The organism is Desulfacinum infernum DSM 9756, assembly GCF_900129305.1.
Taxonomy (GTDB): Bacteria; Desulfobacterota; Syntrophobacteria; order Syntrophobacterales; family DSM-9756; genus Desulfacinum; species Desulfacinum infernum.
The window spans coordinates 1-55436 of record NZ_FQVB01000005.1 but is presented as its reverse complement, the minus strand read 5'-3'; the positions used below and the strand labels follow the sequence as shown (position 1 = coordinate 55436).

Below are 55436 nucleotides of genomic sequence, written 5' to 3'. Positions count from 1 at the left end.
ATGGCCGCAGCCGATGAAGACGGCCTGGTACCGGTCGCCGGCGTCACGCAGAAAGTCGGAGGACACCCGGTGGTTGCAATGGATCTCCACGCCGAGGGACCGAATCCGGCCGATCTCCCATTCCAGGACGTTCACGGGCAGGCGGTAGAGCGGGATACCCCAGCGAAGGATCCCTCCGGGTTCGCTCTTGGCTTCAAAAACGTCGCAGGTATATCCCAGCCGAGCCAGAAAGTAGGCGGCCGCCAGGCCGCTGGGGCCCGAGCCCACCACGGCCACCCGGGGCCCCTGAACGGGCCGGCGGGCGATGTCCGGCTGGATGCCGTAGCGCATGGCCGTGTCCGCCACGAACCGTTCCAGGGTGTGAATGGCGATGGCGTCGTCGAATTCCTTCCGGTTGCAGACGCCTTCGCAGGGATGGAAGCACACCCGACCACACACCGCCGGGAAGGGATTTTCCTGAAGAATGGTTTCCCAGGCCTCCTTGAAAAGGCCCTGGGCCACCAGCATTTCCACCCGGGCGATGTCCTCGCCGGCGGGGCAGGCGGCGCTGCACGGCGCCGTCTTTTCGTCATAGCGGGGCTTCAGGAACCTCCAGGATCCCGTCTTGTTCGATTCGGTGGTGGTGAAAGACCGCGGTATGAGCGGTGTAGGGACGATCGGAGAAAGCATTTGCTCTGTCATGGGAAACCTCTTCGTCCGTGAACCGTAATCCGTAATCCGTGATTCGTGATCCGTAACTTGTGATGCGTGATGCGTGATGGGGAATCCCCCGGGCATCCCCTTGAAAAAGGGGGGAGAGGCGCCTAACGCCTAACGCCTGACGCTTCACGCACTGACCGCCTCGGCCACGGGGCCCAAAAGCACCACGCTTTCGTAGGCCTCCCTGGCAGCCGCCATGTTGGCTTCCGGTTTGGCTGGCACTTCCTCGCGGATGGCTTCCATCACCGCTTCCAAAGGGGGCTCGCCCAGCACCCGGGCGAAGGCGCCCATCATGGCCGTGTTCACGATGGGATGCGTTCGGGTGCCCAGCCGGTGCCGGATGGCGATGCGGGTGGCGTCCACGTGGGCCAGTTTGTAGTCGGCATAGGTGTGAAGGTTGGGAGGGGCTTCGGGCGCGTTGATAAGAATCCAGCCTCCGGGCTTGAGGCCCCTCGTGATGTCCACCCCTTCCAGCAGCGTGGGGTCCAGCACCACCACGTGATCGGGGGTGTAGACGTTGGTGCGGACCAGGATCTTGGTCTTGTCCAACCTGAGGTAGGCTTCGACGGGAGCGCCGCGGCGTTCCACACCGAACAATGGAAAACTCTGAACGTAATAGCCGGCCTGGAAAAAGGCCTTGGCCATGAGGATGGAGGCCACCACGGTCCCCTGGCCGCCTCTTCCGTGGAATCTCACTTCGATCATGGGCTGTGTCCTCTTCCTGTTGAACGGCTCTCTACGGCTTGCTCCAGACCACCACCACCGCCTTGGCCGGGGAATCACCGATGCATCGGAAACTGTGGCTGATGTCCGAATCGAAATAGATGCTGTCGCCCGGCTCCAAGACCTCCACCCGGTCCACCGTCCGGAATTCCAGCCGCCCGTCCATGAGGTACAAAAACTCTTCGCCTTCGTGACTCACGAAGACCATCTCGGCGGTATCCATCACCGGAAACTCCACCAGGAAGGGTTCCATGTGCTTTTCCGGTTTCTTGTTTTCCAGGGTTTCGTAGATGTAGGTCACTTCCCCCTCGCGATGGTGGGGGCGACGCTCCAGGCGGGTGCGTTCGTTTTTTCGCGTGATGGAAATCTTCTGGCCGGTGAGCTCGTCCTGGAAAAAATAGGCCAGTCCCACGTGGAAGGCCTTGGCCAGCTTGAGCAGGGTGGCCACGGGCGGCACCACCTTGTCGGCCTCGATCTGGTCCAGCAGCTCCTTGTCGAGCCCCGTCTTGGCCGCCAGATCCTGAACCGTGTACCGAAACTTCTGGCGAAGGTCCCGAACCTTGGCGCCCAGATTGAGCGCCTGCACTTCACGGCTCACATCGTCAGTGTGCTGCATAGGCTTTCCTCCTTCGCGACGTGTTGGATCCGGTTTCCTTGTCCGAAACGGAACCGGTCCGAAATGAGTGGGCGGATACCTTGTTCGAATCGACCCTCCGGGTCGTGGGACTTGCGGTCACCTTGTGGCACGGGGCGGGGAGCGGGGAGCCGGGTGAGAGGGGAGATCAGCAGGTGCTCACAAGGACGATGGAGCGAAACTTTAGATCCCTGGGAATTCTAGTCTCCGGGTCGTTTGATGGCAACAAATATTGTTTATGTAAATCAACGCTATCGGCTCCCTCCGATGCTAACACCGGACGCCGGGCCCGAAAAGGGTGCGCGCGGCGCGGCCAGCCTCTGCAAAAAGGCACGGACCCATTGGGTAGGGGCGGGGTTTATCCCCGCACGCTCATGACGCGGTGTAAGGGACCCCCGAAAAAAAATCGCTCAGTTTTATGTGAAACGCGACCTGGTTCCGTTCGTGTGCGCGGCCTGTAGGGCCGAACAATCATTCGCCCCTACAGAGGCCTGCTTCCCAAAAGTGGGTTTGATCCTTCGTTGTCTCGGCCCGCGTGATGGGGGATCATGTGAAGGAAAACCGCCAATGAGCGCGAATGGACGCAAATGGAAATGACCGGTGTGTAGGAGCGGCGCAAGCCGCGATGAGGGCGACCGGCAACCCAACAACCGTGCGGTCACGCAAAGAAAATCGCGCCTTGCGGGGCTCCCACAAAAAGCCCTTACTCCGACCTGCTCTTTCATCCATGGGGGGTGGGGTGAGGGCGACCATGATCGTTAGGCCAAGGAGACAGGAAAGGCCTGCGTTTCTGGAACGGGAGAACCGGTTTCGGATGGGCTGGAAGGAGCTTGTCTCGGAATGGCCAATGGCCGGTCGCGGGGCCCAGCCCCGCGACCGGCCGCTTACCGTCGTCTAAAGCCTTCTAGAACTTCCGGTGGATGATGGTCTTTTTCAGTTCCGCGATGGCTTCCGTGGGGTTGAGCTGCTTGGGGCACGCTTCCACGCAGTTGAGGATGGTGTGGCAGCGCCAGGCCCCGTCGCGGTCGTTGATGATCTCAAGCCGTTCGTCCGCCCCTTCGTCGCGGGTGTCCGCGATGAATCGCCACGCCTTGAGAAGCGCCGCGGGGCCCAAATAGTCCGGGTCGGCCCAGAAGCTGGGGCACGACGTGCTGCAGCACGCGCACAGGATGCACTCGTAGAGCCCGTCCAGCTTCTTGCGGTCTTCGGGGCTCTGGAGGCGCTCCCGATCGGACGGGGGCGGGGTCTTGGTGATGAGGTAGGGTTTGACGAGATAATACTTCTTATAGAAGTCGGTGAAGTCCACCACCAGGTCCTTGATGACCGGCATGGACGGCAGGGGCTGCACCACGATGGGATCCTTGAGATCCTCGATGTGGGTGATGCAAGCCAGCATGTTCACGCCGTTGATGTTGAGCCCGTCGGATCCGCACACACCCTCGCGGCAGGATCGCCTGTAGGCCAGGGTGCCGTCCTGTTCCCAGCGGATCTGGTTGAGGCCGTCCAGGACCATCATGCCCGGCCGGCGCAGCTCCACCTTGTAGTCCTTGTAGTAGGGTTTCTTGTCCTTTTCCGGATCGTATCGAAAGACCGAGAAGGTAACCGTCTTCAGCATGATCTGCACCTCATGTTGTCCCGGGTCCGTAAATTCCGCTCACCGCCGGGGCCCCGCCCGCAGCCGGGCCCGCGGGTCCTAGTAGACGCGCTCCTTGGGTTCGAAGGTGGGCACGGTGAGCGGCTTCATACGGACCGGCTTGTAGTCGAGGCGGATGGAGCCGTCCTCTTCCATGTAAGCCAGGGTGTGTTTGTGCCACTTTTCGTCGTCGCGCTGGGGGTAGTCGTCCCGGTAGTGGGCTCCTCGGCTTTCCTGTCGGGCCAGCGCTCCTTCCACGATGGCCTTGGAGAAGTCGAGCATGTGGCCCAGCTCCAGGGTTTCGATGAGATCCAGGTTGAAGGCGAGGCCCTTGTCGGCGATCCCCACGTTTTTGAAGCGGTCGCACAGCTTTTTCAGGACGGTGCGCTGAGTGGTCAGGGTCTCTTCGGTGCGGAACACGCCGCAGTTGAGCTCCATGGACTCCTTCAGTTCGTCCCAGATGGCGCCCATCATTTCCCCGCCCGTTCCGTTCAGGAGGTTCTTCACCTCTTCGATGCCCTTCTTTCCGGGGTTTTCCGGAAGCGGCACGTGTTCGGGGAGGGACTGGGCGAATTCGGCCATTTTCTGACCCCCCACCTTGCCGAAGACCATGATGTCCAAAAGCGAATTGGAGCCCAGCCGGTTGGCGCCGTGGACCGAAGCGCAGGCCGCCTCGCCAGCGGCGTAGAAGCCCTTGACCGGCTCTTCGGGCTTGTCCATGCCGCCCAGCACCACTTCCGAATAGCGGTTGGTGGGGATGCCGCCCATGGAATAGTGGGCCGTGGGGGTGACGGGAATGGGCTCCTTGGTACAGTCCACGTGGGCGAAGACGTAGGCCAGTTCCCAGATGCCGGGCAGCCGCTCGTGGATGATGTCGGCGCCGATGTGGTCCAGTTTGAGCAAGAGATAGTCGCCCTTGGGCCCGCAGCCGCGGCCCTGGCGCATTTCCTCGGCCATGGCCCGGGAGACCACGTCGCGGGAGGCCAGGTCCCAGACGGTGGGGGCGTAGCGCTTCATGAACCGCTCGCCGTCCTTGTTGAGCAGATAGCCGCCTTCGCCGCGGACGCCCTCGGTGATGAGGTTGCCCACGCCGTAGATGCCCGTGGGATGAAACTGGACGAATTCCAGGTCTTCCACGGGTAGCCCCGCGCGAAGGGACAGGGAAAGACCGTCTCCCGTGTTGATGTGGGCGTTGGAGTTGGTCTTGTAGACGCGGATGTATCCGCCCGTGGCGAACATGGTGGCCTTGGCGTGGAAGATGTGGAAGCCGCCGTTGGCGATGTCCCAGGCCAGCACACCCACCACGTGGTCTTCGTTCATGAGCAGTTCCAGGGCGAAAAATTCATTGTAAAAAACCACCTGGTTCTTCACGCACTGCTCGTAGAGCGTGTGGAGCATGGCATGGCCGGTGCGGTCGGCGGCGGCGCAGGTGCGGCAGATGGCTTCCTTGCCGAAATCCTTGGTGTGGCCGCCGAAACGGCGCTGGAAGATCTTGCCGTCCTGGAGGCGGCTGAAGGGCATGCCCATGTGTTCCAGTTCGATGACCACTTCGGGGGCCATGCGGCACATGAATTCGATGGCGTCCTGGTCGCCCAGATAGTCGCTGCCCTTGATGGTGTCGAACATGTGCCAGACCCAGTCGTCGGGCTCCACGTTGCTCAGGGACGCCGCCACTCCCCCCTGGGCCGCCACCGTATGGGACCGGGTGGGGAAGACCTGGCTGATCACCGCCGTGTTCACGACCCTGGACGCCTCCAGGGCCGCTCGAAGCCCGGCGCCGCCGGCGCCGACGATCACCACATCGTGTTTGTGAACCGTGACCTTGATATCTGCCATGACGTCGATTGCTCCTTTTGGCTACGCTTGCACTTTGAGAGTGACGATGGTGAGGACGCCCAGCCCGAAGAATCCGATGGAAAGCACCCACAGGGCTCCCACCAGCACGGCGCGAAGGCCGGCGGAATGGATGTAGTCGTCGATGATCATCTTGAATCCGTTCATGGCGTGGTAGACGGCGAAAACCAGGAAGGCGATGTCGATGGCCTTCCAGACGGGAGACACAAGCCGCGCCATGACCTTCTGGTAGGTCACGGGGCCTTCCGATGCGTAGTGCAGCACCCAGAAGTGGAGAAAGAGGGTGATGAGAAGGGCCACGCCGGAGATGCGCTGAAAGAACCAGTCGAAGGCCCCCGAACGTCCCGAACCGAAGTATTTACCCAACATTTTCAAAGCCTCCCCTTAGATGCCGAAAGCCAGACGCAGCATGGGAATCGCCCCCGCCAGGATGAGGATCGCCGAGACGGCGAAGACGGCGAAGACGGCCTTCTGCATGATTTCACGCTTTCCCAGGTTGCCGTAGTCGATGAGGACCACGCGCAGGCCGTTCAATCCGTGGTAGACCACGGTGCCCAGCAGCCCGATCTCCAGGAGATGAAAGAGCGGGGACTGCACCACGGCCATCACCTCGTTGAAGGCCTGTTCGCCCTGGGACAGGTGGTGGATCACCCAGATGTGGAGAAAGAGGTAGAGACCCAGCAGGACCCCTGTGGCTCGATGGAGGATCCAGGCCAGGTAGCCCGGGTGGAGCTTGTAGCGGACCTTGGGTTGAAAGACGACCTTCTTCATGAAAACCTCCTCGCTTGAACTGGGTGCCCTGGCCCGAAGGTCCCGGCCCCGAGATGCGGGCCGCGGGGAATCGGGGAAGGGCGGGACACTGTAAATCACGCCGTGCGCGCATACTTCCTGACGCCTTCTTCGTAGAGATCCCCTCCGTGGCAGTCGTTGGCGACGATCACCGGAAGGTCCTTCACCTTCAGCCGACGGACGGCTTCGGGGCCCAGCTCCGGATAGGCAATCACTTCCGCCGAAAGGATGCTCTGGGCCATGAGGGCCCCGGCGCCGCCGATGGCGGCGAAATAGACCGCCTTGTGCTCCTTCATGGCGGCCTTGACCGCGTCGTTCCGGGCCCCCTTTCCGATCATGCCCCGTAGGCCTTGTCGGATGAGTTCCGGGGCGTAGGCGTCCATGCGATAGCTGGTGGTGGGGCCGGCGGCCCCTATGGGACGGCCCGGCTTGGCCGGGGACGGCCCCACATAGTAGATCACCTGGCCTTCCAAATCAAAGGGCAGGGACTCCCCGGCCTCGAGAAGTTCCACCAGGCGCTTGTGAGCGGCGTCCCGGGCCGTATAGATGATTCCGCTCAGGAGCACCCGGTCTCCGATGCGGAGCTTTTCCACGTCTTCCCTTGAAAGAGGCGTGGTGAGTCGAACGGCGTCGTGCATGGCAAGTCCTCTCCTTGGTTGCGGCGAAGGGGGAAAAGCAAAAGGTGAAAGGGACAAGGTAAAAGGCAAAAGGAGAAAAGCGTAAAGGAACCTTCCACCCCTCCCTCCTTATCCTTCACTCGTCACTCATCACTCATCACCCATCACTCATCACTCGCATCAGAGTTCCGTTTCCTTGTGCCGGGCGGCATGGCACTGGATGTTCACGGCCACGGGCAGGCTGGCGATGTGGCACGGCATCATCTCGATGTGGACCGCCAGGGACGTGATGCGCCCTCCCAGACCCTGGGGGCCGATGCCCAGGCTGTTCACGGCTTCCAGCCAGTCCGCTTCCAGAGCGGCCAACTCCGGGTCGGGATTCAGGCTTCCCAGAGGCCGAAGCAGGGCCTTCTTGGCCAGGAGGGCCGCCGTTTCGAAGGTACCGCCGATGCCAACGCCCACGATGGTGGGCGGGCACGGATTGGGCCCCGATTCCTTCACCCGCTGGACCACGAAGTCCTTGACCCCCTGAACCCCCACGGCCGGCGTGAGCATGGTGACACGGCTCATGTTTTCGCTCCCGCCGCCTTTGGGCGCCGCGGTGATCCGGAAGTGGTCTCCGGGACGGATGTCCAGATGCAGGATGGCGGGCGTGTTGTCGCCGGTGTTTTGTCGAGTGAAGGGATGGCAGATGCTCTTTCTCAGATACCCGTCCCGGTAGCCCTGGCGGACTCCTTCCTCCACGGCCTCCCGGAGGCCTCCGCCCACGATGCGCACATCTTGTCCCATGTCCACGAAGATCACGGCGAAGCCCGTGTCCTGGCACATAGGGACTCCCTCGGTTCGTGCGATCTCGGCGTTCTGGATGAGCCTTTTCAGGATGTCTTTCCCGGCCGGGGATTCTTCTCTTTCCAAGGCCTTGCGAAAGGCGTCCAGGACGTCCTCGCCCAGCTCGGTGTTGGCCCGGATGCACAGATCCCGGACGGCTGCTATAATGGCATCCACATGGATTTCGCGCATGGATCCTCCTTTTTGCAAACGACTGGATGGGGAGATCGAAGGGAAAGGATGGCGGCTTGGAAGCAAGCTGCCGGGCGGATCGGGAGATATGCCGGAAGCGCGAAGGCTTCCCGGGGGTGTCGCGTGTTCATGGAGGGCGGTCTCCCTGGTGATGGTGGCGCGGGTGGAAGAGTTCCGTTGCCGCTCGCGCGTCGTCGAGAATCGAAGGTCCGACCGTGGTCCGCTGGTTCCGCTGCGGGAGATCCTTACCGTAGAAGTGCTGCTTAGTACAGGGTGAATTTTTTGTCAATGGATTCCGCGGCCTCCAGGTGCGTTTGGTGGTTGAAAATGGGTGGGCGATGGGCTAAGGAGACAGTGCGGTTTGGTGGCTATAGACGGTTTTTTTTCAGGAGAAAACGATGGGTGATGAGACGATAAAGAAGGCTCGGAAAAAGGCACAACGCGAATCGCAGCAGGAATCTCCTGCCGATCCTCCCGCGGAACCCGCCCAAAAGGAGGCCGAGGAGGGCCCAAAGCCCGCCCGATCCAAAAAGGAGTACGACATCGCGATCTTCAGCGGGTGGTGCAAGGGTTGCGGCATCTGCGCCGCGTTCTGTCCCAGGCAGTGCATTGAAATGGGAGAAGACGGATCCCCGGTGGTGACCCAGCCGGATCGGTGCACGGGCTGCGGTTTTTGCGAAATACACTGTCCGGATTTCGCCATCAGCGTGCGCCCCAGAAGAAAGAAGGCGGTGGGTGACGACGAATAGGGACAAGAAGGAGAAATGCTGTGAATGAGCAAGCGACCACGGGACGCCAGGTGCTCCTCCAGGGCAACGAAGCCATGGTGGAAGGGGCCTTGGCGGCCGGATGCACCTTTTTCGCCGGCTATCCCATCACGCCGGCGACGGAAATCAGCGAAGTCATGTCGGTGAAGCTTCCCGCCGTGGGAGGCACCTTCATCCAGATGGAAGACGAGATCGCCAGCATGGGCGCCATCATCGGAGCGTCGTTGGCGGGAGCCAAATCCATGACGGCCACCAGCGGCCCGGGCTTTTCCCTCATGCAGGAAAACCTGGGTTTTGCCTGCGTGGCGGAGGTGCCCTGCGTGGTGGTGAACGTGATGCGCGGAGGGCCCAGCACGGGGCTTCCCACCAATGTGAGTCAGGGCGATGTGATGCAGGCCCGCTGGGGCACCCACGGCGACCATCCCATCATCGTGCTGGCCGTCTCATCCACCAAGGACTGCTTCGACATCACGGTCAAGGCCTTCAACCTGGCGGAAAAGTACCGCACGCCGGTGATCATCCTGTCCGACGAGGTGGTGGGCCATACCCGGGAAAAGATCAACCTGCCGCACCCGGGCGAGATCGAGGTGATCGACCGGATTCGGCCCAACATGCCGCCGGAATGGTACGTGCCCTATGAAGACAACAGCCGCGGCGTGCCGCCCATGGGCATCTTCGGAGACGGCTACCGCTACCACGTCACGGGACTCATTCACGACGTGCGGGGCTTCCCCACCCAGCGGCCCGACGAGATCGTGCCGTTCCTCAACCGCATCCATCGGAAGATCAGCCAGCACTTTTTCGACATCCTCATGGTGGAAGAGGAACTGGCCGAAGATGCGGAGATCCTGGTGGTGGCCTACGGATCGGTGGCCCGTTCGGCCAAGAGGGCCGTCAGGGAAGCCCGGCAGAGGGGCGTCAAGGCGGGGCTGCTGCAGCTCATCACCTTGTGGCCCTTTCCTCGCCAGATCCTGGAGCCCTACCTTCGTAAAGTGAAGGCCGTGCTGGTTCCGGAACTGAACATGGGCCAGGTGTCCCGGGAGGTGAAGCGGATCAACCAGGGCGTGACCCGCGTGGAAACCATCAACCGGATCGACGGAAACCTGATCACCCCCGAAGAGATCCTGGTGCGCCTCATCAAGATGTAGGGGCTGGAAAGCGAGAGGAACCATGGCGGAAGTAACCAAGCTGATTCATAAATACCTTCGGCACGACAAGAAGTTTCCCCACGTATGGTGCCCCGGCTGCGGCAACGGGATCGTCCTCGGGGCCCTCATCCGGGCCATCGACCGGCTGGGCTACGAAAAGGACGACATCGTGCTGGTTTCAGGCATCGGCTGTTCGGGACGCCTGCCGGTGTATGTGGACTTCAACACGCTCCACACCACCCACGGCCGGGCCCTGACCTTCGCCACCGGTGTGAAGCTGGCCAACCCCAAGCTTCATGTGATCGTCATCATGGGCGACGGGGACGCCACGGCCATCGGCGGGAATCACTTCATCCATGCGGCGCGCCGGAATCTGAACCTCACGGCCATCATCATCAACAACAACATCTACGGGATGACCGGCGGCCAGTATTCGCCCACCACGCCCTACGGGGCCCTGGCCACCACGGCCGTCTATCGCAACATCGAGCACGCCTTTTCCATCGCCGAATTGGCGGTGACGGCCGGCGCCGCCATGGTGGCCCGCGGCACGGTCTACCATGCCAACATGCTGGACAAGCTGATCGAAAAGGCCATCCTGAAGCGGGGCTTTTCGGTGGTGGAAGTGGTGAGCAACTGCCACACCCAGTACGGGCGCCGGAACAAACTGGGCGGAGCCGTCCAGATGCTCCAGTGGCAGAAGGATCACGCGGTGCGGGTGGAAAAGGCGGCCGAGATGCCCGAAGAAGAGCTGGCCGACAAGTTCACCGTCGGGGTGCTGGTGGACCGGGATCTTCCCATCTACACCGAGGAGTACAAGAAGATCCGGGAGGCGGCCCGGGCCAAGATGGCCGCCATGCGCTAGCCTTTCCGGATCCACGCGAGAATACGAGAGGAACACATCCATGGGATATCGGTATGAAGTGCGTTTGAGCGGATCCGGCGGGCAGGGGATCATCATGGCCGGAATCATCCTGGCCGAAGCCGCCGGGGTCTATGACGGAAAGTACGTGTGTCAGACCCAGAGCTACGGCCCGGAAGCCCGGGGCGGGGCCAGTAAGGCGGAGGTGGTCATCAGCGACGAGGAGATCGACTACCCCAAGGCCATCAAGCCCGACGTGCTTCTGGCCATGAACCAGAAGTCCTGCGACGCCTACTTTTTCGATCTGAAGCCCGAAGGCACCCTGGTGGTGGACAGCACCTTCGTCAAGCAGACGCCCACCACGCGGGCCATCGCCATTCCCTTCACCCAGATCGCCCGCGCGGAGCTCAAAAAGGAGATGGTGGCGAATATCGTGGCCCTTGGAGCTCTGGCGACGCTGACCAAGGTGGTTTCCTTGGGGTCGCTGGAAGCGGCGGTACTGGCGCGGGTTCCGGCGGGAACGGAAGACCTGAACCGGAAGGCGCTGGAGGCGGGCATCAACGCCGCCAAGCTCTACATGCAGGGGCTGTAGTCCATGCGGGTACTGCTCACCAACGACGACGGTATTTTCGCCAAGGGGATCGAGGCCCTCTACGAAGCCCTGGTGGCCGAACACGATGTGGTGGTGGTGGCTCCGGAAACGGAACAGAGCGCCGTGGGCCATGCCATCACGTTTCTGGATCCCCTGCGGGTGAAGCCTGTCAAGCGAAACGGCGCCTTTTTCGGGCATGCGTGCAGCGGGACGCCGGCCGACTGCGTCAAGCTGGCCGTCCGGGAGCTCATGCGGCCGCTTCCCGACGTGGTGGTCTCGGGGATCAACCTGGGAGCGAACGTGGGCATCAACGTGCTCTATTCGGGAACCGTTTCGGCGGCCACTGAAGGGGCCATCCTGGGTTTTCCGGCCGTGGCGGTCTCCATCGACTCCTTCGAGCCCTCCGATTTTTCGGCGGCTACTGAGGCGGTGCTTCAGATTCTCGACCGGATCCGCCGGTTCGGCCTCCCCCGGGGGGTGAGCCTCAACGTGAACGTGCCCAACGTACCCGCCTCCCAGGTGCGCGGAATTCGGGTGACCCACCAGGGGCAGCTCACCTACCAGGAAAGCTACGACCGCAGGGTGGATCCCCGAAATCGGGTCTACTACTGGCTCACAGGAAACATCGTGGAGACGGAAAACAGCCCGGACGCGGACGTCCGGGCCCTGGCGGACCACTACATCTCGGTAACCCCCATCCAGCACGACCTCACCCACTACGGCATGCTGGACGAACTGAAGCGTTGGGGCCTGGAAGGGGAGGCGAGCGCCGGTCCGAGCGAAAGGTTCGCGGGCCGCGCCGGCTGATGCGACACGGTCCGGCCCATGGGGCGGTGCGGATCCGGCTCCCGGAGAGGGATTTTTTCCTTGCCCCGGCCCGGTCAAAGTGATATAAGCCGCCTCGTTCCGACGCCGAATGCGCCCGTAGCTCAGCTGGATAGAGTGCCGGACTACGAATCCGTAGGTCGCAGGTTCGAATCCTGCCGGGCGCACCAGAAAAATCAAGCGGTTGCGGCAATCACGCCGTAGCCGCTTTTTTGTTACGTACCCATTGCGTACCCACCTTGGTGTGAACACGCCATGGGTCGAATCGAGCCCTTGAGATCTATCAGGTGATTCAATCCATCCCTTGGAACGGAGTAAGCGGCGCCGGGCTCCCTCATCTCATCGACCAGCTCAGACTCCCGTGGACTCCCAGTTCCTATTTCTCGGCTTCCCGGATTACGGAATGGGTGCCGTGGTTCATGCCGTCCCACTCGCCCACCAGTTCGTCGGCCTAGTCCGCCATGGCAGCATAAATTCTCAGGCCTGCCCTTCGATCAAAACGCTATCGCGCGACATGAACATCATCAACTGGACATCCGGTTCCTTGGCCGGAGCCTGGGCCGGTTCTTCGTGTCGCCACCGGACCAGTTTTACATGTCGACTGCCAACTGAGGGTGGTCAAAATTCGGATGTCACAGATGGTCAATTCCTATATGAAACGCGACCTCGTTCCGTTCGTGCGGACGGCCTGTAAGGGCGAATAATCATGCGCCCCAACAGCGGTCTGCTTCCCAAAGGAGCGTTTCATCCTTCGTTGTCTCGCCCTGCGTGATGAGGGGTTAATATGAAAGAACTGTGTTTTCGGTCCCTTGTAGGAGCGGCCTTGGCCGCGATTTTGAGTGGATTCCATAGCATGTCTTCTCCTACCCGCCCTACACTAATTTAACAAGGGGTAGGTGTCTCACTATCATTGGCATAGAGGGGTTACAATCAAATTCACGGATTAAGGATTGGGTCAGTTCCTTCACGGGCTGGTCTTCTTCGTGGGGCAAGAAGGATGGCGGCTTGTCTGCCCGGGCCGCACCCCAATGGCCGGCGCCGAGCGAAGGAGCCCGTGCGGGGGACTCACCTCTGCAAACCTTCCCGATGCACCTGTTTCTATCGGGCGGATTGATTTGCCAGGCTGCAACGTCGCGGGACTTCAGATCCAGGCCAACACTCTAAAGGTACTGAGGAAGAACCCGCTGCCGATAGGCGTGCCGGATTGACCGGCCGAGAACAGGATCTTCCATCTCGAACTCGAAAAGCTCGCCGTAAAGGATGCCTTCAAGAGCCGGGAAGGTCCCACAGAAAAGGCACAAGGAATCCAGATCAAGGCCGTCGTCCGAGGGGATGCCTTCAAGGATTTCCAGAACGCTTAAGTTGTCGGCAAGGGCCCCTTCTTGATAGAGCCGTCGATTCCCGTCGCAAGTCATCCAGGATCTGAGAATAATTCGATCCAAGTGATCGCGCACATCGTCGAGATCCCAGACGGTCGGCGCGACGGGCTTGGCGCACATCTGCTTGGATGCCGGAATGCCGTACTTTTCGAAATCCCGGTCGGTATGGTCGGAACCCACTCCCACGAAAATGCGGCCATCTTTTCGAAAAAGGACGCACTCCACCTCTCCGGAAGCCATTCCGCTGATGACGTCGATGGTTTCACCCGTGGTGAGTAGCATGGGAGAAAGGTTCATGTAGGTGGGCGTTCGGGACGGCGCCGGAACGCCGAGTTTGCCCAATTCTTCGATGTGCTCCTGAAGGCGGGCCTTGTCTTTACCGACCCAACCGGCGACGACCAGCCTCGAAATTTCAAGGGAAAGGGTTTCTTTTTCGCGAAAGGTTTCCACTTCAAGGGATAGAGATTGCCGAGTCATACGAGATCTCCTCGCTTGCTGGTTGCGGACTAACCCGAACCGCCATGGAAAAATCGTCCATGAATCCTCAGCCCACTGTTTTTGCGAAATAGAGGGCCAATTCCGGAAAGGCCACCAGGACGCCGATCATAACGAGTATCATCAACACAAATGGAAAGGCTCCGATCATCACGTCGCTGATGGAACCGCTTCTCCGCACGCCTTGAACGACGTAGAGATTGAGTCCCACGGGGGGTGTGATGAGCGCCATCTCAATCAAGAGAATCAGCAAAACACCGAACCAGACCGGGTCATAGCCCGCTCCCGTGATGACCGGCGTCACGATGGGGACGGTGATGACCATAAGTGAAAGGGTTTCCACAAAAAGGCCCAGCACGAGGTAGAGCGCGATGATGACCATAAGAGTCCTAAAGGGCGATAGACCGAGATTGTTGACAAACTGGCGAAGCGTCTCGGCCAAGCCTATGGAGTCGAGAATGAAATTGAGGAAGTTGGCGGCGATGAGGATCAGCATGATCATGGCGGTGGTGCGCATGGTTCCTTCAAATACGCGCTTGAAAAATCCTAGTGAAACCGCCCGGTAACGAAACGCAAGGACTAGGGCCGCGATGACTCCAAGGGCCGCCGATTCCGTGGGGGTTGCCCAGCCGGCGTAAATGGATCCGATCACCACGAGGAAGATGAAAAGAACAGGCAAGAGGTCCTTGAGACTGGCTATGCGCTCCGACCAACTGGCGGAGCGGCGGGAGCCGCCGAGTTTGGGGTTTATGGAGCAGGCGACGAGGATGCAGAGCATGAAAAGAAAAGCGAGGATCAGGCCCGGCACGATCCCGGCGATGAACAACTGCGGGATGGAGGTGTTGGTAAGGAACCCATACACGATGAGGTTGATCGACGGGGGGATGAGGATCCCAAGGGTGCCGCCCGCCGCAATGGAGCCGGCGAAAAGGCCTTCAGGGTATCCGTAGCGTCGGGCCTGAGGGAGGGCCACGGTGGTGATGGTGGCCGCCGTGGCCACGCTGGACCCGCTGGTCGCTGCAAACATGGCGGAGGTGCCGATATTGGCGTGCATGAGTCCTCCGGGGAGCCAGGAGAGCCAGAGGTCCAAGGCGCGGTACGTCCGGGACGCTATGCCGGCCTGGAGGAGAATTTCCCCCAAGAGAACGAATAGCGGAATGGCAAACAGGATGAAGTCCGTGCTCGCCGTCCACGCAATCTCACCCATGGCCCTATAGAGGGGAAAGGGCGAATAAATCTGTCCGACAAGCAGTCCCAGAGCGGCCAGGGCTGCAGCAACCGGGATACTCAACAACAGGAGGCCAAGGAGAAGGACAAGGATCGTGGCAATCATGAGATATCTCCACCCATCGTAGCGCGAGCTGCTCTGCTTTCGTCCTCTATTTCTTCATCAAGAGTGGACGCTCCGTACAATTTCCTGGCAAGATCGGTGTCTCCACGAAGGAGGGCCGATAGGGTGGCAGCAAAAAGGACCAAGATAATGAACGTAAATAGAATGAGTCCGGCAAGCCAGAGGCCTTGGGGAATCCATAAAGGTGTCGCAAGGGGCGTATTGGCGATGGAATTTTTCACGAAAGAGGTTTGTACGACCTTGTAAGAGTAATGGCTTAGGACGACCATGATGAAGAGAAAAAGGCCCAGGGAAGCCAAGTCCAGCGCGTGCTGCAAGGGGCGAGGCAGGCGAGCATAAAGAACGTCAATCCGGATATGCCCTTTCCTCAAGAGAGCGAACCCCAAGGTCCAGCTACAGCAGATGGCAAGTGTGTAGCTCGAAATTTCGTCGGCGCCGCCCATGGAAATGGAGAATCCTTTCCGGAGCGTCACTTCGATGGCGATGAGGAAGGCCGTTGCCAGCAGGAGAATTCCACTGATCCATGCGGCGCCCGTGGCGATCTTCTCGCTTATGCTCAGTAGGCGATTCATTGGGTTTTCCTCATGGGCAATGTCATGAACATTGATGGGTTAAGTGGACGGCCGTTTTTTATTGGGATCGCGAACTGGGATATGGCCGATGCCCGGCGGGCTGCTTAATGGACTGCCGCCGGGCATCGGCATAAAGGTCTGGTGCTTATTCGATTTTGAATCCTACCACCTGGCCGATGGTCTCGTTCCATTTGCTTACCGCGGAGGGATCCACTTTCTTGGCCCAGGCCGGAAGAACGGCTTCCACGAGCAACTTCTTGGCCAGTTCTCGATCTCCTTGGGAAATCGCGACGAGTTCCAGCTTGTTCGGGGTGCCATGGGGACACGCACCGCCGCTCAGGCAATCCAGGCCTTCCTGGGTTTCCCTCTTGGTGACCTCCCATGCGGGGTCTTCCAGCTTTTCCTTGATGAGGCTTTGGAGCTTGGCCTGCTGCTCAGGGGTCAGCGTATTCCAAGTGGCCTGGCTCATGGTCCCGATCACGTAGTCCCACCCGCCAATGGGAAGAGGGTAAACGAAATTGGAGACTTCGCCCCAGCCTGCCGAGTAGCCCGAAAGGCTTCCGGTTACGGCGCAATCGACAACGCCGCGCTGCAAGGCCTGGGGCACTTCGCTGAAAGAAAGCGTCACCCCGGTCGCCCCCACGGCGTTGACAAACTCGGACGTGGTCCAGCCGCTGGCCCGGATCTTCTTCCCCTTCAGGTCCGCCAGGCCGGTTATCCGATCCCTGCAGAAAATGACTTGTGCCGGGTAGGGGGCAACGCTCAGGAGCTTCGCGTCGAAATCCTTGGCGAGGTATTCTTCCAGCACAGGCCGGTAGGCCTCCACCACTTTGCGAGCATCGGCGATTTCCGTTGCGAGCGCAGGAAGATCGAGACCGGCAAGAGCCGGCGAATCATCGACCACGTAGTCGACGACCGTATGGACGGCGTCAAAGACGCCCATGCTCATTTGCCGGAGCACCGCGGGGCCCTTGAGGGTTATCTGGCTGAGAGAGGTCATGCTCGTTTTCAAGCCCAGTTCAGCCGGTACCACTTCGGTCCAAAAGGGCATTTCAAAGTTCTTGTACATGGTGAGGCTGTTCCAGCTTCCCACGACCCGAAGTTCCCTGGTTTCCGAATGGGCCGGTGACATGGACGAAAAAATGAAAAGCGCCAAAATGCCGACGATCCAAACAATCTTCTTCCTCTGCATCGCACTACCTCCTTGGTTGCCGATTAAGTGTTCACCTACCCACCTGACACACATCCCATATTCCGAGCGGCCGAATCTTCCTGCATGAGCTTCCTGCGGTAATTTTCCACGTGACGACGCACCGCTCTTTCCGCCGTATCGGGATTCCGTGCTTCCAGAGCTTCAACGATGGAGAGATGTTCGTTCAGCGTATCGAGAATTTCATCCCCGGTTCTTCGCGAAAAGGAAAGAAACCATGTCCTAAACATCTGATCGTAAATCTTTTCAGCCGTTTCGCTGATAAAGGGATTTTCCAGGAAGGCCACAATATGCAGGTGGAAGCGACGGTCGGTTTCCAACAAGTCCGGGATACGGCGCTCAGCCGCCCATTGTTGAGCACTCCCAACAAGGTCCTTGAGAGCACGAATTTGCACGGGGCTCGCAATGGAAGCCGCCGTTCGCGCACAAAAGACGTCGACCATCAGCCTGGCTTCGATAAGCCGTTGCAATTCCCAGAAATTTATCTCACTTACGAACATCCCGCGTCTCGGAATGATGGTGACCAGCTTCTCGGCGGCAAGGCGTTGCAGGGCCTCGCGTACAGGTGTGCGTCCGATACCCAGTTCCTCGCAGATCTCCTGCTCCAGCAACTGGGAGCCCACGGGGTATTCGAGAGTGACGATTTTGCGTTTAAGGAGAGTGTAGGCTTTTTCTCGAAGGAGTTTCGGCGGCGCTTTCATGGTTCTTGTCCTTCCAGGGCTACGGGGCCTATCTGCAACAACCGCGCGCGAACAGCTCGTTTTTGAGGTCCCCGACGAACATGTGTCCGGGCGCATGGGTGATCGCAAAGGGCAACTTGGCCTGGAGCAGGACGTTTTGCGGGGTGACGCCGCAGGCCCAGAACACGGGGACTTCGTCTGATAGGATTTCCACGGGATCGCCGTATTCAGGGCTTGAGATGTCTCTGATGCCGATCATGTCGGGGTCGCCCACATGGACCGGGGCACCGTGAACGTCCGGGTAGCGCCCCGTGATGATGCAGGCGTCGGCGACGCGGCTCCAGTGGATGGGGCGCATGCTGACCACCATTTCGCCTTGGAAGGGACCACTGGGTTCCAACGGAATGCGCGTGCGGTACATGGAAACGTTCTTCTTCTGCTCCACATGGCGCAACCGAATGCCGGCCTTGATGAGGGCTTCTTCGAAGGAAAAGCTGCATCCCAGCAGAAAAAAAACGAGGTCTTCCCGATAGAAGGCGCTGATCTCTTTTACTTCATGGCGGCACTCCCCGTCGATCCAGATGCGGTAGCGGGGAAGGGTGTTGACCAGATCCGCTTCGGGAGCCAGCCGAGACGTAAGGGTTGTTCCGGGGCCGACGACCTCGAGAAGGGGACAGGGCTTGGGGTTCTTGCGGCAGAAGGATTCGAAGTCCGATGCATAGCGTTCCGGAAGAGCCACCAGGTTGGCCTGAACGTAGCCATCACAGTATCCGGCGGTAGGCCTGTCGAACGATCCGTTCTCACATTGCTTTCTTAGTTCTGCAGGCGTCATGCGCGTCCCTTTTGATTGAGTTTTCAGGCTTGCCGATTCTGGTTTGGAACCATAGCGGAGTTTGTGATATGGGTCAAGTATACGCGAGATATATTAGAGGCAATCAACCCAAAACGGAGGCGGGAGCTTCAATGGATGCGACCTTGACCATCGCGCTGGCCCAGGTGGAGGGAAGCGTGGACCCCCGTAAGAACCTCGAAACGGCGGACCGGTACGCCCAGTTGGCAGCAGGGCAGGAAGCCCGGCTCATTGCCTTTCCTGAAATGTTCATGGGGCTCCCGGGGCCGGAGCGTCCCCCGATACGGTTCGTCCAGGATGGATCCATGGATTTTTTGGGCGGGCTTGCGGAAATCGCGCGGAGAAATCGGATTGCCATCGCCTGCGGGCTGTGGGAGAGCTCACCGGATCCCAAGCGGGTCTTCAATACCGCGGTGGTTTTGAATGCCGAGGGCGAGCTGCTTGCGCAATACAGGAAGCTTCATCTTTTCGATGCCCTGAGCGTCCGCGAATCCGCAACCATGTTTCCCGGCGACGGCCTGCCGCCTGTCGTGTCGATCGACGGCCTTGGCGTGGGGGTCGCCATCTGCTACGACCTTCGGTTTCCTGAACTCTTTCGCCACCTGGCCGACAGCGGAGCCGACCTGGCACTCGTTCTTTCCGCTTGGTATCAGGGCTCCATGAAGGAAGACCACTGGTTAACACTCCTTCGAGCGCGTGCCATTGAGAACACCTTTTATGTGGCGGGCTGCAATCTGATCGGGGCTTCTTTCTGCGGCCGAAGTTCCGTTTTCGATCCATTTGGAACGCCTATCGCTTCGGCGATCGAATCGGAAGACTGCCTTGTTGCAAAGATTTCGCGGGGACGCGTCCATTCTGTACGGGAAAAACTTCCTGCTCTGAAAAATCGGCGCACGGACTTGTTCGGGAAATGAAGCATCAGGCGGTTTTGTGACTCACAAGAAGGAGTTGTGTGTGTCAAGTTCTGCAAATTGGTCCTGGCATCGGGTTCCTCAATTCGGGCACCCAAGGGGTCGAGCTGCGTAGGGCCGCCGAGAATGGGTCAACCATGGCTCGTCGGAGGCGCCCCCCATAAGGCGGCCAGGGACTTGCCGTCGGCTCGCTCGGACACATGCAGGCTCACAAAGTTTCCGGCATGCACGTGAAGGCTCTGCGCCACGTATTTGCGCAGCTCCTCGGCGGCCGTTGCGTTGTCCTCGGAATCGCCCTCGGAGCACAAGAATCGGACCGTCAGGGTCTCCGGGGTCAGCTTGGCCGGACAGGCCAGGACCATGGCGACGCATAGTGGGCAAAAGCGCGGTTTTTCGTCCTTGTGCTTGCCGGACTGGGGGCGCTCGTCCGCGTCTTTGAGGAAAACGGCGAGCCGCGCGTAGGCATTCCTGCGAGGGACCGCACGACCGCACCCGTGGAAGGCCACGGGATCGGAGCGGCCGGAAAATTAGTCGCCCGGCGGAACCGCGGGATACTCTGATTCACTGAAGGGAAAAGGGATCGAGGTGAAGGTTCCCCGGCTGAGAAGCTCTTCCAGTTCGCGGGTCTTGGCGGGCAGGCTCGCCTTTTTGAAAAGCTGCAGCCGGCGCGGACCGTTCTTGTAGTAATCCACCAGGAATTCGGCGAGATCCCGGGAAAAGACGGGGATATCCTTGACGCCCCACGCACTCGCCTGGGCCTTGAAAAGGGTCTTGTATCCCAGGGCAAAGGCGAGCGATTTTTCCAGGTGGGGCCGCGATCCCAGGTGGTGCCAAAGGCGCTCCCATTGTTCTTCCAGCCAACCCATCACACCTTGTTGGCCGATGCGCTTCCACGCTTCATGGCCGCGGCCCAGGACCAGATCCACTTCCCCATGCCGCGTCCGGGCCCAGGAAAAGGGGCTGCAGAGAAACGAGCACCACTCGTTCCAGAACCAGTCATGGCTCAAGGCCAGTTGGGGTTCGTAGGAGCGGGCCGGAAGGGAAAGCCTCACGAGACGGCCGCGGCGAGTTCCCGTCTCGTCCACGATCCATCCCCGGCCGTCCATTTCCAAGCGGGGGAAGGCAAAGGACTTTTCCGACGCCCCGAGAGTGAGTCGACGCAAAAGGCGGCTCTGCCCGGTGGTGCTGAGAAAACGGCCGAGATGCGGCTGGTGGGAGTCCCGGTCGCGGGAGTCGACCAGAGCCTCCCGTTCCGCTTCGTCCAGCAGGCAGAAACGCGATGGAAGAGACAAATCCATGGAACACTCCTGTGCCGTGGGGTCAACGGTAAAGCTCGGCCATTTTCCGGCATTCACGGGCCGCTTCCCGGCGCAGCCATTCCGGCTCGAGGATCTCCGCATCACCTCCCCAGCTCATGGCCCACCAGAGCACCTCTCGGGGGGCGGCCACTTCCGCACAGAAAATCAGGGAGCCGTCCCTTTGGGGTTGCACTTGCTGAGACGGATGCCACAAGATCTCTTCGATATAAGGGCGGGCCCTGGGGCTGAACCTCACCCGAACGGTTTGCGTCTCTTCCGAGGTGAAAACGGAAAAGGCGTTTCGGGAACGGCGCCCGAAATCATAGTCCTCTTGCGGTCGAAAAAGAATGCCGGTGGCGGCGATGCGCCGGATGCGGTGGACCCGGAAGGTGCGCAGTGCCTTGCGGGTGGGACAATAGCCTTCCACGTACAAGGCGCGGCCCCGGTAAAAGAAGAAATAAGGGTCCAGTTCATAGCAGGCCGGCTCGGACGCGCCGGGCTTGAGGTAGTCGATGCGGATGCGTCGGCGCCGTACCACGGCTTCCTGCAGGCGGTCCACGATGTGGGGCCGGCAGCCGAAGCCTTCCCGGAGCACCAGGTCGTCGAAGACGGTCGAAGCAAAGCGGGCGCTGTCCCCGTCCAGCCCCGCAATCAGTTTTTTCGCGGCCTTCAGGGCGTGATGCCCGATATAGAAATCCCCCGAGGAAGACAACTGCCGGACGGCAAGCACCAGCAGGATCCGTTCGCTCACGCTCAGATCCTGCACCGGCAGGAAGGCGTCCCGGTCGACCACGAAGCGCCCGGCGCCTCGGTCGTAGTGGAAGGAGAAGCCGAGTCCGGCGAGGATCTTCCGATCCTTATAGAACAGGGCCTTGCTGATGCCCAATTTGTCGATCAGTGCCTTCAGGGGTTGGCCGGGCTGGCTCTTGACCTCCACAAGAATTTGGAGCAACCGTTGTATACGTCTTTGATAGGAAAATGCCATCCAACGCCTCCATGTGATGCACAACCAGTAGCAAAAGGCCTCGACTCTCCGCAACTCCTTTTCCCACCCGGGTCTACCCCGGTGTAGACTCTCCGTGTTTTCGCCCGTGGGATCTCTCCAATGGGGGTGCGGCCCGTGGGTTGGATGGAAGGGTGAGGTGAGCTTCAACCAATAGACGGAGGAGCGTGTGGTCATGGTCCAAAAAGCAAGCGCAACCGAGGCAATGACGGGAACGGGGGAATATTTACAGACGACGTCGATCCTGGACTGGGACCATCCGCGGGTGCTCACGTTTGCCCGGGAAGCGGTGGGCGCTGCGGCGGATCCCGTGGAAAAGGCCGTTCGACTCTATGGGGCCGTGAGGGATCGGATCCGCTACGACCCCTATTCGCCCTTCCACCGGGCAGAACACTACCGGGCGAGCGAAGTCCTGCGGCGTGGACGAAGCTTTTGCATCCCCAAGGCGGCGCTTCTTTGCGCCGCGGCCCGGTCCCAGGGCATTCCCGCCCGGATCGGGTTCGCCACCGTAAAAAACCACCTGGCCACCCGCCAGCTCCTGGACTACCTGGGATCCAACGTCTTCGTCTACCACGGCTACACGGACCTTTTTCTGGACGGCCGGTGGGTCAAGGCCACTCCGGCCTTCCACAAGGAACTGTGCGAGCGGCACGGAACCGATCCGCTGGACTTCGACGGCCGAAGCGACTCGCTCCTTCACCCCTACGACAAGAGCCGCCGGAAGTTCATGGAATATCTGGAATATCACGGTTTTTACGCGGATGTGCCGGTCCAAACCATCGTGGATGCGTGGAAGGCCGCCTACGGGGCGGAAAGGGTGCAGGGCTGGATCGACGCGCTGGAAAAGGCCGACGCCGCATCCCGGCGGATCTTCGAAGACGAAGACGTGGTGGGCCGATCCCCGGCGGGCGCGATGCAGCAGGTTGGAATCTGTGGGACTCAAAGCCCCAGATAGGCCGTCTTCACGTGGGGGTCGTTCAAAAGATCGGCGGCGGGCCCTTCCAAGACGATCCGGCCGTGTTCCAGCACATAGCCGCGGTGGCTCAGGCTCAGGGAATGCTTTACGTCCTGTTCCACGAGAAGCACGGTGGTGCCCGCTTGGGCGATCTTTTTGAGAGTATCGAAGATGGACTTCACCAGGATGGGGGCCAGGCCCAGGGACGGCTCGTCGAGCATGAGCAGCCTGGGCTTGGCCATGAGGCCCCGTCCGATGGCCACCATCTGCTGTTCTCCTCCCGAAAGGGTCAGGGCCATCTGGGCTTCCCGCTCCTTCAGCCTGGGGAAGAGCTCGTAGACCTCCCCCAGGGTCCGGTCCTTCACGGCGTCCGCCCGCCGGTTGTAGGCCCCGACGATCAGGTTGTCCTTGACGGACATGAGGGAAAAGAGGCGGCGTCCCTCCGGGACATGGACGATGCCCTCTTCCACGATCTCTTCCGGAGGCGCCCGGTGCAGCGCCCGCCCCTGAAAGAGGATCTCCCCCGAGCGGGGCGGCACCAGCCCGGACAGGGCCTTGAGCAGGGTGGACTTTCCCGCGCCGTTTCCGCCGATGATGCTCACCACCTCGCCTTCGTCCACGTGCATGGAAAGATCGAAGATCACCTGCACGTCGCCGTAGAACACATCCAGATGCTTAACTTCCAGAAACGACATACTCTTCTCCCAGATAGGCCTTGATCACCCGCTCGTCCGAAGCCACTTCCTGCGGGGTTCCCTCGGCGATCTTCTTTCCGAAATGGAGCACGGCGACCCGATCGGACAACGCCATGATGGCGCGCATGATGTGTTCGATGACGAAGATCGTGATCCCCTGGTCCCGCAGCCGGCGGATGATCTCCACCATCTGATCCACCTCGGCAGGGCGCAGGCCCGCCATGACCTCGTCCAGCAGCAGGAGCTTGGGGCGGGTGGCCAGGGCGCGCGCGATTTCCAGGCGTTTCCGGTCGGCGATGGTCAAGTCCCCGGCGCGCATGTGGGCCTTGCCGGCAAAATGGAGAAATTCGAGGACTTCCAGGGCCCGCCGGCGCGCCTCCCGGGTGCTGTTGGTGTGGAGGAAGCTTCCCACCATGACGTTGTAGAGCACCGTCTTGGAAGCGAACGGCTTGACGATCTGAAAGGTTCGGGCCAGCCCCTTCTTGCAGAGGTTCCAGGGCTTTTGACCGTTGATGACCTCGCCGTTGAAGCGGATCTCGCCTCGGGTCGGCGCATAGACCCCCGCGATGCAGTTGAAGGCGGTGGATTTTCCCGCCCCGTTGGGTCCGATGAGGCCGAAGATCCGGCCCGCCTCGATGGAGAGATGGACCCCTTGCAGGGCCGTCAGGCCCCCGAAGTCCTTTCCCAGCTCTTTCACTTCCAGGATGTTCATGTTCCCAATTCCTTCGTTTGCCCGGGTGCCAGTCGATCCAACAAGCGGTTGTAGGCGCGGGTGAGCGGTTCCTGGAGGCCGCGCGGCTGAAAGATCATGACCAGGATGAGCACCACGCCGAAGATGACCAGGTGCAGGCCCGGCAGGGTGTCTCCGAAGTAGATCCGGGAAAAGTCGCTCACGGGCCGAAGCAGCAGGGCCCCCAGCACCGGGCCGGCGATGGAGCCGCGCCCTCCGATGAGGGCGATGAAAGCGATCTCGAAGGACAAATCCAGGGAAATGACGCTCTTGGGGTGGATGTAGAGGGTAAACTGGGCGTAGAAGGCGCCCGCCAGAGCCGTGAGAAAAGAGCTCATGGCCATGGCCGTCAGCTTGGACCGGGCCACGTTGACCCCCAGCGCCATGGCCGCGTCCGGTTCCTCGCCGCCCGCATTGAGATAATAGCCCAGCTTGGACCGGGCGATGACCCATGTGAGGGCCAGCACGGCCAGGAGCATGAGCAGGATGATGTAGTAGTAAGGCTCCTTGGAGGCGAACACGAGGTTGCCCAGGCCCAACTTCAGGGGCGGAATCTGCAGGCCCCGCGGGCCGTTCAGGACGAACGGGCCGAGCCGGTCGATGTTTTCCACCATGACCCGGATCCCTTCGGCAAAGGCGAGGGTGGCCAGGGCGAAATAGGCGCCGCGCATCTTGAAGGTGGGCAGCCCGATGAGCACCCCCACGAAACTCGCCAGAACGCCTCCCACCAGCATCCCGATCCAGGGGCTGATCCCGTACTGCAGGTAGAGGATCGTGGAGGTGTAGGCGCCGATGCCCACGAAGGCCGCATGTCCCAGGGGCAGCACCCCGGCGAATCCGCCCACCAGGTTCCAGCTGGTGGTGAGGTAGGCGTAGAAGTAGAGAAGGACCAGGATGTGAAGATAAGTGGCGCTGCGCACCACCAGGGGCAGTCCGAAGGCCAGGATCAGGACGATCGCGGCCGCCATCTTGTTGTAGTGTCGCCTAGTCATGTGCCGTCCGATTCCGTTCCAGGGGATTTACCAGTCGTAGCGCACACCGAAGAGCCCCGAGGGCTTGACGAAGAGAACCAGCAAAAAGAGGCCGTAAACGATGGCTTCCGTCCAGGTGGCGGTCATGAACTGGGGACCCACCGATTCGATGAGCCCGATGATGATGCCGCCCAGCAAGGCGCCTCCAATGCTCCCCAGCCCTCCCAGCACCACGATGATGAACCCCTTGATGTCGAACAAAACGCCCACCGTGGGAAACACGTTGTAGAAGGGGACCAGGGTCACGGCGGCGATGCCGGCCGTGGCCGTGCCGATCCCGAAGGCGATGTTGTAGACCTTGTATTGGTTGATGCCCATGAGGCTCGCGGCCTGGCGATCCAGACTGGTGGCCCGAACGGCCCGCCCCAGCCGGGTCTTTTGGAAAAAGAGGTAGAGTCCCGATGCGGTGAGAACGGCGGCCGCGAACCCCCACAGCTTGGGCACCGAGATGAGCATCTGCCCGATTTCCAGCATCCGGCCCCGCAAGGGATTGTCCTGCAGGGTGCGGTACTGGGGGCCGAAGAGGAGCAGGGTGAGGTTGTCCAGGATGTACCAGACGCCCGTGGTGACGATGATCACCGTGATGGGCTCGCGCACGTCCTGTTCGGCCTTGAAGATCGGCTTGATGACGATGTCCTGAAGGTAGTAGCCGAAGACGAACATGGCCGGGGCCACGATCACCAGGGCCAGATAGGGGTGCCAGCCGGTCAGGGCCACCGTCCAGTAGGCCGCGTACATGCTCACCATGAGCAGGCTGCCGTGGGCGAAGTTGATCACCTTGAGCACGCCGAAGATGACCGTGAGGCCCAGGGCTGTGAGGCCGTAGATGGAGCCCATGAGAATGCCGTTGATGGCGTCTTCGATCAAAAAGAGCATGGCGGAATCTCTCGCTGCCTGGAGACTTGGAAGGGAGCGTCTTTCCGTTCCTGTGGTGGTAGGGGCGGTTCGCGAACCGCCCCTACCACCAACGTTCCCCATTGATGCAGGACCGCGTCAAGCGGGAGCTTATCCTTGTGTTCTTGCGCCGCCCGAATGGATACAAGAGCGGACCGGTCAACGGCCTGCTGGGGGAGCGCCGGGAGGCGCGATAAACAGCTCGGCTTTCGCCGCTCCCGCAAGGCCAAGAGGCCTTCCGCTTTTCATCGCGCGGGCATGGGGAAAACCGGGGTGTAGCCGGCGCGGCGCGCGCCCTTGGGCCAGACCGTGATGCGCTCCAGGCCCTGGCCCAGGTCATTGATCTGGACCATGACCAGGGAGGCGTGCTCGTTCTGCCCCGTCTCGTCGAATTCAACGGCGTCATAGCCCACGATCATGCCGGGACCGCTGCGGTAGTTGGTTGCCGCCAGGGCCTCCCGGATCTTGGCCGGATCCAGGGACCCGGCGCGTTCCAGGGCGTCCGCCAGCACGTACATGGCGAGATAAGCGTCCACCGCCTCTCCCGTCAGGTTCTGTCCGTACTTGGCCTTGTATTTGGCATTGGCTTCTTGGGCGCCGGGCTTGTTGATGTCCGTTTCCCATTCCACGATGTCGAAAAGATACCGCGCGTTTTCACCGGCGGCCTTGAGAAAGGAGGGGTCCGCATGGCCGCCGCCGCTGGTGATGACGGCCTTGAGGTTCACCTTGTATTCGGCCAGGGTGTTGGTGAGCAGGATGGCGTCCGCCGCATTGGAAACCAGCATCAGCACATCCGGGCGGGCCCGCCGGATCTTCTGCACAACGGGGCTCAGGTCCGTGGCCGTGGACGGATAGGGTTCGTCCAGCACCACTTCGTAGCCCTGTTCGGCGGCCAGCTTCTTCCACTGCTCGGCGAATCCCTTACCCCAGTCGCCGTTTTCGTAGACGAAGGCCAGTTTGCTCACCTTGGTGCCGAACTCCTCCTGCAGGTCCTTGAGGAAGGCGAACTGGTCCCGGGTCCACCAGCTGTCCTTGGCCGCGATGCGGAACACATTCTTGAAGCCCTGCTCCGTGATCTTATCCGCCACGGATACCGGAACGATGAAGGGGATGCCGTAGCGCTCGGCCACTGCCGTCACGGGGTAGGTGACCGCCGAGTTCCAGCATCCCGTAAGCACGTGGACCTTTTCGGTGTTGATGAGCCGCTCGGCTTCCGCCACTCCCTTTTCCGGTTTGGATTCGGAGTCGGCGTAGAGCATCACCAGCTTGGCGCCGCCCAGGGACTGGATGCCTCCCGCCGCGTTGATCTCCTCCACCGCCATTTCCCGGGCCTGCTTGCCCTGGAGTCCCACGGACGCGGACGGGCCGGAAAGGGGGATGATGTTGCCCACCTTCACCACCACGTCCTGGGCCTGGACGGGAACGGCGGGGCCCCAGGCCATCAGGGTGCCCAGGGTCAGGACCAGGGCCAGTTGGAACCACAGGTTTGTTCGGGTGCGAGCCTTCATGGCGACCTCCTGGTTGGGGTTGTGACGATTCGGTTCTTTTCTTCCGACGGGGAAGGCGTCAGCAGCCTTCCGCCGCAAACGCTTGCCCGGTTCAGCCTTCCAGGGCGAGAAAGCCCTCTTCCAGGATCTGAAGCCCGCGATCCAGGAGTTCATCCTCGATCACCAGCGGCATGAGCAGCCGGATCACGTTGCCGAAGGTGCCGCAGCTCAGCAGCACCAGGCCCCGATCGAAGCAGTAGTCGGTGAGCCGCTTGGCGGCGTCCGGCGCCGGCTCCTTGGTCTCCCGGTCCTTCACCAGCTCCAGCGCCAGCATAGGACCCAGACCCCGGACTTCCCCGATGCATTGGAACCGCCCGTGCATCTCGTCCAGACGACGGCGAAGCTTCTCGCCCAACCTTCGGGCTCGGTCGAGCAGGTCCTCGGTTTCGATCACGTCGAAGACCGCCAGGGCGGCGGCGCAGGCCACCGGGTTCCCACCGTAGGTTCCGCCGAGGCCCCCGGGATGGACGCTGTCCATGATCTCTTTTTTCCCCACCACGGCGCCCAGGGGCATGCCCGCCGCGAGACTCTTGGCGACCGTGGTGATGTCCGCCTCCACGTTCCAGTGTTCCATGGCGAAGAGGGTGCCCGTCCGTCCCATGCCGGTCTGGATTTCGTCGGCGATGAAAAGCACCCCGAATTCTTCACAAATGGCCTTGAGCTTGGGAAAGTATTCGGGCGGCGGCGTGATGAATCCACCCTCGCCCTGGATGGGTTCCACGATGAGGGCGGCGGTATTTTCGGCGGCCACGTGGGTGAGGAAAAACTCCCGCAGGGAGTCCGCGCACGCCGTCTCACACTGCGGGTAGCGAAGCTGGAACGGGCAGCGATAGCAGTAGGCGAAGGGCATGCGGTAGACTTCCGGAGCAAACGGTCCGAAACCCAACTTGTAGGGCTTGATCTTGCTGGTCAGGCTCATGGTGAGCAGCGTGCGGCCGTGGAAGGCGTTTTCGAAGGCGATCACCGCCTGGCGCTTGCTGTGATAGCGCGCCACCTTGACCGCGTTTTCCACGGCTTCGGCTCCACTGTTGACGAAAACGGCGGACTTGGGAAAGCGGCCGGGGACGGCCTGGGCCAACTTCTCGGCCAAGAGCACGGCCGGTTCGTAGGGCAGCACCATGAAGCAGGTGTGGGTGAGCTTTTGGGCCTGCTCCTGGATGGCGGCCACCACCTTCGGGTGGCTGTGTCCCACGTTCATGACGGCGATGCCGCCGGCGAAGTCGATGTATTCCCGGCCTTCCACATCGTAGAGGCGGGCGCCCGCGCCGCGCTCGATGTAGCACGGGCGCAGGCTGGCATAGGCCGACGTGACCACCCGGCTGCGGCGGGCGTGGAGATCCTGGTTTTTTGAAGGCGTGTTCATGGAACGGTCCTTCCGTGTGGGTTGTGGGGGGCGGTAATGCGAGCACGGTCCCGGTGTCCGGAGATTGCTATAGGCAAGGGACGGGCCAACACCGCGCTCGATGTCTGATTCCAGACGGCTGCCCGGGCCGGCTCTTGGCCCGTGATTCCAAAAGGCATCAAAAAGCCCCACAAGATCCTGTAAAGACTAAGTAAACAAGGGGATGCAGAGAGGCATCAAAGTCAAGGGTCCAATATTACGGGCATTTACCGGAAACGGTCACGTCGGGCGATGCAGGGGCGCATCAGCGGAACCGAAGGCCGTAACGCTGCATCTTTCGGACTGCCGTGGGCTGGCTGATGCCCAGTTCGGCGGCCAACTCCCGGGTGTTGCGGCATCGGGCCATGGCCTCCCGGATCAACCGGCGCTCCGTTCGCTGCAGCTCGTGGGCAAGGCGGATGCGACCGCCGGGTGCTTGCCCGGCTTCCGCCGCCGCGGGTTCCAGGATCGCGCGCAGAAAGTCGTCCAGAACCTCGCCTTCTGCCATGACCACGGCTCGCTTCAGGATGTTTTTGAGCTCCCGCACGTTGCCGGCAAAGGGATGGCGGAGCAGCAGCTGGAGGCCGCTGCCCGAAAGGCGCTTGTTCATGTCGTATTGCTCATTGTAGCGGGAAAGGAAGTGGCGGGCCAGCTCCAGGATGTCGTCGCGGCGCTCCCTCAGAGGCGGTATCTTCAGACTGAAGGTGTTCAGCCGATAGAAGAGATCCTGCCGGAATCGGCGCCGCCGCACCTGTTCCTCCAGGTCCTGGTTGGTGGCGGCGATGACCAGGCAATCGATGGTCTTGGGCCGGGTGGCGCCCAGCCGCAGGATCTCGTGGTCGTCCAGACACTTGAGGAGCTTGGCCTGCAGCGGCAGGGGCAGGTCTCCGACCTCGTCCAGAAAGAGGGTGCCGCCGTGGGCCAGTTCGAAAAGCCCCGCCTTGCCCTGTTCCCGGGCACCGGTGAAGGCGCCGCGCTCGTAGCCGAACAGTTCCGCTTCCAGGAGATGTTCGGGAAGGGCCGCGCAGTTGATCTGAATGAAGGGATGACGCGCCCGATCGCTGCTCTGGTGGATGAATTTGGCCAGCAGGCCCTTTCCCGTCCCGGATTGGCCCAAAATCAGGATGTTGGACGCTTCCAGCCGCGCCAGCTTGAGGGCCGCCCTCAGGATCTGTTGCATGGAAGGACTTTCGGCCACGATCCCATGGCGCTTGAGTTCCAGCATGCTCAGTTCTACCAGCTCATCCTTCATCTTGCGTACGGCCATGTGGCTTTGTTCCAGCTCCCGGCGCATGGCGTTCAGGTCCGTCATGTCGCGCTCATTGACCACCACCAGGTGGATGCGTCCGTCGTCGTCGAAAGCCGGAGTGCCGGTGGCTAGTAGGTAGCGGCCGGTGCGCTGGACGTACTGCATGAGGCTCACCTGTCCGCGGTTCTTGAGGACTTCCAGCGTCACGGACCGATCGAAGAGGCCGTCGGCCACCAGTTGGGAGACGTTTCTTCCCACCACCTCCCGGGCCCGGATGCCGTTGAGCCGTTCCGAGGCCTCATTGATGCTGATGACGGTCCCGCGGCCGTCGCAGACCCAGATGCCGTCGGAAGACGCCTTGAAGATCGTCTCCAGCTGGCGGTTCAAGCGTTTGTAGGATCGGAGCTTCTTGGCCATGTTTTCAAAGGCGCCCAGTTCCTGGAAGGTGCAAACGGCCCCCAGGAGATCGCCGTTTTTCCGGATGAGGGTGATGCTCAACACCAGGTCCACCTTTTTCCCGATGATCTGGTGGCCCAGCTTGGGCCGGCCTGTTTGGAGGCATTCCATGACCTGAGGGCCGGTAAGGGGCAGTACGTCGGAAATGAAACGCCCCAGATGCTGACCCGCTTGCAACTCCAGGATCTTTTCGGCCTCCCGGTTCAGGTGGAGGAGCATCCCCCGGGCGTCGGTGACCAAGATGCCGTTGCTGGTGGCGTGGACGATGTCCTCGAACGTGATGTGGTTATCCATGAGATAAGGATCCTGGCCAAAAGCTGTACCCCAATACTCACACCCTTGTCGGTTCTCCGGCCTGATGCCAGTCTAAACCATGCCACCCGAGCGTACAACCGGAGCATCCACGTTCCCATTCGCAAAAATAAGCAGGTATTCAGGGAGCCGCGCCGCTCCTTGGTTGGTTTATGGCAAGGCGGGGTGGTGATCCCAACCTTTTTGGGTTGAAGGGGCGACGTGGCAGCTGGGTGGGCGCGTATGACACCTTGAGAAGAAGGTGCCAGGATGAAGCGTCCGGGATCCTGTCCGAGACTAGGCCCCATTTCGCGTCTCAACAGAATGCCTCCGGGCGGGCATGAGGCAGGGAAGGGGTGTGTGTGAGCGGCGAAAGCCGCGAAAGGGGCGGCCGGTCATTCCGTGACGGTGCGGCCGCTCCCGGCTCATCGCGCCTCGCGGCGCTCCCACAGGACGGACATCGCCTTGGCTCAGGTTCATTCATCCAAGCGGCATGGCGGGCTTCCCCCGGACCGTCGGAGGACGAAAAACCGAGACGGTGTGAATTGCTCGCTTTTTCATGCGAACAGCGGACACTCGACGAGGTTCCCCGCGGGGCTGAAGCCCCGGGGAAAGGGGCCATCATAACCCCATGAAGTAACAGGCCGAATCCGATGGCCGATCCGACGGTCAGTGGATTCCTCCGCAGCCTTAAAGGGCTGCGCTACGAGAAAAGTGGTCCTCCCCAGGGTTTTGAGACAGGCTCCTGGAAGCGCTTGACTGATGGACCTTTTCGGGGGACAACGGGAGAAACAGACCGTTCGACGCGGATTGGGCGGACGGAAATCTCACGGGAACGGAGGAAGGGGATCCATGAAAACCACCGGGCGGAATGACCCGTGCCCCTGCGGCAGCGGGAAAAAATACAAGAAATGTTGCCTCAATAAGACCGCGGGGCCTTCCTTGGAGTTGTATTACGAAAGATTGTCGAGGGCTTACGACAACCTGGTGGACCGCCTCATGTCCTACGGCAAGGGGGTGTTCGGTCCAGAGGCCGTGGCGGTCGCCATGGACGAATTTCTGGTGTGGCCGGAGACGGAAGAAGACGTTGACGAGGTCGATTATAAAAGGCTTTTCCCCACCTTTGTGCCCTGGTTTCTTTTCAACTGGGAATATGACCCGTTGGAAACGGAAATCGAGTTGCCAGGCCCCCAAGGGCGGACCGTGGCGGAACTCTACGCTGAGCACCGCGCCCTGCGACTGGATACCCTGGAAAGGCTTCTGATCGAGGCCGTCAATCGCAAGCCGTTTTCCTTTTACGATGTGGTGAGCGTCGACAAAGGAAAGGCCGTGCAACTGAAGGACCTTTTCACCGGCAAAGCCGTCCACGTGTTGGAAAGATCCGCCTCGCAGGTGCTCCAACCCGGAGACGTGATCTTCGGCAATGCGGCGACCGTGGACGGCGTGGGGATGTTGATCGCCGCGGGCATGACCTTCTTTCCTCCGGACCGAAAGCCGGCGATTATCGAGCTCAGGAAGCGGCTTCAAAGCGGCAACCGCGTCATCGATGACGAAGTGCTGCATGACTGGGATGCGGAGATCCGCCAGCTCTATTTCGACCTGGAAAGGGAAATGATGGCGGGGCCCATGCTGTGCAATACCGACGGACACCGGTTGGAATTTCACCGCCTGATCTACGAGATCCCATCCGCCGAGAAGGCCTTCGAAAAGCTCCACGACCTCTGCCATAGCCGGACGCGGGAAGAGCTGGAGGAGGATGCGGACCGGGACGAGTCGGGCCGAGTGATCGGTCTGGAGTTTCCCTGGGATCGTTTGGAATTCAAAGGGGTTCGAGGCGTGCCCAACACGGTTCTAGGCCGCATCCGCCTCGACGACCGCCGGCTGATCGCCGAGGTGAACTCGGCGGAACGGGCCGAAATGCTTCGCCGCGAGATCGACCGCCGCCTGGGTCCCAATGCCCGATTCATGGCGGACGAGATCCAGTCCCTCAAGGCTTTGCTCCATAAGGAGTCGGCCGGTCCGTCGTCCGAGGACGCGTCTCGGAAACACAAGGAAGTGATGGAACAACACCCCGAGGCCCGGGCGCTTATCGAGGAGATGCTCTGCACGCACTGGGAACACTGGATCGATGAACCCATTCCGGCCCTGCACGGTAAGACGCCCCGGGAGGCGGTTCGGACCGCCGATGGCCGGGAAGCCGTGGAGGCCCTCCTTCAGAACGTCGAGCGGTCTCCGGGGGCGGATCCCTTCACCGCGGAGCTGAACCGCCGGGAGGCCCGGAGGGTGAGGAGGTTGCTGGGGCTGAGTCCATGAGAGGGGTGACCATGGAGAAACGGCGGCAGGAGGAAGAAAGGATGCGGGACTACCTGGAAGCCACGGCCATCCTGGACTGGGATCATCCGCGGGTGGTCGCCTTTGCCCGGGAAGCGGCGGGGGATGCGACGGATCCCGTGGAAAAGGCCGTGCGCCTTTATGTGGCGGTTCGGGACGGCATCCGCTACGATCCGTATTCGCCGTTCTACCGACCGGAACACTACCGGGCCAGCGAAGTGCTGCGGCGCGGACGAAGCTTTTGCATTCCCAAGGCGGCGCTTCTGTGCGCCGTGGCCCGGTGCCAGGGGATCCCCGCCCGGATCGGGTTCGCCACGGTGAAAAACCACCTGGCCACCCGCCAACTCCTGGACTATCTGGGCTCCAACGTCTTCGTCTACCACGGCTATACGGAGCTTTATCTGGAAGGGCGCTGGGTCAAGGCCACTCCGGCCTTCAACAAGGAACTGTGCGAGCGGCACGGGACGGAACCCCTGGACTTCGACGGCCGAAGCGATTCGATCTTCCATGCGTACAACAAGAGCCGGCAGAAGTTCATGGAATATCTGGAATATCACGGCGAGTATGCGGACGTTCCCGTGGAAATCATCGTGGACGCCTGGAAGGCCGCCTACGGGGCCGAAAGGGTGCAGGGCTGGATCGACGCCCTGGAAGGCGCCGATGACTCCCCCCGCCGGATCTTCGAGGAGGAAGACGTGGTGAGGTAACCGCCCACCCGGGATCCTTGCGCCCCCCCATGGATGAAAGAGCCTGTCCCCCGGGTGTCTCGGCGGGTCAACTCGGACCGGGGAGTCCCAGAAGGCCCAGGAGGAAGGCCCGGACGTTTTTGCCCAGCACGGCGTGATTGTAGCCGCCCTCCAGCACGGCGAAGCAGCCGATTCCGAGACGTCGGCACGCCTCCCGGATCATGGCGCCCATGGAGTGATAGTCGCGGGTTGAGAGAATCCCTCCCCAGTCCAGCTGATGGGCGTCGAAGCCCGCGGAGACGGCGATGATGTCCGCGTGCATGCGGGCCAGATCCCGCTCCACCGTCTTCAGGTATTCCCCGCGGTCTTCGGTCTGAGGGTTCAGAATGGCCGCATAGCCCTTGTCGCGCAAGATGTTCACGGAGCCGTCTCCGTAATGGAGGTCGAAGTCCAGGAGGTAGGCGGTCTGAATGAGCCCGTGGTGCTTCAGGTGTTCCAGGGCCACGGCCACGTTGTTGTAGTAGCAAAAGCCCCAGGAACCGTCCGCCGAAGCATGGTGCCCCGGCGGGCGGATCAGGGCGAAGGAGGGCCTGTTCATCCCTTCCAGAGCCGCCATGACGGCGCCTCCCGCCGCCAGGGACGCGATGGGATCCAGCCCCTCCCGGATCACCCGCTGGATGTGCCGGTCCGTGTGAACCCGCTGGATGTCTTCCCACGACGCGGGGAGAACCTCACGGTATTCGGCGATGTCGGAGATGGCGTCCCGGACGGCTTCGATCCGGCCCGGGGCGGCCGCCGGGTCGTGGGTGTAGGCTTCCAGGAAGTCCTCGTGGGTGAAAACGGGAATTTTATTCTGCGGCATGCCGTCCTTTTCCCTCGCCGGTCTTCCAAATCCAGAGAAATTCTTGCCTTGCTTCGAGATGCATCTCGTTTCATAAGATACACGTTACTTTCCCCACAAGAAACGATTCGGGAGCGAACGCCGCTCCCATGTGCCGAACGCCCCAGGAGGATTTCCCCATGATGGAAAACCTGAATCCGAACTCTTATCGGTTCGATGACTATCTGAAACGCCGGGATTCCCTGGACTTTTATGCGGACGATCCCATGGCGCAGGCCGTCGTTCGCCACTACTGCGGGGACCTCTGGGAGGAAGTGGACCGGGAAGCCAGGTCGCTTTCCCGGAAGGTCTCGTTCCGGTGGAAAGAGCTTGCGGAGGCGGCGGCCCTTCCGGAAAAGCGGCCCGCCGTAGAGCATTTCGACGCCTACGGAAGACGCGTGGACCGGATCGTGCGCCCCCTGGAGACGGAGCTGCTGGAAAGGGAGGTCTTTTCCGAGGCGCTCTTTTCTGAAAGGACGCATCCGTGGGTGAAACTCGTCAAGATGTTCTTGATCTATCAGCTGGGGGAAGCCTGCATCGCCTGCCCGGTCACCTGTACGGAAGGCCTGGTGGCCCTGCTGGACAAGTTCGCCGATACGCGCGAACTCATGCGCATCCGAACCCACTGCAAAGAGGGCCTGGACGGGCGTTTCGCCATCGGAGCCCAGTACCTTTCCGAGATCCAGGGCGGATCGGACGTTCCGGCCAACCGGGTGGAGGCGGTGGAGGAGGGAGGCACCTGGAGGCTTTACGGAAACAAGTTCTTCTGTTCCGCCACCCATGCGGACTACGCCTTGGTGACGGCCAAGCCCCGGGGATCGGACGCCGTGGCCCTTTTCGTGGTGCCCTCCTGGCTTCCAGCCGATGAAGAGAAGAGGACCCGAAACGGCTTCACCATCGATCGACTCAAATGGAAGATGGGCACCAGCGAACTGCCCACGGCGGAGATCACCTTCAACGGCGCCACAGCCTATCCCGTGGGACCCCTGGAAAGGGGGCTCGCCAACGTGGTGGGGATCGTGCTCACCCTTTCCCGGCTCACCGTGGGTCTTTCCAGTGCGGCGTTCATGACCCGTGCGGTCCGGGAAGCCAAGGCTTATGCGGAGTTCCGTGAAGCGTTCGGGCAGCGCATCGATCGGTTCCCGCTTGTGGCGTCCCAACTCGCCGGGATGGAGCGGACCGCGCAACGCACCCTGGCCGGCGCGTTTCGTCTTTACCGAAGCTTTCTGGGGCTGCCCGACGGCCTCAAGGGCGGGCTTGCCGCGGACGAACCCGATGAAGTGCGAAAGCTCCGCTTCGATGTGCGCGAACTCATCATGCTGCAGAAGATCACCGCCGCCTGGGACGCGCCGGACGTGATCCGAGGAGCCATGTCCATCTTCGGCGGACACGGCGTGATGGAGGATTTCTCGGCCCTTCCCCGGCTCTATCGTGACGCGGCGGTGAACGAACTTTGGGAAGGCCCCCGGAATGTCCTCCTCACGCAGATCCATCGGGACCTGAGCCGGGTGCGTGGCTGGTATCCGCCGGCCGAATTTGTGGGCCGGATCCTGGAAGGGGCCCCTGAAGGGCCGGTGAAGGAGCTCTCCCGGGAGGCGGAAGAGCTGCTTTCCGGTCCCATCACCCACCCGGTGAACGGCGAGACCATGGATCGGGCCCGAAGGTGGGACCGGTTCTGCCAGCGGTTGACGCAGCTCTACCAGGAACTTGCCTTGGAAGAAGTGGACAATGCCCGCTAGCTGTGTATCCTTTGGGAGTTCGGGGGCGCCTGTTCGGGGTGCCCCCTGGAAAGAGTCACAAGAGCCGGAGATTCTCTTCTGAAGGAACCAGTGATTCAAGCGAGCGGCTGCCGTTCATGGGAGAAAAGGGCACTTTTCAGCGTTTGAGGGAAAAGGAAAAGGAAACGCGGCGGCGGATCATTCTGGAGGCGGCCGAGCGGGTCTTCGGGCGCTGCCCCTTCGACAAGGTCAGCATGCGCCAGATCGCCAAGGAAGCGGGCATCTCGCCGGCGGCCATCTACCGGTATTTTCCGGACCAGCAGGCCCTTTTCATCGAGAGCTTCCTCACGGGGGCCGACCGGCTGGTTCAGCGGATCAAGAAGATCGTCGACAACCGGGGAACGGCCGTAGAAGTCGCTGGCGAAGTGGTGACCTTCCTGTGGGAAAACGACCACTATTTCCGCATGATGACCCATTTCATGCTGCACGGCGAGATTCGCGAAGACCTCCTGGAGCGGCTCAACGATATGGAGCGGAGGGTTCTCGATCATTTCCAGGCCGTCTTCGGCGAAGACTCGGGAGGGGGCGAATCCCGCCTCGTGGCCCATGCTTTTTTCGCCGCCCTGAACGGAGTGCTGATCACCTTCCGAAACTATCCGGGCCGGGCCCCGGAAGAGGTGCGCCGGCACATGGAGCGCATCGCCGGCCTCATTGCGGACCTGTTCGTAAAAGGCCTGAGGGGGGAATCGGAACCTGAGAGGGTGTCGTGACACTTTCAGATGTTGTGCCCGGCGCCGATCCGAAAAGCGATGGGGTCCTTGGCATAGATGCCGTCCGCCGGCGACGATCCGTCGGCCTGCGGGAAACGGTTGTTATGGCCGAACCAAAACGCTATAAGCACACGGCTCGACAAACAACCCATGAAACGAATCGAAGGAGAAAGGGCATGGACAAGACGAGAGTGGACATAGCGGTGTTGGCGGGGCTGGACCCCTGGGATTGGCCGGAGGATGCGGCGGACACCATCGCCGCGGTGGTGCGCGACAAGAACGCCGACCGGGATGTGCGGATCATGGCGTGCGAGATGGCCGGGGATCTGGTGGTCATGAACGACGACATGGCGGAGATGCTCCTCAACGTGGCGGCCGACGAGACGGAAGACGAGGAGGTTCGCGGCATGGCGGCCGTGGCTCTGGGCGCCGCGCTGGAGTACGTGGACGTGGAAGGCTTCGAAGAACCGGAGGATGCTCCCATCAGCGAAGCCATGTTCGAAAAGATTCAAAAGACGCTGCACGATCTTTACCTGGATCCCAAGCTCCCCAAGCTGGTGCGCCGGCGCGTGCTGGAAGCGTCGGTGCGCGCTCCCCAGGATTGGCACGAAGAAGCGGTGGCCTCCGCCTACGCGTCCAAGGATGCGGACTGGCGTCTTACGGCCGTTTTCTGCATGCGGTGGGTGAGCGGCTTCGAAAAGCAGATTCTGGAGGCCCTGAAGTCCAAGGACGACACCATCCGCTACGAAGCGGTGAGCGCCGCCGGCATGTGGGGAATCCCCGAGGCCGCCCCCGTGATCCGGAAGATCCTCCGCGCCTGGAAGGACGAGGACCTGGCCCTGGTGACGGCCGCCGTGGAGGCCGCTCCTTACGTGATGCAGGACGAGGCTCAGGGGCTGCTTTTTCCCATCTGGGAAGAGATGCGCCGAGAACAGGAAGATTTCCTGGGCGAGGAAGAGGAGGAGCTCCTGGACGCTCTGGAGGAGGCCTTCACGACCCTGGAGGGCCTGAGCGGCCTGGAAGAGGACGACGGAGACGGCGCGGGGCTCTAGGAGGCTTTCGGGTACGTTTTCGGACAGCCTCCTAAGCGCTTGCCCGGCCATGGCCTAATGGGGGGCGATCCTTTCATCACTCAGATATGGACGGGTGGGGATAGACCCCACCCTTACTCAAGAGATCGACACATTTCGCAAGGGGGGCAAATCGGTGGGCCCCGTGGAGTAAGCCCTGGATGCTACCCAAGCGATCAACGCATTTCGTAGGGGCGGGCTTCAGGCCCGCCCTTCAGGACCGCCGTTAGGCGTACCAGGCGCCGTGTCTTGAAAACTCCTGGATGAAATCCTCGATCATCTCCTCCAGCCCGTATCGGGCCGACCAGCCCCATTCGTTGCGAGCCGCGTCGTCGACGATCCTCAACCGCCCCAGTTCCCGAAGGAGCTCCACGATGAGCGGATCGGGCCTGAAGTCCAGATCGGCTTCGGGGAGCCTTTCGCGGACGTGCTCCACAAGCTCCCGGGCGGAGAAGGCCGGAGTGATGCCCGCCAGGTTGTAGACGACGGTTTCGATCCGCGACGCGGGCGCCTGGGAAAGTTCCCAGAGGGAGCGGGCGGCGTCCTTGAAGTAGATCACCGGGCACCGGGTCTCGGGCTCGCAAAGCAGCCGGTAGGGCTTGCCCCGCAGAGGGTATTCGATGGCCCAGGCGTTGTAGATGGACATGTGCGCCGTCTTGGCTCCGGGGCCCACCACGGAGGGGATCCTCACGCCCCGGAAGTCCAGCCCGAACTTTCGACGGTAGAACCTTCCCAGCAGTTCCCCGAAGACCTTGGTGGTGCCGTACATGCTCGTGGGGCGCTGCAGGGTGTCGTCGTCGATGAAGTCGGTGCGGATGCCCCGGCTGTAGACGGCCACCGTGCTGCCGTAGACGACCTGGTCCACGCCGGCGATCCGGCACGCCTCCAACACGTTGTAGGTTCCCACCACGTTGACGTCGAAGGCGGACCAGGGATCCTGTTCGCTGGGAGCCGAAAGCATGCCGCCCAGATGAAAGACGCCTTTCACGGAGTGTTCCCGAAGGCAGTTGAGCACAACGGAGAGATTGGTCTGGGACCCGCGCACGTAATCCAGGCGATCCCGGACGTCCTGGAGCATGGGGCCCAACGGCGCCACATCCAGCAGAACCGGCCGGGCCCCCTCTCGGATCATCAGCCGCGCCAGACTGGTCCCCAGGAAGCCGCAACCGCCCGTGATCAGATACTTCATGGAGCCGTTCCTCCCCCGGCAGCCCGCGGCGGCGTGGGAAGGGAACGCCGCGGGCTGAGGATGCACCGTTTCCGTTACTTGCCCATGGCCTTGCAGCCCGTCTCTTCGCAGGGCACCGCCACGTCCTCGGCCGGGATCATGGTGGCGTCGGCCACGTAGGCGTGATCGAAGAAGGGGTTTTCCTTCACGATTTCCCCGATCCAGTAGGGAACCTGGGCCTGATGGTCGCAGGCGCGCATGGTCCAGGTGCCGGCCGGCCCGTCGTAGCTCAACCCCTCCCAGGCCTGGATCACTTTTCTCACGTTGGTGGTGCCGGCCTTCTTGACGGCCTCGGCCCAGAACATGGTGGCCGTGTAGCCCTTGCCGATGAGCCAGGTGGGATAGTGGCCCTTGGCTTCGTGGTATTTCTTCACGAAGGCCTTGTTGGCTTCGGTGGGGATGGACAGCATGTACACCTCGGCGCCGATGCTGCCGATGACCGCCTCATCGTCGGCGATGCCCTTGATGAGCACGTCGTCGTTGGCGTAGTAACAGACGAACTTGGCCTTGAGTCCCATGGGTTTGCCCTGCTTGAGCAGGAGCATCAGATCATTGCCCCAGTTGGAGGTGAAGACCACTTCCGGTTCCGCGGCGATGAGCTGACTGATGTAGGGCGCGTAGTCCTTGGTTCCCAGGGGATGGTAAAGTTCCGCGACCATCTCCACGGTGGGGTCCAGTTCCTTGAGCTTCTTCTTGAAGGCGGCCATGGCTTCCTGGCCGAAGGAGTAATCCTGGGCGATGCCGGCAACCCGCTTGTAGCCGTTTTTCACCACCCACTGGGCCAGTGCGTAGGATCGGCCGTCGGTGCTGCCGCCCGGGCGGAAGAAGTGCCTGTTGCACTTTTCACCGGTGAGGCTGGCCGCATCCATTCCGTAGGTGAAAAAGAGGCCTCCCTGTTTCTCCATGAGTGCCGACATGGCCGCACCCACGGAGCTCCCCGTGCCGCCGCAGAAGAAGTTCACCCCTTCCTTGAGGATCAGCTTGGTCGCCTTCCTCGTGGCCACATCGGGCTTGACCTCGGAGTCGATGGGAATGACCTCCACCTTGCGGCCCAGCAGGCCCCCGGCCGCGTTGATCTCATCGGCGGCGTACTGAACGCCGGCCAGGTACCTTTCACCAATGTCCTTGAAGGTCCCGGAAAGAGGTTCCACCACTCCCAGTTTGATGGTGTCCGCGGCCAGCGCTCCCGTGGTGAGCAATCCGAAGAGCACACCCAAGGCCAACAACGCACAGCTTAGCTTCCTCATCTTCCTGCTCCCTTCCCTGTGGTTTAGAAGTTCACCTTATCCAGCCCTTTGAGTCCGAGGATCTCGCGGGCCTCCGCCGGGGTGGCCGGCTCCCGGCCCAGTTCGCGGGCGATGCGGATGATCTTGGCCACCTGCTCCCCGCTGCTGCGTGCCAGCCGCCCCTTTTCCAGATAGAGGTTGTCTTCCAGGCCCACGCGCACGTGCCCGCCCAGAAGCAGCGCCGCCGTTCCCATGCGGAATTGGTGCTTGCCGGCGGCGCAGACCGACCACTGGAAGTCCTGGATGAGCTCCTTGGCGGAATGGTGCAGGAACATGAGATTGTCGAGCGTGGCTTGCATGCCGCCCAGGATGCCGAGAACGAACTGCAAGTAGACCGGTGTTCGCACCCAGCCGCGTTCGATGAGAAAGGCCAGGTTGTGGAGCATGCCGGCGTCGTAGATCTCGAATTCCGGTTTGGTTTGCTGTTCCCTGAAGAACTCGTTGAACTGTCGCAGGGTCTTGAAGGTGTTGGGAAAGATGAAGTCCTCGGTCATGGCCAGGTAGTCTCTTTCCCAGTCGAACTTGAATTGGCGCAGATGATCCAGCACGTGAAAGAGGGCGAAGTTCATGGAACCGGCGTTGAGGGAGGCCAGTTCCGGGCTGAATCGCTTCACCGCCGCCACGCGCTCTTCCGTGCTCTGGCCCAGGCCTCCGCCCGTGGTGATGCAGATGACCAGATCCGAATGGCGCTTGATCCGGGAGATGATCTCCCCGAACAGGTCCAGATCGGCGGAGGGGCGGCCCGTTTCGGGATCCCGGGCATGGATATGCACCACCGCCGCTCCCGCTTCGTAGGCACTCAACGCATCTTCTACGATCTGGTCGGGCGTGATGGGAAGGTGGGGGGACATGCTGGGGGTGTGAATCCCTCCGGTGATGGCCGCCGTAAAGATGGTCTTGCTCATTCCCGCCTCCTCTTGGACACCGCAAAGCGTATTCCGGCCGGGACGGCCGCGCGTCAAACCTCCAGATAGGTCTTTCGGACTTCGTCCGCCGCCAGCAGGGCGTCGACGTCGCCTTCGAACACGATCTGACCCTTTCCCATCACATAGAAGCGATCCGCCACCTGGACGGCCGCCTTGAAGTTCTGTTCCACCATGAGCACCGTGACGCCGGAACGGCGCACCTGGGCCAGCATGTGGAGGACGTCCTGGACGATGAGCGGGGCCAGTCCTTCCGTGGGCTCGTCCACCAGAATGAGCCTGGGATTGCCCATGAGGGTACGGGCCACCGTGAGCATCTGTTGTTCGCCTCCCGAAAGATGCCGGCCCTTGTTGGTCCGCCGCTCATGGAGACGGGGGAACACTTGGTAGACCCGCTCCAGGGTCCAGGCCTGGGCGCCGTCGCCCCCATCGAGGGCGTTCTTCTTGCCGATCAAAAGATTCTCCTCAACGGTGAGGCTGCCGAAGATGCGCCGTTCTTCCGGGACGATCCCCACCCCCAGGCGCGCCACCTGGTAGGGCTGCAATCCGATGAGCTCCCGGCCCTGAAAGCGGATGCTGCCGGATCGGGGGCGCACCATGCCCATGATGCTCTTTAGGGTGGTGGACTTTCCCACGCCGTTTCGTCCCAGAAGGCACACCATCTCACCCTCCTGCAGGGTCATGGAAACTCCGTGCAGGATGTGGCTCTTGCCGTAGTAGCTGTGAATGTCTCGAACCTCGAGCATCGGCTTTCACCCTTCCCCAAGGTAGGCGTCTTTCACCCTTTGGTCGTCCCGGATGACGTGAGGTCGGTCCGATGCCAGGATCCTACCGTAGTGGAGCACGGAGATCCTGTCCGCCAGGGAAAAGACCACGTCCATGTCGTGTTCGATGATGATGAGGGTCTTGCCGCGGGTCACCCGGTCGATGAGCTGGATGGCTTCGGCGGTTTCCTCGCGGGTCATGCCGGCGGTGGGCTCGTCGAGAAGGATGAGCTCCGGGTCCGTGGAGAGCGTGAGCGCGATCTCCAGGGCGCGCTGCTGCCCGTAGGAGAGGGTGCTGACCGGGGCGTCTGCGACGGAACCCAGGCCCACCAGGTGAAGGAGCTCTTCCGTACGCCGGTTGACGGCCACGTCCCTGTCCACGCGTCTGAAGAAGTGGTAACGGAGCCCGTGGAGGCAGCGCACTCCGGAACGGACGTTCTCGAAGACGGTCAGTTCCTGGAACGCGTTGGTGATCTGGAAGGAGCGGGAGATCTTCATGCGGCACAATTGGTGGGGGGGCCTGCCCGTGATGTCCCGCCCTTGGAACAGGATGGATCCTCCGGACGGCTTGTATTTTCCGGTGATCACGTTGAACAGCGTGGTCTTTCCGGCGCCGTTGGGGCCGATGACCGCGTGCCGCTCTCCCTGTGCCACCTGGAAAGATACCCCGGCCAGGACTTCCAGGCCGGAAAAGTCCTTGTAGAGGTCGCGCACTTCCAAGATTCGCCCGTTGTCCTTCATGGTTTCCGCCCTTCCAAAGGCTGCGCAGCGTTCTTTCCGGCCGTGCCCGCCAGACGCTCCCGGATCGAAACGATCAGGCCGCTCAGTCCGCCCGGGACATAGAGGACCATGACGATGAAGATCAGGCCCATGATCAAGGGCCAGCGATCCGTGATGTCGCTCAGCTTGTCGTGGAGCAGCGTGTAGACCAGCGCTCCCAGCACCGGCCCCAGGAAGGAACCGGTCCCCCCTATGAAGGTCATCAACAGAACCGTGGTGGTCATCTCAATGCTGATGGCGCTGATGGATGTGAATTCGAAGAAGAGGGCGTAATAAGAGCCGGCGCATCCGGCCAGGGCGCCCGTGAAGGTGAATAGAAGCAGACGACTGATGTTGGTGTCGTAGCCGAGAAACTTCATGCGCTCCTCGTTTTCCCGCACCAGCAGGACGGTCCGCCCCATGGCCGTATGGGTGAAGTGCCAGCAGTACCCGATGAGGGCGCCGACGGTGATGAGCGCGAAATAGTAAAAGGTCGTGATGTCGGAAAGATCCAGGTGGACGCCGAGAAAGTCCAGGTTGGGACGATTGACGCTCAGGCCGTCGTCGCCCCCAGTCACCGAATGCCACTTGGTGGCCACGGCGTAGAAGAGCGCGTTGAAGGCGAGGGTGAGCAGGGCGAAGTAGGACCCCTTGTGGCGCAGGAGCAGCGCGCCGGTGACCACCCCCGCCAGCGTGGCCGCCGCCACGGAAAGGAGGATGGCGCTGCCCACGGAAAGCCCCGGAAGGTGGGCCAGGGCCACCGCCGTCACATAGGCGCCCGTTCCGAAGAACATGGCGTGCCCGAAGGAGAGCAGGCCGGCGTAGCCCAGCAGCAGATTGTAGCTCACGGCATAGAGCGCGAAGACGATCACCTCGGTGAGCAGATTCACGTGGTAGAGGGGCAGGAAGAGCGGGGCCGCCAGGAGCCCTCCCACCAACGCTATCCCGGGAAAGACGGAGCCAGGGTTTCCGGATCGACGCCTCATCATGCCTCCTCACCGAAAAGACCCGAGGGTTTCACCACCAAAACCACGGCCATGAGCAGATAGATCAAGGCCAGGGACAACTTGGGGACGAGGAGAACGCCGAAAGCCTGCAGCTGGCCGATGATGAGCGAGGCCAGCAGCGCCCCTCCCAGGCTCCCGAACCCGCCCACCACGATGACCACGAAGGCGTCCACGAGGATCTCGGCGGCCATGCCGGGATAGGTGGTCAGAAGAGGACCCGCGATCACCCCGGCGAAGCCGGACAAGGCCGCCCCCACCGCAAAGACCAGCATGAAAACCAGGGGCACGTTGATGCCCAACGCGTTGACCATTTCGTGGTCGTCCACCGCCGCCCGGACGATGATCCCCACCCGGGTGCGATAGAAGACGTAGCTCATGGCTGTTCCCACCGCCACCGCGCAGCCGATGATGAAGAGCCGGTAGACGGGGTAGGTGATGCCGAGCAGGGACACCTGGCCGGTGAGGAACCCGTCCAGGCTGACGGCCAGGGAATAGTTTCCCCAGATCCACTTCACCCCTTCGGTGATGATGTAGGCCAGGCCGAAGGTGAGGAGCAGTTCGTGGAGGTGGCCGTGCTGATGAACGCGGCGCAGGAGGAACCGCTCCACCAGGGCGCCGATGACGAAGAGGATCAGCGGGCAGAGGAGCATGGACAGCCAGAAATTTCCGCTCCATTGAAGAATGGAATAGGAAAAGTAGGCCCCCAGCATGTAGAAGGCCGCATGGGCGAAGTTGAGCACGTTCATCATCCCGAAGACCAGCGTCAGTCCCGACGAGACGAGAAAGAGCAGGCCGGCGTAGGCCAGGCCGTGCAAGACGAAGACGGCAAACTGGGTCATCGCGTCCCTCTGCCTGAATTTGTGGTGGGCAATGGCCGCTTGAATGGAGAGCCTCGGCCCCGCCCTCATCGAGCGGGGGCTTCAACGGTCCGGGATCGGTTCGATCAACCGCGCTGCGGCCGGATCAGCTCCATGATCCGGAGCAGCACCGAATCCCTTTTCTGGATGAGTTCCTGGGCCTGTTGACGGGTCCAGTGATGAAAGCCCTGCCCGGTCTTCACGCCCAACCGGCCTTGCGCAATGAGATCCTGCAGCAACGGGGAAGGGGATGTGTCCGCATTGAGGTGAGGGAAGAGGTATTGGTGCACGGCGTGAGTGAGATCCAGTCCCGCAAGGTCGGCCGTCTCCAAGGGGCCCAGCATGGCGCAGCGAAGTCCGAAGCCGTACTTGACCACCTTGTCGATGTCTTCCGCGTCGGCGATGCCGTCGGCCACCAGGGCCACGGCTTCCCGCCACATGGCGTGCTGGAGGCGGTTGCCGAGAAAGCCCGGAACGTCCTTGAGGACCCGAACCGGTTCCTTTCCCAGGCGCCGCATGAGCTCCACCACGCCTTCAAAAACCTGTTCCGATGTCTCCTCGCCCTTGATCACTTCCACACACGGCACCACGTGGGGAGGATTCCAGAAATGGGTGCCGAGAAAACGCTGGGGGTGTTGGAGACAGCGCGCAATCTCCGAGATGCTGATGGCCGAGGTGTTGCTGCAAAGAACGGCGGCCGCCGGCACATGCCGTTCCACTTCCTCGAACACCCGGACCTTCACGGCCAGGCTTTCCGTGACGGCTTCCACCACCAGGTCGGCGTCTGCCACGGCACAAGCCACATGGTCGCACAGGGCGATGCGATCCAGGCAGTCGGCGACGTCCTCGGGGCGCGCGAGCCCCAGTTCCACGAAGACCCGGAAGTTGTCCCGGATGCGCTGGGGAACCGCCTCCAGCATGGCGCGATCCACGTCATGGATCCGAACCCGGAATCCCTTGGAGGCGAAGATCTGTGCGATCCCGTGGCCCATGAGGCCGGCGCCCAGGATGCCCACCGTGGAGATGGCCTTGCCGTCCATGCGCTCTCCTTGTCCGTTCACGGAGTGTATTCCTTCAGGGAGACGGCGCGGAGCCGTCCCGCCAGACGGTATCCCGCTCGACGGGAAGCGGGTCTTTTCGAGGGTTGCGGACGTTGCGACCGATCCCGGCCCATGACGCCCTCCACGGTGCGGGGAGCCTGTCCCCGAACGTTTCTTCACGCTGTCCGGAAATGAAAGTTGCCTGATAGAAAACTTCTAGGTTCCTCCAGGGTTCTTGTCAAGCACTTTTTGGGGTGTGAAAGAAAAGCATGGAAAGTCAAAGGAATAGGGGGGTAGGAAGGGGGTCCTGAGGGGATGTTCGGGGAGGAAACAGGGGCTTGGACCGGGCGGGCGTTGGGGAAAATGTTTCCTTGTAGGCTACCCCCGGGCCCGTCTCCCGCGCCGCCCCGGGGGGTCATTTGCTGTGGATGACCATGAGGATCACCGTTTCGTGGTCCCCGTAGCTCTCTCCGTAGTGCGGCACGTTGCCGTCGAAATAGACGCAGTCGCCTTCCTCCACGATGAGGATCTGGTCGCCGAAGTGGAGCCGCATGGTACCCTTGAGGACGAACATCATCTCTTCGCTGTCGTGTTGAAACATGGCCTTGGGTTTCACCGGGTTCGGGGGCAGCACCAGGATGAAGGGCTGCATGTGCCGGTCGGGATAGCGGTGGGCGATGGAAAGGTACGAATACCCGAAGGCCGTTCCCTCGTGGGCAATGGGGATGCGTTCGTCTTTCTTGACCAGGGAGATGCTGCTCTGGGTGCTCACTTCCCCCAGCAGCACGGACGTGGTGACTCCCAGCACCTTGGCGATGCGGCTCAAGGTGCTGAGCGGAGGGGCCTTTTTGGAGGTTTCCAGCTTGGACAGGTAGCCCTTGGAGAAGCCGGTGGCGTCGGCCATTTCCTGCAGGGTCAGGCCCTTGGCCTTCCGGTAGTCTCTCACGCGTCGGCCGATGGCGGACTCGTCGATCACTTGGCAGGCCCCTTTCTCTCGGGTTCCGGCATCAGGATGTTCCCATGGATGGTGAAGCGCACGTCCGTTCCTACCCGTTATCCGGTTTTCGCAGCAACCGCAAGGACCAACCGCGGCGGGAAGGCCCGCCCCGGTTTCAAAAGTGCCCTATTCCCTTCAAATGCCCTGGGATTTCGACCGACACTCGAAATGGCCTGCAGCTTAAGGCCGCAGCCTACCATATCCCCGAAGCGGGTTTCAAACGGGAGTTGCCGGGCGGCCCCGTTCGGTGGAACTTCGGTGGGGTCGTGTTTTGGAGGAGAGTGCGGATATTCCGCAAGCTCTGCCCGGTTTCCTGTGGGTGGTGACGTGGGGTCTCTTCGGGGGTATCGCTTTGGGAGAGTATCTCTAAGAGATGTCGTAAGATCAGGATCAACTCCGGTATGTTCTTTGGGCGGTTTTCCAGAGGATTTCCCTATTGATTCCAACCTAAACTGAGCGATTTTTTCTTCGGGTGTCTCTTACACCGCGTGATTAGCGGGCGGGGATAAACCCCGCCCCTACCCAAGGGAGCATTGCATTTCTTTTGCCTAATCTGAGCGATTTTTTCTTCGGGTGTCTCTTACACCGCGTGATTAGCGGGCGGGGATAAACCCCGCCCCTACCCAATGGGTCCGGGGCTTTTTGTAGGGGCGGGCTTTACGCCCGCCCTTCAGGACCTGTCCATGAGAAAGAACCGTCCAATTCAGGTCCAAAATATTCATGGACCAGAATGTTTCGCATTCCCGGGATTTCATACCAAGGGATTTGGGGCGTGTCGGCTATTAGTTCATCCGGCAGACGACACGCCGCCTCGCCCAAGACGATGAGCTGCCGGATGACCGCATCCTGGGTTTTCTCATCCTGAATAAAGTCTTCATGCGTTAACCCTAGCACATAGGCTTCTATCTTTCTTACAGCGTCCAGCATATCTTCCAGACGAACTTGCCATTTTCTAGGCGACATGGACGGCCTCTCTAAGGATGTTGTCGCGGAGGGCGGGATGTAGCGCATCGGGAGTGCCCAGATCCACTTCGACTCCGAGTAGAGAGGTTAGTTCGTTTTTCAGACGCACAAACTCGAACAGACCAACTTCTGCCCCCGGCTCGAACTCAACCAGAATATCGATGTCGCTGCACGGTCCGGATTCGCACCTGGCCACCGATCCGAAAACGGCCAGCGAACGCACATGATGGGCTTCCAGCAACGCTTTGTTATGTTTTAGAATTTCGATGGCCTTGTCCCTGTCCACCATTCCCCGTCCTTCTAGGATATCTTCCAAGGGAAATCAGCGAGTTTTGGAATACGAACGATTCCAAATCCTACTTCAAGATCGTATTTGGTGCTGAGGCTGCCGTGAAGGCGAGTTTCCGGCCCACCCGGCGGGCCCCGGGGTCCGCCGGGTGGGGCCGGGATCAGAGGGCCTGGTCCAGGCGCTCCTTGATGGCGGCGAGGAAGGCTTCGGTGTCCACGCTCTGTTTTTCCGGAAACGGCGGGGAGATGGCCGCCAAGTCTCCGGTCATGATCCCTTCATCGATGGTCGTCAGGGCGGCCCGTTCCAGCGTGTCGGCGAACCGGACGGCTTCGGGGACCTGGTCCAGTTCTCCGCGCTTGCGGATGGCGCCAGTCCACGCGAAAAGGAGCGCCATGGGATTGGTGGAGGTCTTCTCTCCCTTGAGATACCGGTAGTAGTGGCGCTGCACCGTGCCGTGGGCCGCTTCGTAGACGTAGCAGCCCCGGGGCGAGATGAGCACCGAGGTCATCATGGCCAGGCTTCCGCAGGCCGACGCCACCATGTCGCTCATCACGTCCCCGTCGTAGTTCTTGCACGCCCACAGGAGCCCCCCTTCGGATTTCATGATCCGGGCCACCACGTCGTCGATGAGCGTGTAGAAGTAGTGGATCCCCTTCTCGGCGAACCGATCCCGGAACGCCTGGAACTCCTCATCGAAGATCTCCTTGAACCGGGCGTCGTAGGTCTTGGAAATGGTGTCCTTGGTGGCGAACCACACGTCCACGCCCCGGTCCAGGCCGAAGAGGAAACACGCCTGGGCGAAGCTCCGGATGGAGGCGTCCGTATTGTGGATGCCCTGGATGATGCCGGGGCCTTCAAAATCGGCGATCTTCACGACTTCCGTTTCCCCGGACTGGGACCGGAAGACCAGTTCGGCCGTACCCGGACCGGGCACGCGGATCTCCGCGTTCCTGTACACGTCCCCGTAGGCGTGGCGGGCGATGGTGATGGGCTTCTTCCAGCTCCGGACCACCGGCGGGATCTTTTCCACCAGGATGGGCGTGCGGAAGACCGTGCCGTCCAGGTAGCCTCGGATGGTGCCGTTGGGGCTCTTGTATTCCCGCTTGAGGTTGTACTCCTTCACCCGCTCGGCGTTGGGGGTGATGGTGGCGCATTTGACGCCCACCTGGTGCTTTTCCACGGCCCGGGCCGCTTCCAGGGTCACCGCATCGTCGGTTTCGTCGCGGTGCTCGATTCCCAGGTCGTAATAGTCGATGGTCAGGTCCAGGTAGGGAAAGAGCAGTTCCTCCTTGACCATCTTCCAGAGGATCCGGGTCATCTCGTCGCCGTCCATTTCCACGATGGGGTTCTTCAGCCGGATCTTGTCCTGCATGCGAGCTCCTTTCTCGGTCCGACGGGTTTTCGATCACGTGAAGAAGTTTCGATGGATGATCGGCATGGTCAGGATGATGAAGACCACGCGGCGACTTTCATCAAATCCCGTATATGATCCATTTTCGCCCGATTGATCAACCGCTGTTTTGAAAAGTCCGTTCCGGAACAGGCCCGGGACGGGCATCGCATTGCCTTCCAGGCCGCCATCGGCGAGAGAATCAGCTCATCGGGATGCCTGTCAACGCGCCGGAGCCTCGAGATGAGGAAGAATCGTCCAATATGAAAGAGAACCGCGAATGAACGCAAATAGACGCAAATGTGAAAGACTGGTGTGTGGGAGCGGCGAAAGCCGCGATGAGGGCGGGCGGCCATTCAACGGCCGCGCGATCGCGCAAAGCGAATCGCGCCTTGCGGCGCTCCCCCGGAAGGCCCTCGCCCCGGCCCATTGTTTCATCCATGCGGGGCGGCGAGCGTCGCCATGATCGTCAGCGCAAAAGAAAGTGCCGATGGTGAACGGAAGGGACTCTCCTGTTGTTTGGAAGCGCTTTGTCGGCTATCTTGGCGTCTTTGAGGCCTTCTCGGTGGGCATTGGGGTGGTTGGGCCGATGGGCCGGCCGGAGGGGCTCCTCACCCTTCCGTGGCCCCTTGGATGAAAGGAAGGAAAGAGAGCGGACCATGAGCGCACGAGCACGCTTGGAAAAAGACGGCGAAACCTTTGAGTTCGTGGACCTGAAAGGGCTTTTCGGAAACCGCCTGGGGCGGCTTCCCTATTCCATCCGGGTCCTGCTGGAAAACGTGGTGCGCCGCCGGGACGACCGGCTGGTGACGGAACGGGACGTGGAGAATCTGGCCGGGTGGCGGGGCCGGTACGCCGAGCCGGTGGAGATCCCCTTTTTCCCCGCCCGGGTGCTCATGCAGGACTTCACCGGGGTTCCCGCCGTGGCGGATCTCGCGGCCATGCGGGACGCCCTGGTGGCCTTGGGAAAGGATCCGGCGGCGGTCAATCCCCTGGTGCCCGTGGACCTGGTGGTGGACCATTCGGTCCAGGTGGACTTCTTCGGCACCTCGGACGCCCTCACGGCCAACGTCCGCAGGGAATACGAAAGGAACGGGGAGCGCTACACCTTCCTCAAGTGGGCCCAGAAGAGCTTCGAGAACTTCCGGGTGGTGCCTCCCAATTCGGGCATCTGCCACCAGGTGAACCTGGAGCACCTGAGCCGCGTCTTCTGGGACCGGAAGGAAGACGGCGTCCGCATCTGTTTTCCGGACACCGTGGTGGGTCTCGATTCCCACACCACCATGGTCAACGGCATCGGCGTTCTCGGCTGGGGCGTGGGAGGCATCGAGGCGGAAGCGGTCCTGATGGGGCAGCCCTATTCCATGGCCATTCCGGAGGTGATCGGTGTGCGCCTGGTGGGGCGTCTTCCGCGGAGGGCCAACGCCACGGACCTGGTTCTCCGAGTCACCGAGGCCTTGAGGGACTACGGGGTGGTGGAAAAGTTCGTGGAATTTTTCGGCCCGGCCGTGACCGCGCTGTCGGTGCCGGCCCGGGCCACCATCGCCAACATGAGCCCGGAATACGGCGCCACGGTGGGCTTCTTCCCGGTGGACGAGAAGGTGGTGGAGTACCTTCGGCTCACCCATCGGGAGCGGCAGGCGCGGGTGACGGAAGCGGCGGCCCGGGCCATGGGACTCTACTACGACGGATCGGAAGAACCCGATTATACGGATGTGCTGGAAATCGACCTTTCGGCCATCCGGCCGGCGGTGGCGGGCCCGTCCAAGCCCAAGGACCGCATCGAGCTTTCGGAGCTCAAGACGCGGTTCCGGCAACTTCGGGGCGAAGACGCCCCCAAGGCGGCGGTTCCCGTTCGGATCCGGGGGGAAAACGTGGAGCTTTCCGACGGCAGCGTGGTGATCGCGGCCATCACCTCGTGCACCAACACGTCCAACCCCCACGCCCTGCTGGGAGCGGCCCTTCTGGCCCGAAACGCGGTGAAGAGGGGCCTTGCGGTTCCCGCCCACGTGAAGACGTCCCTGGCTCCGGGATCCAAGGTGGTGGTCCAGTACCTGGATCGAAGCGGCCTCCTGCCCTACCTGGAGGCCCTGGGCTTCCATCCGGTGGCCTTCGGGTGCACCACCTGCATCGGGAATTCGGGTCCGCTCCACCCGGAAGTGGAACGGGCCATCGAGGAACACAACCTGAACGTGGCCGCCGTCCTGTCGGGAAACCGCAACTTCGAGGCCCGAATCCATCAGAAGGTGAAATCCAACTTCCTGGCGTCCCCGCTGCTGGTGGTGGCCTTCGCCTTGGCGGGCCGGGTGGACGTGGACCTGGAAAAGGAACCCGTCGGGCTGGATCCCAACGGAGGCCCCGTCTTTCTGGCCGACATCCTGCCGGACGATGAAGAGATCGAAGAGCTGGTGAACCGCTACGTTCAGGAAGATCTTTTCCGTGAGACCTACGAAAAAATCCTGGAAGGGGACCAATTCTGGAACGAGCTTCAGGTGCAGGAAAGCGTCACCTACCCGTGGGATCCCCGGTCCACCTACATCAAGTGCCCTCCCTACTTCGAAGGCTTCACGCCGCAGATGCCCGAAACCACCGACATTCGAGGGGCCCGGGTGCTCCTGTGGCTGGGCGACGCGGTGACCACCGATCACATCTCGCCCGCCGGGGCCATCCACGAAGACTACCCCGCGGGCCGGTACTTGAAATCCCTGGGCCTGAGCCGCCAGGAGTTCAACAGCTACGGGGCGCGGCGCGGGAACCACGAGGTGATGATGCGGGGAACCTTCGCCAACATCCGCATCCGAAACAAGCTGGTGTCGGAACCGGGAAGCTTCACCGTGAAGTTTCCGGAAGGGGAGAGGATGTATGTCTTCGAGGCCGCCGAGGCGTACCGCCGGGAGGGGGTCCCACTCATCGTGCTGGGCGGCAAGGAATACGGCACGGGGTCTTCCCGGGACTGGGCGGCCAAGGGGCCCAAGCTCTTGGGCGTCAAGGCGGTGATCGCCGAATCCTTCGAAAGGATCCACCGGAGCAACCTGATCGGGATGGGGATTTTGCCGCTACAGTTCCTGGAGGGCGAGTCGGCGGAATCCCTGGGCCTGGACGGTACGGAAGAATACCACATCGCGGGGATCGCCGGGATCGAACCGCGCCGAAAGCTCACGGTCACGGCGGTCAAGGACGGGAAGGAAAAGACCTTCCAGGTTCTGGCCCGGCTGGATACGGAGATCGAAGCGGACTACTACCGAAACGGGGGCATCCTGGACTATGTGCTGAGGAAGATGGCCGGATCGGACCAGGCCCCGTAATCTCCCGGCGGGTGTGGAGCCCGGATGCCGACCATCTACGTTAAGGGGCGAACGGCGATTCGCCCTTGCGAAAACCGATGAGCCTTTGGGGTCGGGGCGGGGTTTATCCCCGCCCATACAACCCGCGGAAATGGACAGACCCGGTGAAGAAACCGCTCCGCGTTGGATCTAGAGTTCGTAGGACTTCACGATGATGAGCTCGGGGATCTTTTCCGTGGCGTATTGCTGCACTTCGGGCCGCACGGAATAGACCACCAGCAGGGGGATCAGTGGCCGGGCCAGGTGCTTGTGGGTCCGCTCCAGGAGTTTCCGGAACCGTTCCACGTCCTTTTTGCCCAGCTGAGCCTTGCTTTCCCCGATGATGCACACGGCCTTTCCGTCCAGCGTCCCTTCGCCGTAGATGTTGATCTCGTCCAGGCCTCCGTCGGGATATTCGAGGAAACGGCGGTCCATGACCTGAATCTCCAGGGAGAGGCGCTCTTTTAGGATTCGCGGCAGGGACTGGATGGCCCGGTCTTCGAGGCCGTATCCCACCGTATCGGAGAGGCCGCCCAGCTGCTTTTTCACGGAGCGCATGTCCCGAACCAACCCCTGGACCACCTTTTCCGTCTTGGCCTGGGCTTCGGCCAGCTCTCCGACTTTCGCTTCAGTGCGCTTTTGCGCCTCGGCCAGTTCTTCGACCCTGGCTTCGGTGCGCTTCTGGGCTTCGGCCAGTTCTTTGACTTTTGTTTCGGTACGTTTTTGCGCCTCGGCCAGCTCTTCCACTTTGATTTCAGTGCGTTTTTGCGCCTCGGCCAGTTCTTCGACCTTGGCCTCAGTGCGCTTCTGGGCTTCAGCAAGCTCTCGCACCACCGCCTTCAGGTCGTCGAAGTCCTCCCTGGTCACGCGGATTTCGCGCATCCTGTCGTCGACGATGGCAACGATCGCCTCATAGACTTCTTTGCTGAAACCGTGTCCCGTGGCTTGTGCCATGGAAGCGCCCCCGTTGATTTGTTCATCGCTGCCGGCTTTATAACATGAAGGGACCCCGGGGGGGCAAGGGCGGGTTGCCGACGGCCGGCCGGATTCTCGCACGAAGGATCGGGGTCCTTCTTTTGCCGCCCCTCAATCCCTTCGAATCGGAGCCTGCCTTCGGACAGACTACTCCGTCTCCACAGGCCCGTCGCCACCATGCACCTTCACCCGTTCCCCGCCGGGTGGCTTATGGCTTTGGCTTCCGTGGGCCAAGGAAGCCCATCCTCGTCGGGGATCAATCTTGATCCTCTTCGTCTCCCCGAGCCCATTTCACCGGGCGCGATAATTTAGTCGAACGCCCCATGATATAGTCGAGGAATTCTTGCATTTGCTCTGGTGTCATCCGGGGCATATCCCCGGAGACCGAGTCGTGCATTTGCTGCAGCACCCGCTTCGCTCTTAGTTCGATAAGTTTATCCTCCGGAATGACCTTTGCCTTTTTCTGCGGCGTCTTTTCTCCAGTCATGACACAGCACCCTCCTTCCTGTGGGAAACTCTCCCACGGGCCTCAATCCCCTCGAATCGGGGCCTGCTGTTAATGGCCATCTAAAATGACCCACCTACGGCCAACAAAATTGACCCGGTTTGAGGATGCATTGGCGATCAATTGGCCGTAAAACCCCCATCTCTGAAAAATCAAAAAGGAGGTGGGAGGCAGACTTTGAAGGAGTGGGTCGTGATTCATAAGATCAAGGCACTTTATGATGAGGGCAACGGCCTGAAGATTCGGGCCATCGCACGCCAGCTGGGCCTATCCCGCAACACGGTCAGGAAATATCTGCGCATGGATGAGGCGGCCATTGAGGTGAAGCAAAGCCACCGGGAACGGCGCAAGCAGCTGGACGCCTATCGAGATTATATTGTGACCTTGCTTCGGCAGTTTCCAAATCTCAGCGCGGCGAAGGTGCTGTACAAGCTCCAGCAGAAGGACCCGGGGTTGAAGGTCTCGGAGCGTTCAGCGCGTCGATACGTCCGCCGGCTCAAGGAGACGGTGATCCAGTGTCAGAAGCGCTATTAC

Annotated in this window: 54 protein-coding genes and 1 tRNA gene (1 of these 55 running past the window's edge); 15 read left to right on the top strand and 40 right to left on the bottom strand. The window is 61.5% G+C overall.

Features of this window, described 5'->3' with window-relative positions:
• The 9 genes from BUB04_RS02385 to BUB04_RS02345 all read right to left on the bottom strand — a co-directional run.
• Nucleotides 1–681, bottom strand: the start of a protein-coding gene (locus BUB04_RS02385) for an FAD-dependent oxidoreductase (protein ID WP_178371882.1). Its footprint begins 1068 nt before the window's first position; only the first 681 of its 1749 coding nucleotides appear in the window; it begins with the start codon at nt 679–681; the stop codon falls past the left edge of the window.
• A gap of 144 nt (nt 682–825) precedes the next feature.
• On the bottom strand, nt 826–1404 hold the full coding sequence (locus tag BUB04_RS02380) for a 2-oxoacid:acceptor oxidoreductase subunit gamma family protein (protein ID WP_073036608.1): 579 nt from the start codon (nt 1402–1404) through the stop codon (nt 826–828).
• Between the two features lie 31 nt (nt 1405–1435).
• Entirely contained in the window at nt 1436–2038 is a 603-nt protein-coding gene (locus tag BUB04_RS02375) for a helix-turn-helix domain-containing protein (protein WP_073036606.1), read from the bottom strand.
• A 922-nt stretch (nt 2039–2960) separates the two neighbouring features.
• Nucleotides 2961–3671, bottom strand: a complete 711-nt coding sequence (locus BUB04_RS02370; RefSeq protein WP_073036799.1) for a succinate dehydrogenase iron-sulfur subunit — start codon at nt 3669–3671, stop codon at nt 2961–2963.
• Between the two features lie 78 nt (nt 3672–3749).
• Nucleotides 3750–5516 (bottom strand): succinate dehydrogenase flavoprotein subunit, encoded by a 1767-nt coding sequence (sdhA, locus tag BUB04_RS02365; protein WP_435051094.1) that lies wholly within the window; start codon nt 5514–5516, stop codon nt 3750–3752.
• Nucleotides 5517–5546: 30 nt separating this feature from the next.
• Complete coding sequence (gene sdhD / locus BUB04_RS02360) at nt 5547–5912, bottom strand: succinate dehydrogenase, hydrophobic membrane anchor protein (RefSeq protein WP_073036602.1); 366 nt, start codon at nt 5910–5912, stop codon at nt 5547–5549.
• A gap of 15 nt (nt 5913–5927) precedes the next feature.
• Nucleotides 5928–6314, bottom strand: a complete 387-nt coding sequence (gene sdhC / locus BUB04_RS02355) for a succinate dehydrogenase, cytochrome b556 subunit (RefSeq protein WP_073036600.1) — start codon at nt 6312–6314, stop codon at nt 5928–5930.
• Nucleotides 6315–6409: 95 nt separating this feature from the next.
• Nucleotides 6410–6970: a Fe-S-containing hydro-lyase gene (locus tag BUB04_RS02350; protein WP_073036598.1), complete on the bottom strand. Its 561-nt coding sequence runs from the start codon at nt 6968–6970 to the stop codon at nt 6410–6412.
• 159 nt (nt 6971–7129) lie between these two features.
• Nucleotides 7130–7969: a fumarate hydratase gene (locus tag BUB04_RS02345; RefSeq protein ID WP_073036597.1), complete on the bottom strand. Its 840-nt coding sequence runs from the start codon at nt 7967–7969 to the stop codon at nt 7130–7132.
• Between the two features lie 398 nt (nt 7970–8367).
• On the opposite strand from BUB04_RS02345, the gene BUB04_RS02335 reads away from it, so the two are divergent.
• The 6 genes from BUB04_RS02335 to BUB04_RS02310 all read left to right on the top strand — a co-directional run bounded on the left by BUB04_RS02335 (nt 8368) and on the right by BUB04_RS02310 (nt 12333).
• Nucleotides 8368–8718, top strand: coding sequence for a 4Fe-4S dicluster domain-containing protein (locus tag BUB04_RS02335; RefSeq protein WP_073036593.1), 351 nt, complete (start codon nt 8368–8370; stop codon nt 8716–8718).
• Between the two features lie 20 nt (nt 8719–8738).
• The gene (locus BUB04_RS02330) at nt 8739–9884 is read left to right on the top strand and encodes a 2-oxoacid:acceptor oxidoreductase subunit alpha (protein ID WP_245795103.1); all 1146 of its coding nucleotides are present in this window, start codon (nt 8739–8741) and stop codon (nt 9882–9884) included.
• Nucleotides 9885–9906: 22 nt separating this feature from the next.
• Complete coding sequence (locus tag BUB04_RS02325) at nt 9907–10749, top strand: 2-oxoacid:ferredoxin oxidoreductase subunit beta (protein WP_073036591.1); 843 nt, start codon at nt 9907–9909, stop codon at nt 10747–10749.
• Nucleotides 10750–10789: 40 nt separating this feature from the next.
• Nucleotides 10790–11338, top strand: a complete 549-nt coding sequence (locus BUB04_RS02320) for a 2-oxoacid:acceptor oxidoreductase family protein (protein ID WP_073036589.1) — start codon at nt 10790–10792, stop codon at nt 11336–11338.
• Nucleotides 11339–11341: 3 nt separating this feature from the next.
• Entirely contained in the window at nt 11342–12145 is an 804-nt protein-coding gene (gene surE, locus BUB04_RS02315) for a 5'/3'-nucleotidase SurE (protein WP_073036588.1), read from the top strand.
• A gap of 111 nt (nt 12146–12256) precedes the next feature.
• Nucleotides 12257–12333: transfer RNA gene (locus BUB04_RS02310), tRNA-Arg, on the top strand.
• Between the two features lie 990 nt (nt 12334–13323).
• On the opposite strand, the gene BUB04_RS02305 is transcribed toward BUB04_RS02310, so the two are convergent.
• From BUB04_RS02305 to BUB04_RS02280, 6 genes are all read right to left on the bottom strand, one after another.
• A complete protein-coding gene (locus BUB04_RS02305) occupies nt 13324–14019 on the bottom strand; it encodes a DUF2848 domain-containing protein (RefSeq protein WP_073036586.1) in 696 nt (231 codons plus the stop codon).
• Nucleotides 14020–14086: 67 nt separating this feature from the next.
• Nucleotides 14087–15370: a TRAP transporter large permease gene (locus BUB04_RS02300; RefSeq protein ID WP_073036584.1), complete on the bottom strand. Its 1284-nt coding sequence runs from the start codon at nt 15368–15370 to the stop codon at nt 14087–14089.
• On the bottom strand, nt 15367–15960 hold the full coding sequence (locus BUB04_RS02295; protein ID WP_073036582.1) for a TRAP transporter small permease subunit: 594 nt from the start codon (nt 15958–15960) through the stop codon (nt 15367–15369). Before BUB04_RS02295 ends, BUB04_RS02300 begins: the two co-directional genes overlap by 4 nt.
• A gap of 145 nt (nt 15961–16105) precedes the next feature.
• The gene (locus BUB04_RS02290; protein WP_073036580.1) at nt 16106–17152 is read right to left on the bottom strand and encodes a TRAP transporter substrate-binding protein; all 1047 of its coding nucleotides are present in this window, start codon (nt 17150–17152) and stop codon (nt 16106–16108) included.
• Between the two features lie 35 nt (nt 17153–17187).
• Entirely contained in the window at nt 17188–17871 is a 684-nt protein-coding gene (locus tag BUB04_RS02285; RefSeq protein WP_073036578.1) for a GntR family transcriptional regulator, read from the bottom strand.
• 28 nt (nt 17872–17899) lie between these two features.
• On the bottom strand, nt 17900–18709 hold the full coding sequence (locus BUB04_RS02280; protein WP_281246575.1) for a putative hydro-lyase: 810 nt from the start codon (nt 18707–18709) through the stop codon (nt 17900–17902).
• 104 nt (nt 18710–18813) lie between these two features.
• On the opposite strand from BUB04_RS02280, the gene BUB04_RS02275 reads away from it, so the two are divergent.
• Nucleotides 18814–19614, top strand: a complete 801-nt coding sequence (locus BUB04_RS02275; protein ID WP_178371881.1) for a carbon-nitrogen hydrolase family protein — start codon at nt 18814–18816, stop codon at nt 19612–19614.
• Between the two features lie 128 nt (nt 19615–19742).
• On the opposite strand, the gene BUB04_RS18930 is transcribed toward BUB04_RS02275, so the two are convergent.
• Genes BUB04_RS18930 through BUB04_RS02260 form a run of 3 tightly spaced genes read right to left on the bottom strand, consistent with a single transcriptional unit; the run spans nt 19743 to nt 21894 of the window.
• On the bottom strand, nt 19743–20117 hold the full coding sequence (locus tag BUB04_RS18930; RefSeq protein ID WP_143156322.1) for a hypothetical protein: 375 nt from the start codon (nt 20115–20117) through the stop codon (nt 19743–19745).
• Nucleotides 20118–20138: 21 nt separating this feature from the next.
• Nucleotides 20139–20909 carry a hypothetical protein gene (locus BUB04_RS02265; protein ID WP_073036572.1) on the bottom strand — a complete coding sequence of 257 codons (771 nt, stop codon included), beginning with the start codon at nt 20907–20909 and terminating at the stop codon, nt 20139–20141.
• Nucleotides 20910–20931: 22 nt separating this feature from the next.
• Entirely contained in the window at nt 20932–21894 is a 963-nt protein-coding gene (locus BUB04_RS02260) for a helix-turn-helix transcriptional regulator (protein ID WP_073036570.1), read from the bottom strand.
• Nucleotides 21895–22087: 193 nt separating this feature from the next.
• Between BUB04_RS02260 and BUB04_RS02255 the strand changes: the two genes are divergently transcribed.
• Nucleotides 22088–22867 carry a transglutaminase-like domain-containing protein gene (locus BUB04_RS02255; RefSeq protein WP_245795102.1) on the top strand — a complete coding sequence of 260 codons (780 nt, stop codon included), beginning with the start codon at nt 22088–22090 and terminating at the stop codon, nt 22865–22867.
• On the opposite strand, the gene BUB04_RS02250 is transcribed toward BUB04_RS02255, so the two are convergent.
• The 7 genes from BUB04_RS02250 to BUB04_RS02220 all read right to left on the bottom strand — a co-directional run bounded on the left by BUB04_RS02250 (nt 22852) and on the right by BUB04_RS02220 (nt 31144).
• Nucleotides 22852–23562 carry an ABC transporter ATP-binding protein gene (locus BUB04_RS02250; RefSeq protein WP_073036568.1) on the bottom strand — a complete coding sequence of 237 codons (711 nt, stop codon included), beginning with the start codon at nt 23560–23562 and terminating at the stop codon, nt 22852–22854. The two genes, BUB04_RS02255 and BUB04_RS02250, sit on opposite strands and share 16 nt — an antisense overlap.
• Nucleotides 23543–24274: an ABC transporter ATP-binding protein gene (locus BUB04_RS02245; protein ID WP_073036566.1), complete on the bottom strand. Its 732-nt coding sequence runs from the start codon at nt 24272–24274 to the stop codon at nt 23543–23545. The genes BUB04_RS02250 and BUB04_RS02245 overlap by 20 nt, the downstream gene beginning before the upstream one ends.
• On the bottom strand, nt 24271–25284 hold the full coding sequence (locus tag BUB04_RS02240) for a branched-chain amino acid ABC transporter permease (RefSeq protein WP_073036565.1): 1014 nt from the start codon (nt 25282–25284) through the stop codon (nt 24271–24273). The genes BUB04_RS02245 and BUB04_RS02240 overlap by 4 nt, the downstream gene beginning before the upstream one ends.
• A gap of 27 nt (nt 25285–25311) precedes the next feature.
• Entirely contained in the window at nt 25312–26199 is an 888-nt protein-coding gene (locus BUB04_RS02235; protein WP_073036563.1) for a branched-chain amino acid ABC transporter permease, read from the bottom strand.
• A gap of 263 nt (nt 26200–26462) precedes the next feature.
• Nucleotides 26463–27659, bottom strand: a complete 1197-nt coding sequence (locus BUB04_RS02230; RefSeq protein WP_178371889.1) for an ABC transporter substrate-binding protein — start codon at nt 27657–27659, stop codon at nt 26463–26465.
• Between the two features lie 157 nt (nt 27660–27816).
• Nucleotides 27817–29127, bottom strand: a complete 1311-nt coding sequence (gene gabT / locus BUB04_RS02225) for a 4-aminobutyrate--2-oxoglutarate transaminase (protein ID WP_073036559.1) — start codon at nt 29125–29127, stop codon at nt 27817–27819.
• A 283-nt stretch (nt 29128–29410) separates the two neighbouring features.
• Entirely contained in the window at nt 29411–31144 is a 1734-nt protein-coding gene (locus BUB04_RS02220; RefSeq protein ID WP_073036557.1) for a sigma 54-interacting transcriptional regulator, read from the bottom strand.
• 849 nt (nt 31145–31993) lie between these two features.
• Between BUB04_RS02220 and BUB04_RS19560 the strand changes: the two genes are divergently transcribed.
• Nucleotides 31994–33454: an SEC-C metal-binding domain-containing protein gene (locus tag BUB04_RS19560; protein WP_073036555.1), complete on the top strand. Its 1461-nt coding sequence runs from the start codon at nt 31994–31996 to the stop codon at nt 33452–33454.
• An 11-nt stretch (nt 33455–33465) separates the two neighbouring features.
• Entirely contained in the window at nt 33466–34179 is a 714-nt protein-coding gene (locus BUB04_RS02210; RefSeq protein WP_073036792.1) for a transglutaminase-like domain-containing protein, read from the top strand.
• A 67-nt stretch (nt 34180–34246) separates the two neighbouring features.
• On the opposite strand, the gene BUB04_RS02205 is transcribed toward BUB04_RS02210, so the two are convergent.
• On the bottom strand, nt 34247–35020 hold the full coding sequence (locus BUB04_RS02205) for a histone deacetylase family protein (RefSeq protein WP_245795101.1): 774 nt from the start codon (nt 35018–35020) through the stop codon (nt 34247–34249).
• Nucleotides 35021–35178: 158 nt separating this feature from the next.
• Between BUB04_RS02205 and BUB04_RS02200 the strand changes: the two genes are divergently transcribed.
• The 3 genes from BUB04_RS02200 to BUB04_RS02190 all read left to right on the top strand — a co-directional run bounded on the left by BUB04_RS02200 (nt 35179) and on the right by BUB04_RS02190 (nt 38578).
• Entirely contained in the window at nt 35179–36777 is a 1599-nt protein-coding gene (locus BUB04_RS02200; protein ID WP_073036553.1) for an acyl-CoA dehydrogenase family protein, read from the top strand.
• A gap of 116 nt (nt 36778–36893) precedes the next feature.
• Nucleotides 36894–37526 carry a TetR/AcrR family transcriptional regulator gene (locus BUB04_RS02195; RefSeq protein WP_073036551.1) on the top strand — a complete coding sequence of 211 codons (633 nt, stop codon included), beginning with the start codon at nt 36894–36896 and terminating at the stop codon, nt 37524–37526.
• A gap of 176 nt (nt 37527–37702) precedes the next feature.
• Nucleotides 37703–38578, top strand: a complete 876-nt coding sequence (locus BUB04_RS02190) for a HEAT repeat domain-containing protein (protein ID WP_073036549.1) — start codon at nt 37703–37705, stop codon at nt 38576–38578.
• 244 nt (nt 38579–38822) lie between these two features.
• Here the strand turns inward: BUB04_RS02190 and BUB04_RS02185 are convergent, their stop codons facing one another.
• The 12 genes from BUB04_RS02185 to BUB04_RS02130 form a co-directional block, all read right to left on the bottom strand.
• Nucleotides 38823–39785 (bottom strand): NAD-dependent epimerase/dehydratase family protein, encoded by a 963-nt coding sequence (locus BUB04_RS02185; protein WP_073036547.1) that lies wholly within the window; start codon nt 39783–39785, stop codon nt 38823–38825.
• Between the two features lie 74 nt (nt 39786–39859).
• A complete protein-coding gene (locus BUB04_RS02180) occupies nt 39860–41071 on the bottom strand; it encodes an ABC transporter substrate-binding protein (RefSeq protein WP_084075935.1) in 1212 nt (403 codons plus the stop codon).
• Nucleotides 41072–41094: 23 nt separating this feature from the next.
• Complete coding sequence (locus BUB04_RS02175; protein ID WP_073036544.1) at nt 41095–42015, bottom strand: beta-keto acid cleavage family enzyme; 921 nt, start codon at nt 42013–42015, stop codon at nt 41095–41097.
• A gap of 53 nt (nt 42016–42068) precedes the next feature.
• The gene (locus BUB04_RS02170) at nt 42069–42779 is read right to left on the bottom strand and encodes an ABC transporter ATP-binding protein (RefSeq protein WP_073036542.1); all 711 of its coding nucleotides are present in this window, start codon (nt 42777–42779) and stop codon (nt 42069–42071) included.
• 6 nt (nt 42780–42785) lie between these two features.
• Nucleotides 42786–43538: an ABC transporter ATP-binding protein gene (locus BUB04_RS02165; RefSeq protein ID WP_073036540.1), complete on the bottom strand. Its 753-nt coding sequence runs from the start codon at nt 43536–43538 to the stop codon at nt 42786–42788.
• Nucleotides 43535–44542 carry a branched-chain amino acid ABC transporter permease gene (locus tag BUB04_RS02160; RefSeq protein ID WP_073036538.1) on the bottom strand — a complete coding sequence of 336 codons (1008 nt, stop codon included), beginning with the start codon at nt 44540–44542 and terminating at the stop codon, nt 43535–43537. The genes BUB04_RS02165 and BUB04_RS02160 overlap by 4 nt, the downstream gene beginning before the upstream one ends.
• Nucleotides 44542–45402, bottom strand: a complete 861-nt coding sequence (locus BUB04_RS02155; RefSeq protein WP_073036536.1) for a branched-chain amino acid ABC transporter permease — start codon at nt 45400–45402, stop codon at nt 44542–44544. Before BUB04_RS02155 ends, BUB04_RS02160 begins: the two co-directional genes overlap by 1 nt.
• Nucleotides 45403–45506: 104 nt before the next feature.
• Entirely contained in the window at nt 45507–46481 is a 975-nt protein-coding gene (locus BUB04_RS02150) for a 3-hydroxyacyl-CoA dehydrogenase family protein (RefSeq protein WP_218588351.1), read from the bottom strand.
• Nucleotides 46482–46875: 394 nt separating this feature from the next.
• Nucleotides 46876–47436 carry a helix-turn-helix domain-containing protein gene (locus tag BUB04_RS02145; protein WP_073036532.1) on the bottom strand — a complete coding sequence of 187 codons (561 nt, stop codon included), beginning with the start codon at nt 47434–47436 and terminating at the stop codon, nt 46876–46878.
• Nucleotides 47437–48114: 678 nt separating this feature from the next.
• Nucleotides 48115–48420, bottom strand: a complete 306-nt coding sequence (locus BUB04_RS02140; protein ID WP_073036530.1) for a HepT-like ribonuclease domain-containing protein — start codon at nt 48418–48420, stop codon at nt 48115–48117.
• Nucleotides 48410–48709: a nucleotidyltransferase family protein gene (locus BUB04_RS02135; protein WP_073036528.1), complete on the bottom strand. Its 300-nt coding sequence runs from the start codon at nt 48707–48709 to the stop codon at nt 48410–48412. The genes BUB04_RS02140 and BUB04_RS02135 overlap by 11 nt, the downstream gene beginning before the upstream one ends.
• A 160-nt stretch (nt 48710–48869) precedes the next feature.
• Nucleotides 48870–50081, bottom strand: coding sequence for an NADP-dependent isocitrate dehydrogenase (locus tag BUB04_RS02130; protein ID WP_073036526.1), 1212 nt, complete (start codon nt 50079–50081; stop codon nt 48870–48872).
• A 677-nt stretch (nt 50082–50758) separates the two neighbouring features.
• Between BUB04_RS02130 and acnA the strand changes: the two genes are divergently transcribed.
• The gene (acnA, locus tag BUB04_RS02125) at nt 50759–53404 is read left to right on the top strand and encodes an aconitate hydratase AcnA (protein WP_073036524.1); all 2646 of its coding nucleotides are present in this window, start codon (nt 50759–50761) and stop codon (nt 53402–53404) included.
• 168 nt (nt 53405–53572) lie between these two features.
• Here acnA and BUB04_RS02120 read toward each other — a convergent pair whose 3' ends face one another.
• Both BUB04_RS02120 and BUB04_RS02115 read right to left on the bottom strand, forming a co-directional pair.
• Entirely contained in the window at nt 53573–54376 is an 804-nt protein-coding gene (locus BUB04_RS02120) for a coiled-coil domain-containing protein (RefSeq protein ID WP_073036522.1), read from the bottom strand.
• Nucleotides 54377–54653: 277 nt separating this feature from the next.
• Entirely contained in the window at nt 54654–54884 is a 231-nt protein-coding gene (locus BUB04_RS02115; RefSeq protein WP_073036520.1) for a hypothetical protein, read from the bottom strand.
• Between the two features lie 210 nt (nt 54885–55094).
• On the opposite strand from BUB04_RS02115, the gene BUB04_RS02110 reads away from it, so the two are divergent.
• Nucleotides 55095–55436 (top strand): helix-turn-helix domain-containing protein (locus BUB04_RS02110; RefSeq protein ID WP_143156320.1); only part of this gene is annotated, 342 nt, incomplete at its 3' end.

What these genes read in the sequence shown, in the direction of transcription:
- BUB04_RS02380 (WP_073036608.1), bottom strand. Translation starts at nt 1,404, where the DNA reads ATGATCGAAGTGAGATTCCACGGAAGAGGCGGCCAGGGGACCGTGGTG.
- BUB04_RS02375 (WP_073036606.1), bottom strand. Translation starts at nt 2,038, where the DNA reads ATGCAGCACACTGACGATGTGAGCCGTGAAGTGCAGGCGCTCAATCTG.
- BUB04_RS02370 (WP_073036799.1), bottom strand. Translation starts at nt 3,671, where the DNA reads ATGCTGAAGACGGTTACCTTCTCGGTCTTTCGATACGATCCGGAAAAG.
- sdhD (WP_073036602.1), bottom strand. Translation starts at nt 5,912, where the DNA reads ATGTTGGGTAAATACTTCGGTTCGGGACGTTCGGGGGCCTTCGACTGG.
- sdhC (WP_073036600.1), bottom strand. Translation starts at nt 6,314, where the DNA reads ATGAAGAAGGTCGTCTTTCAACCCAAGGTCCGCTACAAGCTCCACCCG.
- BUB04_RS02350 (WP_073036598.1), bottom strand. Translation starts at nt 6,970, where the DNA reads ATGCACGACGCCGTTCGACTCACCACGCCTCTTTCAAGGGAAGACGTG.
- BUB04_RS02345 (WP_073036597.1), bottom strand. Translation starts at nt 7,969, where the DNA reads ATGCGCGAAATCCATGTGGATGCCATTATAGCAGCCGTCCGGGATCTG.
- BUB04_RS02335 (WP_073036593.1), top strand. Translation starts at nt 8,368, where the DNA reads ATGGGTGATGAGACGATAAAGAAGGCTCGGAAAAAGGCACAACGCGAA.
- BUB04_RS02325 (WP_073036591.1), top strand. Translation starts at nt 9,907, where the DNA reads ATGGCGGAAGTAACCAAGCTGATTCATAAATACCTTCGGCACGACAAG.
- BUB04_RS02320 (WP_073036589.1), top strand. Translation starts at nt 10,790, where the DNA reads ATGGGATATCGGTATGAAGTGCGTTTGAGCGGATCCGGCGGGCAGGGG.
- surE (WP_073036588.1), top strand. Translation starts at nt 11,342, where the DNA reads ATGCGGGTACTGCTCACCAACGACGACGGTATTTTCGCCAAGGGGATC.
- BUB04_RS02305 (WP_073036586.1), bottom strand. Translation starts at nt 14,019, where the DNA reads ATGACTCGGCAATCTCTATCCCTTGAAGTGGAAACCTTTCGCGAAAAA.
- BUB04_RS02300 (WP_073036584.1), bottom strand. Translation starts at nt 15,370, where the DNA reads ATGATTGCCACGATCCTTGTCCTTCTCCTTGGCCTCCTGTTGTTGAGT.
- BUB04_RS02295 (WP_073036582.1), bottom strand. Translation starts at nt 15,960, where the DNA reads ATGAATCGCCTACTGAGCATAAGCGAGAAGATCGCCACGGGCGCCGCA.
- BUB04_RS02290 (WP_073036580.1), bottom strand. Translation starts at nt 17,152, where the DNA reads ATGCAGAGGAAGAAGATTGTTTGGATCGTCGGCATTTTGGCGCTTTTC.
- BUB04_RS02285 (WP_073036578.1), bottom strand. Translation starts at nt 17,871, where the DNA reads ATGAAAGCGCCGCCGAAACTCCTTCGAGAAAAAGCCTACACTCTCCTT.
- BUB04_RS02275 (WP_178371881.1), top strand. Translation starts at nt 18,814, where the DNA reads ATGGATGCGACCTTGACCATCGCGCTGGCCCAGGTGGAGGGAAGCGTG.
- BUB04_RS02265 (WP_073036572.1), bottom strand. Translation starts at nt 20,909, where the DNA reads ATGGATTTGTCTCTTCCATCGCGTTTCTGCCTGCTGGACGAAGCGGAA.
- BUB04_RS02260 (WP_073036570.1), bottom strand. Translation starts at nt 21,894, where the DNA reads ATGGCATTTTCCTATCAAAGACGTATACAACGGTTGCTCCAAATTCTT.
- BUB04_RS02255 (WP_245795102.1), top strand. Translation starts at nt 22,088, where the DNA reads ATGGTCCAAAAAGCAAGCGCAACCGAGGCAATGACGGGAACGGGGGAA.
- BUB04_RS02250 (WP_073036568.1), bottom strand. Translation starts at nt 23,562, where the DNA reads ATGTCGTTTCTGGAAGTTAAGCATCTGGATGTGTTCTACGGCGACGTG.
- BUB04_RS02245 (WP_073036566.1), bottom strand. Translation starts at nt 24,274, where the DNA reads ATGAACATCCTGGAAGTGAAAGAGCTGGGAAAGGACTTCGGGGGCCTG.
- BUB04_RS02240 (WP_073036565.1), bottom strand. Translation starts at nt 25,284, where the DNA reads ATGACTAGGCGACACTACAACAAGATGGCGGCCGCGATCGTCCTGATC.
- BUB04_RS02235 (WP_073036563.1), bottom strand. Translation starts at nt 26,199, where the DNA reads ATGCTCTTTTTGATCGAAGACGCCATCAACGGCATTCTCATGGGCTCC.
- BUB04_RS02230 (WP_178371889.1), bottom strand. Translation starts at nt 27,659, where the DNA reads ATGGCCTGGGGCCCCGCCGTTCCCGTCCAGGCCCAGGACGTGGTGGTG.
- gabT (WP_073036559.1), bottom strand. Translation starts at nt 29,127, where the DNA reads ATGAACACGCCTTCAAAAAACCAGGATCTCCACGCCCGCCGCAGCCGG.
- BUB04_RS02220 (WP_073036557.1), bottom strand. Translation starts at nt 31,144, where the DNA reads ATGGATAACCACATCACGTTCGAGGACATCGTCCACGCCACCAGCAAC.
- BUB04_RS19560 (WP_073036555.1), top strand. Translation starts at nt 31,994, where the DNA reads ATGAAAACCACCGGGCGGAATGACCCGTGCCCCTGCGGCAGCGGGAAA.
- BUB04_RS02210 (WP_073036792.1), top strand. Translation starts at nt 33,466, where the DNA reads ATGGAGAAACGGCGGCAGGAGGAAGAAAGGATGCGGGACTACCTGGAA.
- BUB04_RS02205 (WP_245795101.1), bottom strand. Translation starts at nt 35,020, where the DNA reads ATGCCGCAGAATAAAATTCCCGTTTTCACCCACGAGGACTTCCTGGAA.
- BUB04_RS02200 (WP_073036553.1), top strand. Translation starts at nt 35,179, where the DNA reads ATGATGGAAAACCTGAATCCGAACTCTTATCGGTTCGATGACTATCTG.
- BUB04_RS02195 (WP_073036551.1), top strand. Translation starts at nt 36,894, where the DNA reads ATGGGAGAAAAGGGCACTTTTCAGCGTTTGAGGGAAAAGGAAAAGGAA.
- BUB04_RS02190 (WP_073036549.1), top strand. Translation starts at nt 37,703, where the DNA reads ATGGACAAGACGAGAGTGGACATAGCGGTGTTGGCGGGGCTGGACCCC.
- BUB04_RS02185 (WP_073036547.1), bottom strand. Translation starts at nt 39,785, where the DNA reads ATGAAGTATCTGATCACGGGCGGTTGCGGCTTCCTGGGGACCAGTCTG.
- BUB04_RS02180 (WP_084075935.1), bottom strand. Translation starts at nt 41,071, where the DNA reads ATGAGGAAGCTAAGCTGTGCGTTGTTGGCCTTGGGTGTGCTCTTCGGA.
- BUB04_RS02175 (WP_073036544.1), bottom strand. Translation starts at nt 42,015, where the DNA reads ATGAGCAAGACCATCTTTACGGCGGCCATCACCGGAGGGATTCACACC.
- BUB04_RS02170 (WP_073036542.1), bottom strand. Translation starts at nt 42,779, where the DNA reads ATGCTCGAGGTTCGAGACATTCACAGCTACTACGGCAAGAGCCACATC.
- BUB04_RS02165 (WP_073036540.1), bottom strand. Translation starts at nt 43,538, where the DNA reads ATGAAGGACAACGGGCGAATCTTGGAAGTGCGCGACCTCTACAAGGAC.
- BUB04_RS02160 (WP_073036538.1), bottom strand. Translation starts at nt 44,542, where the DNA reads ATGAGGCGTCGATCCGGAAACCCTGGCTCCGTCTTTCCCGGGATAGCG.
- BUB04_RS02155 (WP_073036536.1), bottom strand. Translation starts at nt 45,402, where the DNA reads ATGACCCAGTTTGCCGTCTTCGTCTTGCACGGCCTGGCCTACGCCGGC.
- BUB04_RS02140 (WP_073036530.1), bottom strand. Translation starts at nt 48,420, where the DNA reads ATGTCGCCTAGAAAATGGCAAGTTCGTCTGGAAGATATGCTGGACGCT.
- BUB04_RS02135 (WP_073036528.1), bottom strand. Translation starts at nt 48,709, where the DNA reads ATGGTGGACAGGGACAAGGCCATCGAAATTCTAAAACATAACAAAGCG.
- BUB04_RS02130 (WP_073036526.1), bottom strand. Translation starts at nt 50,081, where the DNA reads ATGCAGGACAAGATCCGGCTGAAGAACCCCATCGTGGAAATGGACGGC.
- acnA (WP_073036524.1), top strand. Translation starts at nt 50,759, where the DNA reads ATGAGCGCACGAGCACGCTTGGAAAAAGACGGCGAAACCTTTGAGTTC.
- BUB04_RS02120 (WP_073036522.1), bottom strand. Translation starts at nt 54,376, where the DNA reads ATGGCACAAGCCACGGGACACGGTTTCAGCAAAGAAGTCTATGAGGCG.
- BUB04_RS02115 (WP_073036520.1), bottom strand. Translation starts at nt 54,884, where the DNA reads ATGACTGGAGAAAAGACGCCGCAGAAAAAGGCAAAGGTCATTCCGGAG.